Below are 57,671 nucleotides of genomic sequence, written 5' to 3' on the forward strand. Positions count from 1 at the left end.
CGCGGGCCCTTCGCGCCGAGGGCGTCGGGCAGCACGCCGAGCACCTCGCGCGCCGTCTTCATGGTGGGCTGCAGGGCGCTCAGCTCGGTGTCGAGCTTGCGCACGCCGTCGGCGACCGGGCCGACGAGGGCGGCTTTGTCGACCTTCCAGAGGTCGGTGGTGGCCTTCTGGATCCCCTTGTCGACGGAATCGAAGGTGGTCGCGAGCGTGATCAGGGCGGCCGGATCGATGCGCCCGTTCGAGATGTTGAGGTCGCTGAGCTTCACGCTCGCCGCCGGGGTGACGACATCGGTCGCGAGGCCGTCGGTCACCTCGGCGACGGTGCGCACCGCGGAGAGGTTGGAGCCGACGACCGGGAGCGACTCGGCGAAGCCCCACTGCCAGCCCTTGGTCGCGGCGACCGCGGCCGTGGTGTGCTCGGAGACCGTGCGGGCGCTCTTCGCCGCGGTGTCGAGGTCGCCGGCGAGCACCGCCTTCTGCACCTGCTGCACGCCGGTCATCGCGGCCTCGAGCTGCCCGCGCGCGGACAGGGCCTGGTCGTAGACGTGCTTGCCGATGATGCCGCCGCCGACGGCCAGCACGATGATGACCGCGAACACGCCTCCGACGATCCACGGCCAGATCCGGCGCTTGCGGCGGCCGGATCCGTCCTGCTCCGTCTTCCGTGACGCGTCGCGTCTGCGGTGTTCCCGGCGCGAGGAAGGCGTGCTCATCATGTGTCCATCCAATCAGGGGAAACGGAGAGTTCCACCCACGTCGGTGCCGATCAAGACGGCGCCGGTCGTTGACTGGCGCAGCGCCTCTCGTTGAGGCATCGCTCCGCGACTCGCTAGCCGATCTTGACGGTCTCCATGTCTCGGGCCGATTCCAGAGCTGCTTCGACGACTGCCAATGTGCGAAGCCCCTGTTCCATCGTCACGAGATCGGTCCGCTCTCCGAGCACGGCATCGCGGAAAGCCTCGTGCTCGACCCGCAGTGGCTCACGTTTCGGGAACGCGTAGCGGGTGACGTTGCCCTCGGATACGCCGCGGAAACTCGATACCGAGTCCCATTCGAGCGGGATGGTGCCGTTCGCGAAGAAGGTCAGGTCCCCGGTCGCCGTGTCCGCGACAAAGGCGCCCTTCTCGCCTGTGACGACGGTCACACGCTCCTTCATCGGGCTCAGCCAGTTCACGATGTTGTTCACGATCACGCCGCTCTTGCTGCGTCCTGTGATCGTGATCATGTCCTCGTGTTCGCGCCCGCTCTTGAATGCGGTCTGGGCGAAGACCCGCTCATAGTCAGACTGGAGGACCCAAGCGGTAAGGTCCACGTCGTGTGAGGCGAGGTCCTTCGCCACGCCGACGTCAGCGATGCGAGAAGGGAACGGACCCTGTCGGCGGGTCACGACCTGGTAGACGGCGCCAAGTTCGCCAGCTTCGAGTCGCCGGCGAAGCTCCTGCAGCGCCGGGTTGAAGCGCTCGATGTGTCCGACCGCTCCGACAAGCGCGGCTTGCGAGAATGCATCGACCATGCGCTGTCCTGCATCGAGGCTGTGTGCGATCGGCTTCTCCACGAGGGTGTGCACTCTCGCATCAGCGAGCTTCAGGGCAGCCTCTTCGTGGAAGCGGGTAGGTACTGCGACGACCGCGATATCGAGACCGGCAGCGATGAGCGCGTCGATATCGGGCAGGATCTTGAGATCGCCGGCGACCCCATGCGGATCTCCACCGGGGTCGGCGATCGCGACAAGGTCGACGCCTTCGACTTCGCGCAGCACACGTGCGTGGTGACGACCCATCATCCCGACGCCGAGCAGGCCGGCGCGCAGCGCCATCAGGCGCCCGCCTCAGCGACGGCGTTCACAGCTTCGACAATCCGCTCGAGATCACCTTGCGACAGCGACGGGTGCACCGGCAACGAAGCGACCTCACGTGCCGCGCGCTCTGTTTCGGGAAGATCCAGGCCTGGGGCGAAATGTGCGAGCGATGGCAGCCGGTGGTTCGGGATCGGGTAATAGATTCCCGCGCCCACGCTGTACTCCTCCTTGAGCGCCTTCACGAAGCCATCACGGTCCTCGGGGACGCGAATCGTGTACTGGTGGTAGACGTGCACCGCGTTGTCAGCGACCGGCGGCACGATCACACCCCGCAAGTTTGCGTCCAAGAACGCGGCATTGTCTTGTCGCTTCTTCGTCCAGGCATCGACCTTCGTGAGCTGCACGCGGCCGATCGCGGCGTGGATGTCGGTCATCCGCGCATTGAAGCCGACAATCTCATTCTCATACTGACGTTCCATGCCCTGATTGCGCAGCAGCTTTACCGTGCGCGCGATCTCGCTCGTGGCGGTCGAGACCATGCCGCCCTCGCCGCTGGTCATGTTCTTGGTGGGATAGAGGCTGAACATGGCGAACTCGCCGAAGGTGCCCACAGGGCGCGCATCGAGGGAGGCGCCGTGTGCCTGAGCGGCGTCTTCATACAGGGCGATGCCCTGCTTTGCTGCCAGGGCCTCCATCTCGCGCATCCGGGCGGGGTGCCCGTATAGGTGAACGGGCAGAACCCCCTTCGTCTTAGAAGTGACCGCCGCACTCACCGCAGCCGGGTCCAGAGTGAAGGTCTCCGGCTCGATGTCGACGAACACCGGAGTGGCGCCCGTGAGTGCAACGGAATTGCCCGTTGCTGCGAACGTGAATGACGGCACGATCACCTCGTCGCCGGGGCCGACGCCGGCGGCGAGCAGGCCCAGGTGAAGGCCGGCTGTTCCGGAGTTCACGGCGACGGTGGGGCGGCCCTGCACGAAATGCTTCGAGAACTCAGCTTCGAATGCGGCTACCTCGGGGCCTTGCGCGACCATGCCACTGCGCAGCACGCGGTCGACTGCTTCACGCTCCTCGTCACCGACGATCGGCTTGGCGGGGGGAATGAACTCGCTCACGCGTTCTCCTTTGTCAGAGTCTCGTTCTGCTCTCGGTAGGTGGCACCACTCTGCGGGCACGCCCACGTTCCCTTCTCATCGATGGCGACAAGGGGCACGCCCGCCTCGCCGACCCATCCGATGCGCTTTGCGGGAACGCCTGCGACAAGCGCATACGCCGGTACGTCTTTCACGACCACGGCGCCCGCCGCCACCGTCGCCCAAGCGCCGATCTTGACAGGCGCAACGCAAGTCGCGCGTGCGCCGATCGCGGCGCCTTTTTCGATTGCCACTCCTACCGGCTCCCAGTCATGTGCGCTCTTGAGTGACCCGTCCGAGTTGATCGCACGCGGGTAGGTATCGTTAGTCAGCACGACGGCGGGACCGATGAACACGCCATCGCTCAGACGTGCCGGCTCGTAGATGAGCGCGTAATTCTGGACTTTGCAGTTGTCGCCCATCACGACACCGGTGCCGACGTACGCACCTCGTCCGATGATGCAGTTCTCGCCGATGCGCGCCTGCTCACGCACCTGAGCAAGGTGCCAGATAGACGAACCCGCCCCGATCACCGCGTCCGTTGCAACGTCTGCGGAATCGACAATCCGCACCGTTGAGTCGTTCTCACTCATGTCTAAGGCCCCTTCAACGATGCGAACTCATGGGTCAGGCGGAACCGACGACAATCCGCGGCGTGCCGGCCCACAGTCCGGCGTCACTGGCCGCGCGGCCATCGACGAGCAGCTTCACGCCTGGAATATGAGCGGGCGCGAGCGTGCGGTAGTCGGCGTGATCCGTTTGCAGCACGGCGACATCGGCCGAGTCACCGATCGTGAACGGCTCGAATCCGAGTGCACGTAGCTCTTCGTCTGTGTATAGCGGATCGTGCACGCGAACGTCGACGCCGCGTTCACGCAGAGCCTGCACCGTCGGGAAGACCCCGGAGAACGCCGTCTCCTTCACGCCGCCGCGGTAGGCCGCGCCCAGCACGACCGCCGTCAGGCCAGAGAGTGAACCGAGTAGCGTTTCCGCCTGCGCGACAAGCCGTTCCGGCATCGAGGCATTGAGCTGTCGTGCCGTGCGGACGATGTCCGCATCAGGGTCAGTGGACAGATAGAGACGCGGATACACCGGGATGCAATGACCGCCGACGGCGATACCGGGACGGTGGATGTGACTGTACGGCTGCGAGTTGCACGCCTCGATGACTTTGTAGACGTCGATTCCATTTGCTGCCGCGAACAGTCCAAACTGGTTCGCCAATCCGATATTCACGTCACGATAGGTCGTTTCGGCCAACTTCGCCATCTCTGAGGCCTCGGTCGAGCCCAGATCCCATACGCCGTTGGGGTGTGGTAGGTCAGGACGCGCGTCGAACTGCAGCACCGCTTCATAGAACTCGCGGGCACGACGGGTGCCTTCGGGGGATAGCGCACCGATCAGCTTGGGGTACTTGCGCAGATCCTCAAACACACGGCCCGTGAGTACTCGCTCCGGAGAATATGCGAGATGAAAGTCCACGCCCTCTGACAGTCCCGAGATGGCCTCGAGCATCGGCTTCCACCGGTTGCGCGTCGTACCGACTGGCAACGTCGTCTCGTAGGAGACGAGGGTGCCTGGGGTGAGATGTTCCGCGAGGGACGTCGTCGCAGCGTCCATATACCTGAAGTCCGGTTCCCAGGTCTCGTCGTCTACGAAGACCGGAGCGACCAACACCACTACATCCGCGCCCGGGATGGCGTCGGCATACTCGGTGGTTGCCCGAAGACGACCGGACGCGACGAGCTCGGCCAGTCTTTCCTGCAGGTGCGCCTCCCCGGGGAATGGCTCCAGCCCCGCGTTGATCGTGTCGACTGCCATCTGATTGACGTCGACGCCGATCACCTCATGGCCAGACGCGGCGAACTGGACAGCAAGCGGGAGCCCGATCTTTCCCAGGGCCACGACGGCAATATGCATGATTCCAGCATATTGTTCCCTTGTGGAGCGCGCTGACTCGATGAACTGGGCTCAACGACCGGTCCCCTGATCTTCACGTGTTGGGGCCGTATGTGTGCCGAACAGGGGAGCGATCGGAAGGGCAGGCCGTTCTCGGGCGCTCGCGCGAAGCTGGAGATCCTCGCCTCCGGAACCAGTGCGAGACCGCCTCGCTGGACTGGTCGGAGACCTCGAACCAGGGCAGCCAATGAGAGCCTGGCATCACCAGGCGGTAAGAAGTCAGAGAGGGGGACGGGACGAGCTTGTCATCGCGGTGCGGCGGGACGTCATCAACTCAGGCGACCCAAAGTGAGGAGACCGCAGGGAAGCCGCCAATGCATCGCAACTCCCGCAACGTTGTTCCAGAATCGCGGCGGATTCTCCGGGGTGATCTACCTCGCGTCCTCACCTTCCCCTGAGCGAGGTCGTCCTTTTCCTCTCCCAAAACAGCGAGAAATCGTAGGCATCGCAGATGCGCGACAACCGCGGGGGCGCGCCGGCATCGTTGGCTGCCGATCCGGGCGCTTGGCCAGGCGGGATGGCGATACACGGGGCTCGCGCTCCGAGCTATGGGCGGGTCGCAAGACTCCGCATTACTTCAGCGACTTGATAGGACGGACCGGTGGCCGCCGCATCGTGGTCTTCTCCGCACTATCCCCTCGCCAAAGAGCATCTTTGTATCCGCTCTGGTCGCGCGGGTACAAAGCGAAGAGGAGAACCATCAAGCCGAAGCCGAAGCTGAGCACGGCGCTGAATGGGCTTGCGTTAGCGAGCGCGAACACCGGCAAAAGGCCGACAGAAACGACGAGCGCGGTCGGCACACGGCGTGCCGCGCTGTCCACCAGCAAGAAGAGGACAACAAGAAACACCGCTTCGATCCCGATTCCAACGAGGCCGAGATTAGCGTACCCGTCGGCGAACAGGCTGGCATTCAATTGCACATCGGGCCGCCCGAGCATAGTTTCTCCGACGTAGAAGCCTGGCGACGTTGTGTATTGAGTCTCGACGAACGGGCCGAGAAGCGAATAGTCCCAAAGTGCCCAGACTCCGTCGGCATAGGCATCTCTATACAAGGACATGAGGTAACCCGCCGTCAGGAACGTGCGAGTGACGAGTATGTCCACGAGCCCAAGACTCGCAATTCGATCGATAACGATTGAGATCCAGGAAAGGGCCGCAATACCGAAGACGATCATCGAGCCGATAATGGATGACCGATTCTTGAGCAAGAACACCAGAATCAGGCAGAGAGGAATCGAGATGAGTGCCGTCTTGTATCCCGTGGTGGAGTAGATCACCAGTTGGCCGACAACTCCAAGAGCGACGAGGAGCCATCGATGCTTCATTGCTCCGAACGACATGAGGAACGGATTGACCACATTCCCCTGATTCGTGATCAGATACCCCAGTAGCGGTGCTGTGGGTATGAGTTCGTCTCGGTACGCGAGGCGAGTGTCGTAGATCGCAAAGACCGACATAATATTGATGGAGATCCCGGATACTACGGCGAGGTAAACATAGGTCATCGCGGAGATGATGATAACGAGCGCCCACATCAGAGCGCTACCGTTAGTCCGGATGGGGACGATTAGAGATGCGCGCCGTCGCAGGATCAAGACAACGACGATCCAGACTACGGCGCAGAAGCCCGCGAATGCGAAGCTGTCTAGAGGAGCGCGAGTGCTGCCATATTGAGGCACGGTGGCGACGGGTACCAATAGGGTGGCGTAAAGAAACCACGCGGCATACCCCGAAAATTGCACAGGTCGTGGCGGCAGGAACGCTGCGATGGCCAGCAGCATTAGATATGAAGCAAGCATCCACATCGCGTCTGGGTCATGATAGACCCATCCCATATATCCGAACCGCGGCGCCATGAAATCGGAGAACGCGATCTGAAGTGCATAAATGTATGCAGCTAGCGATGCGGCGAAAATGAGGAACGTGAAAAGGACGCGCGCTGCAGATGGCCGGGATCCTCGAATGGGCGATGGCGCTCGTGTCGCGGAGTGAGCTAGTCGCGTCATGCTCACGAGTCTAAGCGGTTCGGCTACTCCGTACGGTCCTTGCGCCTGTGTGGAGCGGCGCGTCTGATCGGCGGAACCAGTTGTTGGAACAGGAGGCCGAGGTCTGCCGGGGCGCGGCGTAGGCGGATCTGATCTCAATCTGCGACCGCATCAATCGACTTCGCTGCAAGCAGCGCACAGATCCATGTCGCGACGTAGACGACTGCGAACGCGGCTGCTGTCCAGAACACCAGTTCGTTGAGTGATGCTCCCAGAACGCGGCAGGCGGCAAGGGTGAAACAAACGAGGATTGCGCGCCCTACATCGAGCCAAAGGTTCACGGCGGCCCACTGGGCGACTACGAGCGACTTGCTCATCGGGCTGGCGATAAGGCGTGTGATCAGCATCGGCAAGAGGAGCTGCATGATCGCGGCGACGTCGGTCCACTTGGATCCCAAGATGAACGGGACCACCAGCGGCGCGACCGCCAGGACAACGGCCGCCACTAGGAGGCTGAACAACGCCAGAAACATGGACACACGGGCGAAGAACTGGACGCAACCCGAGGCTCGGTCTCGCGCATGATTGGCTAGACGTGCCTCGACGACCTGGCCGAGCGCAGTCGCAACGATAACCAGCGGCAAAGCCAAGACTCGCTCAGCCATCCCCCATTGTCCGGCGTCAGATACATCAAACCAAAGCCCTGCACAGATGATTGGTAGTGCCAGCGCCCCAGCGTTAAGCAACGCTGCGGGAGCGAATAGCGCAGGAAACCTCCAGTATCGCCGTAGTACGGCTCGCACGTCTTGATACCTGAATCGACGAAGATCGGCGCGTGCCGAGAAGGCCAGGGGCATAAGCCCACCAGCTCGACCCAGCGCGTATCCCGCAACAAGGCCGAGGCCGGACAATGTTACAAGCGCCATACTCAGCTGAGAGGCCGCCGTAACAATTGCTTGGGTGATGTTCCTGATGCCAACCGTAGAATACTTGTGTGAACGAAGCGCATACTGCCCGAAGACCACAAAAGCTCCGGACAGGAGTGTTATGCCACCCACCCACCAGCTGAACCCAGGAAGGCTGGACATAGCCCCCAGCAGCCCAAGTCCGAAAAGGATCTCCAGTGTCACAACGCTCAAGACGCTGACCGTCGCTACACATAGCAATCCGAGAAACAGAAGCGCGCTGGCCTCATCCTGGCGGCGGGGTAGCATCAATGCTGACTCGAAGCGGAGAGCAACTGCCGGAGCCAACATCCCTGTTACCGAAACCACCATCGTGAGAAACCCAAAGGCTTCAGGAGGGTACACTCGGGACAGAATCGGTGTGGCGACAAGCGTCACCGCTTGTGCCAAGACCGCGCTCCCTGCCAGCGCCGATGCCCCTCGGAATGCGGAACTAGTCGCTATCGACCGAAAGCGCAATTTTACCGCGCCGCGTTTTGCATTCACGATACCGGGGGCCGAAGCTGTTTGAGGAGCGAACTCAATCCCGGCTCGACCGCTTGTTCCCACGTGAACAACCGTCGCGCGCTAGCCGCCTTGTCGGCCAGTGTGATATCGGTTTGATCAGCGTTCTCGGCGAGTTCAAGCATTTCATCGAGCATGGCGTCGGTCGATTCTTCGTCACCAATGACTGACACGGCGTGCTCTCTGACGAAATCGCTCTGGGCGCGGCGATCCGTTACCACGTTGACCAAGCCAGCAATAACGTACTCGAAGCTTTTGCTAGCAATCGCGGCCTCGTTCTGGCGGGTGGCGGTGATCAGGGACAATCCGAATCCAGCGTCGGAAAGAAGGCTTGGGATCTCGTGGGTTGGCCTGGGAGGGACGATGTGGAGGTTTGTCGGGGTGCCCGCGTCAGCGAGGATGCTATCGAAGGCCCGTTCATGATCGATGGACGGAAAGCGGCCGATCGCCGTGAATTCGAACGGCAGTCCGCGCTCAAGTGATCGTCTCGCGATCTGGACCAGAAACTCAGTCCCGTAGCTCGACGTCAGGGTGCCCGTATGAACTACATTCCACCGGCGCTCGGAGAACGGCCGTGAAGGTACAGCTCCAAAGTGAGCGAGGAGAGGGTAATTCGGTGAGACTGCAACGGGGACGCCGGCCCTACGGAACGACGGCGCCATTGCCTCAGCGACGACATTTGCAGCCCCCAGCCTTCTAGCAACTCGGACCTGATACCCCTCCAGGATCTTCGCTACCAGACGTTGCCCCCACGAAGGCAGGGGCAGTTTTTCTGAATAATAGTCCGCGTAGTACTCGTGAACGTCGTAGAGGACGGGGTGATGTGACCGTTTGCGCCAACGTAGCGCTTGACCGAGGAAGTAAAAGTCATGAATGTGCCACACTTCCCCGTTCAGCTCTTCCGCAAGGCGGCGGATCTTGACGAGTCGTCCGAGTCGTTCTCTGGCCGTTCGTGGTTGTCGGACGAGTGTCTCACCTACCGCAGAATCCTGGCTCTGATCGTATCCATCTCCCAGCCACACGAAATGTACTCGGAACCCCGCGTCGAGCGCGACCTGAGCGCATCGCACGATGCGACGATCACCCCTTGGGTGCACGGTCGGGATCACGAGGAGCGGGGATTCGGCATTGAGACTAAGCGGGACCACGAGGCGCCAGGAGGAAGTCTCGACAACCCGCGGTTCGCGTGTGGATCCAGAGTCTCGCTCGCTGCTCGCAGTCACGATGCGTGCAGTCCAAGGCGGCGGTGATGCGAGTGTGCGGTGGACAAGACAAATGCGGTCGCCCGCCACGCGCAGTTGTCGATCTCGTAGTCGACGGGAGTCATCCGTGCGGCGCTGCCCGCGGTCAAACGGGCCTGCACTGCCGCTTGCACCGATCCAGCATCGACTCCAGCGGTGATGATCGCACCGGTATCCATCGCCTCGGGTCGTTCGATGAAGTCCCGCAGTGTGACGGCCGGGAAACCGAGCAAGCTTGATTCTTCGCTGATGGTGCCGCTGTCGGACAGGACGAGCTTTGAGTCGATCTGCAACTTGCAATAGTCGTGGAACCCGAACGGCGGATGGAACCTAATGTTCTCACTGTCGGTGATTCCCAAGGATTCCAGACGCTTACGCGTGCGCGGATGCGTGGAAACCAATACGGGAACGCCATACTCGGCGCTCAGCGCATGGAGCGCCGCGACCGCTGCCTGCAAGCGACCGGGATGGTCGACATTCTCTTCGCGGTGGAGGCTCACCAAGAAGTATTCTCCGGGCTTGAGGCCCGATCGTTCGACGGCGTCGCTCGAGTCGATCTGTTGACGGTTCTGCTCGAGCACCTCACGCATGGGGGATCCCGTGAGCAGGATGCGTGAAGGATGCAGACCTTCTGACAGCAGGTTACGGCGCGCGTGCTCGGTGTATACCAGGTTGTAGTCGGCAACGTGGTCGACAAGTCGACGATTCGTCTCTTCGGGCACGTTCTCGTCGAAAGAGCGATTGCCTGCTTCCATATGGAACACTGGAATCTTCATTCGCTTTGCGATTACTGCAGAAATACAGCTGTTCGTGTCGCCGAGCACCAGAAACGCATCAGGCTTCTCTGCATGTAGCACCTCCTCGGTCTTTGCGAGGATCGAGCCGAGAGCGGCACCCAGCGACGACGTATCGGCGTTCAAGAAGTGATCCGGGCGTCGGAGCCCGAGGTCTTCGAAGAAGACTTCGTTGAGTTCGTAGTCGTAGTTCTGTCCGGTGTGGACCAGGACCTGATCGGTGTGCTCGTCAAGAAGCTTGATCGTCGCCGATAGGCGAATGATCTCTGGCCTCGTGCCGACAACTGTCATCACCTTGAGCTTGTCGGGCATTTCTTAGACCACCTCGGCGATCGTGTCGGGGTTCTGCGGATCGAACAGGTCGTTCGTCCAGAACGACGTGTAGAGCGTGTCGGTGCCGGTGTTCGTGATCTTGTGGGACCACCCCGTGGGCATATCGACGGCACCGGGGTGCGCGCCGTCGACGACGAAGTCGTACACCCGGTCGGTGAAGAGCCTACGCAAGGAGATTGTGGCGTCACCGGACAAGACGGTGAAGCGCTCGATCTTACGGCGATGGAAATGATCTCCTCGGCTGATCCCGGGAGCCGTGGTCGAGAACGAGGACTGTCCAGCACCCCCGTGCGACCGGAGGATCTCGAAGAAGGATCCTCGGGCATCCGCGTGGCGGGTGAGCCTGATGGGCATCAGCGAATCGACCGTGTACGACCGGTAGGTGTTGAACAGGTCGCGCTGGAACGGGTCGGCGATATCGGGGATCTCGCCTTCGGCATAGGTGTCTGAGATCGTCTTCAATCGCGAGAGAAGCCCGCTCACGCTCTCTCTCACCTCCGCCGACGCCGGTGTCTGCCCGGTGAGCAGATCCGCGGCATTCTGCGCGTGGAGCAGAGTGAGTTCTTTGTCGCTGTCCACGGCCGGCAGCTCGCCCTGCGCCAGGAGGTGGCAAAAAGTCGCGGTGACCGCGTTGTAGAACGGGCGTCCATGTTCGCCGAAGAGGTTGGGCAGGACGACATCGTGGAACTCCGCCCCGACGGCTGCGGCGGCTTCCGCGACGATCGCGCCGGCGCGCAACTTCGCTTCACCATAGACCGACCCGTTGGTCGACTGGGTCGAGTTCGCATAGGTCACGATGGGAGGCGGCTCGGCGGCGCGACGCAACGCCTCCGCGAACTGCCGGGCGAACTCGATGTTCGAGTCGCGGACCTCCGACTCGTCCCCGCGATTGACACCCGCGATGTGTATCGCCCTCGCTGTGCCGCTGATCGCCGCCGAGGCCGTCGCTGCATCGAAGTCCTTTCCGACGGCAAAGCTCTCGCTCCTCACCTCTTGTGCGCGCAGCGCGAGCTTCGTGTGCCAGCCGAGAAACCCGTTGGCGCCGGTCATTGCGACGCGTGTCATCGTGAGGTGGCCTCCGGATCGATGCCAGCGGAAGTCAACTCGGCGTTGACCTCCGGCAAAGTGAGCAGCAAGCGCTCGATCTCCTCGACGGTCATCCGGTCGACCGTGTGGGAGTCATAGTCGCTGTAGTGCGTCTGAGTCACGTCGCCCTTCTCCACGTAAACGCTGTAGTTCAGGTCACGCTTGTCGGCCACGATGCGGAAGTAGTCGCCCATGTCCTTCGCGCGGCTGAGTTCCTCGCGCGTGGCAAGCGCCTCCGAGACCTTCTCCGCGTGGCGGGTGCCGATGACGTCGATCTTCGCGTTCGAGCGGAACAGGTTGATCACGGCCTGGGCGAGATCGCGGATCGTGCACGCCTGAGCCTTGCGGACGAACAGATCCCCCTGCTCCGCATGCTGGAAGGCGAACTCCACGAGATCAACGGAGTTGGCCAGAGACATCATGAACCGAGTCATGTCCGGGTTCGTGACCGTGAGGTCCTGGCCGGACTTCAGTTGACGGATGAACAGCGGGATCACGGATCCGCGCGAGTACATCACGTTGCCGTAGCGCACGAGCGAGACCGTCGTCTGGGCGTTCGGGTTGTTCAACCCATGAGACTGCGCGACCTTCTCCATCATCGCCTTCGATATGCCCATCGCGTTCACCGGATAGACCGCCTTGTCGGTGCTGAGGCACACGACGGATCGGACTCCATTGCGATCGGCCGCGCGAACGACGTTCTCACTGCCGAGCACATTCGTTCGCACGGCTTCCATCGGGAAGAACTCGCAAGACGGGACCTGCTTCAGGGCAGCTGCGTGGAACACGTAGTCCACGTCTCGGGTCGCACGTTCGATGCTGTCGTAGTCCCGCACGTCGCCGACGTAGAACCGGAGGCGATTGTCATGCACATCGTGCCTCATCAGATCCTGCTTCGCCTCGTCGCGACTGAAGACACGGATCTCGGCAACGTCGCTCTTGAGCAGCTTCCGCGCCACCGTGTGACCGAACGATCCGGTTCCTCCGGTGACCAGGATCTTCGCTCCGTCATAGGAACCGTTCATCGGTGGTCGTCCTTTCCTCGCGCTGCATCAGCGAGCACTCGTTCGATTCGGTCAATCCCGGATTCCCGGGCGAAATGACGCTGATAGGCATCCGCGGCCCTCGTCGCCATCTCCTGGCGTTCTGTCGTGCTGCTGGCGGCGGCCAGACGGAGGGCGTCCTCCAAAGATCTGACGTCCTCTGCCTCGGCGGTGAAGCCCACGTCATGGGCGTTGACGAACTCACGAACGTCGCCCTGCACAGTCGTCAGCACAGGCAGCCCGGCCGCCAGCACACCCTGGAACTTCGAGGGGATGGTTCCGCGGAAGACGGGCAGATCCTTCAGCGTGACGAGCGCGAAGTCGGTGCGATCGTGGATCTCGTGCATGCGTTCACGCGGTACCGGGTCCTGGAACACCACGTTGGTGACAGCCAACTCCCGCACAAGTTCGCGCAGGCTCTCGCGGGCAACACCATCACCCACGATCTCGAGACGCACACCGGCGTCGTTGGCGGCGTGGACGGCTCGGATCGCGGTGGCCAGATCCTGCATCTCTCCAACGTTGCCCGCGTAGACCACGCGCAACGGTTCTTCCGCTGGGGCAGGGCGTGAGCCGGCGGAGAGTCCGTTGCCGGACCAGTTGTAGACGAGTGATGTCGAAGCCTCGGGAGACCCTCGCTCAACCAGGGTCGAGACCATGGTCGGCGCGATGCCGATGACCGCTGCCGCCTTCCTGTACAAGACCCGCAACCACCCCGAGAGCAGGCGATCGACGATCCGGGCTCCGAGCCTGTCGCTCATCATCGAAGACCCGAGCACGGAGTCCGGCCACAGATCCTGCACGTGCAAGACAAAGGGCGCACCGAAAGTGGCCTTCCAGAGCCACGCGGGGAAGGCCGCTGTCATAGGAGTCGCGTAGACGTACACGACATCGATGCCCTTTGCGAAGCGCCGGGCCGTGACCGCGGAGAGCGCGAATGACACGTAGTTGGCGACACGCTTGACCGGGTTCTGGGAATGGTCCGTGAACATCGGAATCCGTAGCACGCTCAAGGCGCCCATCTGCTCCTGTGCCCGCCATCGCTGGCGGTAACCAGGGATCACCCGCCCCGACGGATAGTTCGGGAATCCAGTGAGCACCCGGACCTCATGACCACGTTCAGCCAGAGACTCGGCGACTTCCGCCGGAATCGGGACGGGCTCGGGGGTGAAGTACTGCGAGAGGACGAGGATCTTCATGAAGTGATGCTGCTTCCCACCACGCGCGCGGGCACCCCGACCATCACGGATCCCGCTGCGACGTTCTTCGTCACGCAGGCGCTGGCGCCGACCGTGGCGCCCTCGCCGACGCTCAGGCCCTGGAGCACGGTGGCTCCGGCGCCGATGAGCGTGCGCGCGCCGACGGTCACCTCGCCCGAGACGATCGCACCCGGGTTCACCGAGACGAAGTCCTCGAGCACGGAGTCGTGGCCGATGATCGCGCCGGGATTGACATGTGCATGACGGCCCAGGCGCACGTTCGTCGAGATCTGGGCGCCGCCGCACACCACCGCACCCGGGGAGATCCGCACCCGGGTGCCGACGACCGCAGCAGGGTGCACGAGCACGGCCGGTCGCGCACCCCAGGCTTCGGCCTTTTCGGCGATGCGGGCGCGCACGGCGGGGGATCCGATCCCCCGCCGTGCGCGCCGTCCAGGAGCTTGCGATTGCCCTCCGCGTCGCCGAGCATGCGGATCCCGCGGTCGTGAAGGCGCTTGACCTGGATCTCGGCCGGGGCGTCGTCGATGACGCCGATGACATCCCAGAGCGGCTCCCCGTTCGCGGCGTTGATCGCCGCGATGACGTCGAGGGTCTCCCGCCCGAATCCGCCGGCGCCGATGACGATGATGCCGTCAGCCACTCGCTTCTCCGAACTTCGTCATGGTCGCCTGACCCTCTGCCGAGATGCCCTCGCGGACGATCACGGCCCGGAGGGTGGCGAGGATGATGCGGGCGTCGAGCCCCAGGCTCCGATTGTCCACGTACTCGACGTCGAGGGCGAACTTGTCCTCCCAGGAGAGGGCGTTGCGGCCGTTGGCCTGCGCGAGGCCGGTGATGCCGGGACGCACCTCATGACGTCGCGCCTGCTGCGGGGTGTACCGCGGCAGATACTCCACCAGCAGCGGCCGCGGGCCGACGATGCTCATGTCGCCGCGGAGCACGTTCCACAGCGAGGGCAGCTCGTCGAGACTCGTGGCGCGCAGCGCCCGGCCGAACGACGTCAGCCGGTCCGCGTCGCTGACGAGCCCGCGGGCCTCGTCGACGTCGCGCATCGACCGGAACTTGCGCAGCAGGAAGACCCGGCCGTCCCGACCGGGGCGGGGCTGCACGAACAGCACGGGCCGGCCGAGTCGCAGCGCGACCGTGATCGCCACGAGGGCGATCACGGGGGAGAGGAGCACGAGCGCCGCGGCGGACGCGACGATGTCGAGGAGCCGTTTGATCAGGTCGTACGGCTGTGCGGTTCCGGCCACGGCTCAGCGTCCGCCGAGGAAGGCGGTGATGCCGTCGACCACTCGCGCGCGCTGCGGCGCGGTCAACGCCGAGCCGCTGGGCAGAGTGAGTCCCTGCGCGAAGAGCCTCTCGGATGCGCCGTTGATCACGCCGCGGTGGTGTGCGAACACCGGCTGCTTGTGCATCGGCTTCCACAGCGGACGGCTCTCGATGTCATCGGCCGCGAGGGCGGCGGACAGCTCGGCGGGAGCCCAGCCGGTGCGCGATTCGTCGACCACGATCGACGTCAGCCAGACGTTGTCGCCCTCGTCCCCCTCGGCGCCGAAGACCTCGACGCCGTCGACGGCGCCGAACAGCTGCTTGTACAGCTCCCGCATCTCACGGCGGCGGGCAATCATGGTGTCCAGCCGGGACAGCTGCGCGCGGCCGAGCGCCGCGAGCAGGTTGCTCATGCGGTAGTTGTAGCCGACGTCGGTGTGCTCGTAGTGCACGACCGGCTGGCGCGCCTGGGTGGCCAGGTACCGCACGTGCTGCGCGATGCCGGCGTCGTCGGTGAGCAGCATGCCGCCACCCGACGTGGTCATGATCTTGTTCCCGTTGAACGAGACCGCCGACGCGCGGCCGAAACCGCCCGCCGCCCGCCCCGCGTGCGTCGCGCCCAGCGATTCCGCCGCGTCGGCGAGCACGGGCACGTCGAACTCGTCTGCGATCGCGAGGATCGCGGTGTAGTCCACGGCCTTGCCGAGCAGGTCCACCGGGACGATCGCGGCGACGTGCTCTCCGCCGTCGCGCAGCGCGGTGAGCGCCTCGCGCAGCAGTTCCGGATCCATGTTGCCGGTTGCGGGATCGGCGTCGACGAAGAAGGGCTCCGCGCCGGTGTACACGATCGCATTGGTGGTGGCGGCGAAGGTCATCGTCGAGGTCACCACGATGTCGCCGGGCTTCACGCCGAGCGCCAGCAGGCCGAGGTGAAGAGCCGCCGTCCCGGAGCTCAGCGCGACGCCGTGCGCCACGCCGACCCGGTCGGCGAGCTCGCGCTCGAACGCGTCGACGTCGGGGCCGAGCGGCGCGATCCATCCGGACCGGATGGCGGAGATGATCGACTGCTCCTCCAGCTCCGTGACATCGGGGGAGGACATGTAGATCCGCTCAGGCATTCGAGAACTCCTCCTGCACGCGGGCCATGACCGCGGTGTCGTTATCGCGCGGCACGGCGATCATGCGTGCTTCCCAGCCGGCCTTGTCGAGGCGCTCCGGGCTGATCGAGTCCGCATGCGCGTGGGAGATCTGCGGGTGGAACGGTCGCTCCAGGTGCTCCCGGTCGCCCACGAGCTCCTCGTGCAGCTTCTCCCCGGCGCGCAGGCCGGTGTAGACGATGTCGACGTCCTTGCCGCTCATCGCGATCATGCGCTTGGCCACCTCGAGGATCGAGACGGGCTCGCCCATGTCGAGGATCAGCACCTCTCCCGCGCGGCCGATGCCTCCGGCCTGGATCACCAGCTGGCAGGCCTCCGGGATCGTCATGAAGTAGCGGGTGGCCTCGGGATGCGTGACCGTGATCGGTCGGCCCTCGGCGATCAGCCGCTGGAACGTGGGGAGCATCGATCCGCGGCTGCCGATCACGTTCCCGAAACGCACCGAGAGGTACTGCATCCCGGTCTGCTCTCCGGCCCACGCCGTGAGCTTCTCCGCCACGCGCTTCGAGTGGCCCAGCACGCTGGTCGGGTTCGCGGCCTTGTCCGTCGAGACGTTGACGAAGTGGCTCACGCCGACCCTGCGGGCCGCCTGCAGCACGTTGAGCGAACCGAGCACGTTGGTCTTCCACGCCTCGTCGGGATACTGCTCCAGCATGGGCAGGTGCTTGAGGGCCGCCGCATGGAACACGACCTCGGGCCGGCGGTCGTCGAAGATCGCGTTCAGCACCGCGGCGTCGCGGATGTCGGCGAGCACGACCTCCTTGGTGTCGAGCAGGCCGTTGCCCGCGGTGCCGAGCTGCGCCGTCTGCAGGCCGGTCTCGTCGCGGTCCAGCATGATCAGCTCGCTGGGCCCGAAAGACGCCAGCTGCCGGCAGAGCTCGGATCCGATGGATCCGCCCGCACCCGTGACGAGCACCCGCTTCCCGGTGATGTATCCCGCGACGAGCTCCACGTTGGTGTCGACCGGGTGCCGGCCGATGAGGTCCTCGATCTCGATGTCGCGGACGTCCACGGTCGTGCGCGCGTCGAGCAGGAAGTCGGTGACCGTCGGCGTCACGGACACCCGCATGCCCTCCGCGTCGGCGGCGTCGCTGAGCTTGCGCAGCAGCACGCTGTCCGCGTTGCCGAGCGCGATCACCAGGCGCGTGGCGCACGTCTGCCGTGCGATCTCCGCCAGCTCGTCGGTCGAGCCCAGCACGGGCACGCCCCGCAGCGTCAGGTTCTTCTTCAGCGGGTCGTCGTCGATGAGGCCGACGGGACGGATCGGCGAAGCCGGATCGGTGGTGATCCCGTGCAGGAGCCGCTCGCCGAGGTAGCCGGCGCCGACGATGAGGGCGCGCTCGGCGGTGTGGCCCGGCTTGCGCGTGCGCTCGATCTTCAGGCGGACGAGGTACCGCGCCCCGAACATGAGCAGCAGGGCGAAGGGGCCCGCCAGAAGCATGGTTCCGCGTGGCACGCCGATCGCGTTCCCGAACGGCACGACCAGGAGCGAGAGGGCGCCGGCGATGCCGAGGACGATCGCCGCCAGGGCGCGCACGACCTCGAACGAGCCGAACGCGTAGCGTCCGCGGTAGAGCGCGATCGAGTACCCGATCATCAGCTGTATCGCGGCGGCCGCGGCGCCGAGCAGGAGCGTGGAGGCCCACACGCCGAACGACAGAGTGAAGTCCAGCCGAAGGGCGACGGCAAGGAACGCGCCGAAGATCCACGCGAAGGCATCGAAGGCCGCCATCGCGGCACGCCGTTGCCGCTTCGGCGCGGATGTGCGGTTCGTCCTGTTCCTGGCAGCATCAAGCGTGTCTGAAGTCACCATTTCACCTATCCCGCACGCCGCCGACCGCCCCGTGACCCGGTGCCCCCCGTCGCTCGCTGCGTGCAAGCAACATTCTGGCATACTGAGATCCCACTGGGACCGGTATATGAACGGGCTGGACGGATTGTTACGTCAGCGCGACAGAGACGGATCCGCCCGCGGCACTCAGGCCGTCGGCGAGCCGGCTCGGCGCGGCCCGGAAGCCGGCGTGAACGCCTGCGTCTGGCCGTCCTCCGCGGTGTAGTAGTCGCCGTGGTACTGGTAGCCGAAGTAGGCGGCGCCCTGGCCGCGCAGCGGCACCCGGTTCAGCACGATGCCGAGCGTGCGGGCGCCGACGCGCTCCAGGTTGCCGAGCGCCCTGCCGAGCACGTCGTACCTGGTGCGTCCGACCGTGCTGACCACGATGGCTCCGTCGGCGCTGTGCGCGAGCACGGCGGCGTCCGTGACCGGGATGAGGGGAGGGCTGTCGATCACGACGACGGCTTCGCGCGCGATCGTGTGCAGCAGGTCCCGCATGCGGGTCGATCCGAGCATCTCGCTGGGGTTCGGCGGAAGCTTGCCGGCGCACACGACGAGCAGCTTCCCGTCGCCGAAGCGATGGGCGACGTCGGCGATCGATGCCCGGCCGGCGAGGACGTCGGAGACCCCCGCCCCGGCGGGCACGCCGAACACCGTGTGCTGCACGGGCCGGCGCAGGTCGGCGTCGATCAGGACGACCGGCTGACCGCTGGCGGCGAGCGTGACGGCGAGGTTCGCGGCGACGAGCGACTTCCCGTCTCCGGGCAGCGGGCTCGTCACGACGACGATGCGGGGCGGGTCGTCGACATCCATGTACTGCAGGTTGGTGCGCAGCTCGCGGAACGCCTCCGACACCGTGAAGAGGTGGGCGTTGCTGCTCGCACTGCTCACGGCCCCGGACTCCGGCAGCAGCCGATCGCCTTCGGCGAAGGCCGGCTCCTCGGGGATCGTGCCCACCACGGAGATCCCGGTCTCGCGCTCGGTCTGCTCGACCGAGCGGATCCGCTGGTCGAGGGTGTGCCGCAGCAGTCCGTAGCTGATCGCGACCGCAAGGCCGAGGAGGCCTCCCAGCACCAGTGCGAGGGCGGTGTTCGGCGACGAGGGACGCTCGGGCAGCAGCGCCGAGTCGAGCCGGCTGAGGAAGACGGCTCCCTTCGTCTGCGGCGAGCCCGATTCGACGCGGTTGATCTCCGAGCCCATCGACGTCACCCATGCCTCGGCGATGTCGCGCGCCTTCTCCGGCGTGCTCGCGTTCGCCGTCACCGACAGAGTCTGCGTGTCGACGGCGCTGGTCACGCGCACCTGCTTCACGAGGTCGGCGGGGGAGACCTTGAGGTTGAGCGCCTCGATCACGCCTTCGGCCACGGAGCGGGACTCTCCCAGGGCGGCATAGGTCTTCACGCGTCCGGTGACCAGCGTGTTGACGGAAGCGGCCGTGCCCGCCTGATTCGCGAAGTAGTCGGCGTTCGCCTGCACGATGGCGGTGGAGTCGGCCGAGTAGACCTTGGGCTGGATCAGCGTCCAACCGAACGCGGCGACGACCCCGACGACGGTGATGAGGACGATCCCGAGCCAGTGGGCTCGAACGACACGCAGATACTCGCGCAGATCCATGCGGACGGCTTTCCCCCTACTTCGCCCTCGAGGGCGACTCTCACCGCGGGCCTATCGAGCCTACCTGAACTGGGATATTGGTGTTACTGGTTGTCCGTCGTGTGACGGCCCGTGCCCATCCGGCCATACCCGAGATCTTGCGGCGGCGGACGCGAAGCCGCCCCGCCGTCCGATGACGGCGGGGCGGCTTCCTCATTGCCGGGAGTCGTTCGCGCTCGCCAAGCTGAGTGAGGCGATGCGATCTGGGCCACGACTAGTTCTGAGCGATGAAGATTCCGGGACTCGTTTCCACGGCGGTGCTCGAAGGCGCCGACGGGGTGGTCTCCGGAGCGTCCGTGCTCGGGGTGGTGGGTTCGGGGGTGGTCATGAGGGGCTCCTGATCGGTGGTGAGGTGTCGAGACTAGGCCGTGACGGGACCGCGGACGAAGGAGTATGAGGTTCCGTCCACGATCACGCTGCGCCGGATATACGACGTGATCTGGCTGCACTGCCACCCGATGTCGGCCGTCCACTTCGGACGCCCGTTGGCGACCTGCACGTCCGACTGCGGGTTTCCGTTGTTGTCGACGTAGCCGTTGGTGCTGTGCTTGTAGGTCCACGTGCCGGAGTAGGTGGCTTTGTAGGCGTAGAAGCCGCTGGCCGGTGCCGATCCGTCATCCCCGGGACTGCGCACGAGGTTGCTCCAGCCGGCGCCGGAGCCGTTGATGAAGGTGAGATCGCTCCGGGACAGGTAGACGATCATCGTCGCGCCCGAGATCACGGCTGCCGACCCCGCGAAGATCCAGATACCCCGATCGGAGCTGGAGCCCGTGACGAAGCCGGAGCCCTGTGTGCCGTCGAGAGAGTAGGTGCTGCCGATGAAGCAGTTCCGTTCGACCGTCACCCAGCCGTTGAGGCCCTTCGCCGGCACGGTGTTGGACGCGGCGTACGCGGGCGCGGCGGCTGCGAGAGCGATCATGGGCGCGGCCCAAGCGGCGCCCTTCATCAGAGTGCGGCGCGAAACCCCGCGCGATTCGTAGGCACGTCGAACGTCGGTGTCATTTGTCATGTGTGAAGCTCCCCAGTAGCTTTTCTCGTCATGCCCGAGGGCGCGACGTATCACACGACGCCTCCCCAGGCGGCTGAAATCGTCCGTGCGATATCCCAGTCAGAACACGAACCCTCTGACTCTTCCACCGACGGCCCGGAGTGTCAAATGCCCGCCCTCTGGAGGGGTCGTCGGGGCGGTCGGCAGGAACGGCAGAGTCGCCCCCACCGTCGCAGGGCGGGGGCGACTCTGATGTCGGTCGCGGAATGCGTGGCTCTCGGCTCGCGTGACCAGGACTCCTGGGATGCTCTCCTGTCGAGCCGAGGGACTAGATCTGGGCGACGAAGATTCCGCTGTCGGCGCTCGTGTCGTCCGATTGCGTGCTCCGCTCAGCGGGTGCCTGCTCCGTCGACGCGGTCTCGGGTGAATCCGTGCTCTGATCGGGCGCGGCACTCGGATCGGGCGAGGTGGTGTTGTCAGTCATGTCTGGCTCCTGAATCGTTGCTGGATGAGAAGTGGTCGGCGACTAGGCGCCGACGGGGCCGCGGACGAAGCTGTAGGAAGATCCGTCCACGGTCACGGTGCGCCGCGCGTAGGCGCTGAGCGAGGGACAGCTTTGCCCCAAGCTGGCGGTCCACTTCGGCTGGGAGTCCGCCACCCACACTTGAGTCTGCGGGTCGCCGTTGTTGTCGACGAAGTTGCCCGTGTGATAGGTCCAGGTACCGGTATAGGTGGTCTTGTAGGCGTAGTAGCCACTGGCGGGAGACGATCCGTCATCCCCGCTGCTCCGCACCAGGTTCGACCAACCCGAACCCGAACTGTTCGTGAAGGTCAGGTTCGACTTGTTGATGTAGAAGATGATCGTCGCGCCCGAGATCACGGGGGCGGGTGTGTTCCCCGCGAACAGCCAGATGCCCCTGTCGTTGGTGCCGCCATTCGTGAAGGACCCGGTCCCGTCGATGACGAAGGTGTTGTTGTCGCAGTTGCGCCTGAGTTCCACCCAGCCGTTGAGGCCCTTTGGGGGCACCTTGCCCGAGGCGGCATAGGCCGGTGCGGCCACAGCGGCGATGAGCAGCGGAGCCGACCACGCGGCCCCCTTCATCACGGTGCGGCGTGAGATCCCGGCCTGATTCCGGGTACTCCGAACGTCGTTCATATCGGTCATAGCAGAGAACTCCCCAGTGCTCTATCGCTGTGCCCGCGACAATATTGCTCCCCACCACGCAACACCGCCCCAGACGGTTGATGTGTGCTCCGTGTCGAAGACCCCAGTCAAGACACGGTTTCACCCATTCTCATCTGGGTGTGTCGGTCGTGTCAATCGCCAGCCTGTCTCGGCCTGCCGTTCTCGTCGACCGGGGAGTGACCGCAGTCGTCGCGGATCAGGCCGGCAGCCACTCCCGCACGGCGCGATCGAACTCCGCCGTGTCGAAGCGGAGGGCGCTGGCGGCCACCGCCGAGCGGTCCAGGGCCGCGACGCGATCCAGCGCGGCCCGGAACTCCGCGCCTTCGAACGCGTCGAGATCCTCGATCAGCACGCCGCTGACGCCGTCCTGCACCGACTCGGAGACCCCGCCCGTCGTACGGCCGATCACGGGGGTCCCCGTCGCCATCGCCTCCACCGGCATGATCCCGAAGTCCTCGACCGCGGGGAAGACATAGGCGATGCTGCGGCGGTAGAGCTCGGCCAGCAGTGCGTGGCTCGGGCTGTCCACGAGGACGATGCGCACGCCGCGCTCGGCCGCGAGCGCGACCAGCGCGTCGCGCTCGGGACCGCCGCCGGCGAGGACCACGGGGAGTCCCGCGGCGGCGCCGGCGCGCACCACGGTGTCGAGGCGCTTGTACGGCACGAACCGGGATGCGCCCAGCAGGAACTCGGACGGCAGGCCGTCGAGCACCGCAGATTCCGCTGCGCTGAGCGGCGCGGGGCGGCGCAGTCCCACCACATCGACCGGCGGATGGATCACTCCGGCATCGACGCCCCAGTGCTCCCGGATCCGCTCGCGTACCGCCTCGCTGTTGGCCATCATCGACGCGGCCTCCTCCGCCCGGCTACGGTCGATCGCCCGCAATGCCGGGGCCGCCGCGCGCACGGCCGCGCTCCGGCCCCGGTCATCGAGCTCCGGGTTCCAGATGTAGCGCGCCGGGGTGTGCACGTAGACGTGCTTGGGTGCGTCCCGTGCGGTCCCCGCGAAGCGGGCGTGGTGCGCGAACAGGTGCGAGCTGCAGACGATCCAGTCGGCGTCCGCGCTGCCGAGATGGCGCCAGGTCGAGGGCTGGAACGGCAGCGCCAGGGCCTTGCGGCGCCGCAGCGGCGTGCGGGCGAGCCAGGTCTCGTGCACCCGTGCCGGGTCGAAGCGCCCCGGTGCGTCGTTCCACAGGGCCTGGATCGGCGCCTGCGGGTAGAGCGCGGCGAAGCGGTCGACGACGTTCTCGGCCCCGCCGAAGCGCTCGAGCCATTCGTGGACGATGATGCCCGTCATGCTGCCTTTCGCGGCACGACGGCCGTCAGTATGCCCCTTCCGGAGCGATGACGGCGCGGACGGTGCGCCAGAGGATCATCAGGTCTCCGGCCGGCGACCAGTTCTCCACGTAGTACAGGTCGAGGCGCACGCTGTCCTCCCAGGAGAGGTCGGAGCGCCCGCTCACCTGCCAGAGACCGGTGATGCCGGGCTTGACCAGGAAGCGACGCCGCACGTGGTTGTCGTAGCGCTGCACCTCGGAGGCGAGCGGCGGGCGCGGGCCGACCAGGGACATGTCGCCGCGCAGGACGTTGATCAGCTGCGGCAGCTCGTCGATGCTGTACCGGCGCAGCCAGCGGCCGAACGGAGTGACCCGCGGATCGGTCTTCATCTTGAACAGCATGCCGTTGCCGTCGGTGCGGTCGAGCAGGCCCTTCAGACGCTCTTCGGCGTCGACGACCATGGTGCGGAACTTCAGCATGGCGAAGGAGCGCCCGTCGAGGCCGACGCGTTCCTGGCGGAACAGGGCGGGGCCCCCGTCGCGGCGCACCATCACCGCGATGAACAGGAACAGCGGCGAGAGCAGGAGCAGGCCCAGTGCGGACACCACGATGTCCGCGGCCCGCTTCGTCAGATAGCGCCCGCCCTCGAACGTCGGGAAGTCGACGTAGATGAGCGGGAGTCCCGCGACGGGGCGCGCGTGGATCCGGGGTCCCGCGATGTCGGTGAGGGCGGGAGCGACGATGAGGTCGATCCCGCGGGATTCGAGGTTCCAGCCGATCTCGCGCATCTGCTGCGGCGAGATGGAGTCGGATCCGCTGAAGATCACGGTGTCGGCGCCGACGACGTCGAGCTGCGTCACCACGTCGCCGAATCCCGCGATCACGGGCACGCCGGGAACGAGGTCGTTGCGGGTGCCGCTCTCGGTGATCGCGCCGACGATCTGGAAGCCGACCGACGGGACGCCCTGGATCTGCTCCGCCACGTGGCGCAGCTGGGTGCGCTCGCCCATCAGCAGCGCGCGCTGCACGAACGCTCCCTGCAGGCGCTGGCGATGCAGCCAGGACCGCCAGGCCCATCGGCCCAGCAGCAACAGGCACAGCCCGAGGGGCAGTGCGACGAGCAGGTAGCCGCGGGCGATCGGGATCTTGAACGCGAACGCGATGATCGCGAACGCGCCGAAGGTGCGGAAGGTCGCCGAGCCGATCCGCTTGTACTCGGTGGACCCGTTGCCGATCACCTTGTGGTCTCGCGTGCCGGACAGGGCGAGCATCGCCATCCAGGCGACCGCGATCACGGCGGCGATGATCGGATAGCCGAGCTGGACGAACTCGCTGGGAAGCGCAGTGTCGGTGTCGCCGAAGCGTAGCAGCACGGCCGCGAAGACGGCGATGACGACCGCTAGCCCGTCGGTGATGCGCAGGCGCATCGCATAGGCCCTGCGCCAGTCGTGCGTGCGACGCGAGGGCAGGACGAGGTCGGTGAGTGCGTTGAACGTCGCATCCTCCTCCGCCGTCGTCCGCCTCGGCGCGATGTACGTCGCGACCCGCGTCCTTGTCCCAAGCTGCGGCTCTGCGCCGCTGCGAACCCCGAAATCCACCACGTCCGTTGGAAACCTTCCCCAAAGGTTCCGCCCTCCACAGGGCGAAGACACGCTTCCCGGATCGTCCCCACGACGCTCCGGCATCCCCGCCGCGGGAGGACGCCCGGGTGTGCGCCGTCTGCCGTGAGGATTGGCAGGAGTCTAACAGGAGGCGCGCGGGGCGCAGGGCCGGTTCCTCTGTTGTGGGTCAGCGACCCGCCGTGTGGTCAGAATCCCCGCCAGCGCGAGATCGGCCACAGCGTCGCGACGACGCGGCCCACGATCTGGTCGCGCCGCGCCCAGCGGAAGCACCCGGGTGCCTCCGCCCCCGGGGCCCGGCAGCGGACGGCGCCGTCCGCGGAATTGGAGCGGTGGTCGCCTAGTACGAGATAGGACTGCGCGGGCACCGTCACCGCGGGGAAGCAGCGCAGGGATCGCGGCGTGGTGGAGCAGTCCAGACTCCCCGCCTGGAAGGCGAGGTCCTGATAGATGTAGGGCTCGTCGACGGGCACGCCGTCGACGATCAGGCGTCCGTCCGCCGTGCAGCACTCGACCTTCTGCCCCGGCGTCGCCACGATGCGCTTCACCAGCGTGTGCGGGCCGGAGGGACCGAAGCCGGTGACCTCGCCCACCCAGCGCAGCGCCGCCTTCCACGGCGGATCCTGCACTGCGGGAACCCCCCAGGAATCGTCTGCGTCGAACACCACGACGTCCCCGCGTCCCGGATCCGCCCAGTGGTAGGCGAGCCGGTTCACGAGCACCCGATCGCCGATCTCGAGGGTCTGCTGCATGGACCCGGAGGGGACCACGTACGGCTTCGCGATGAACGAGAGCACGAGACCCGTCACCACGACGGCCAGCAGCAGCTGGAACCACGCGCTCGAGGTGAACCGGCGCAGGCGCCGGCGGGCCGGGGGACCCGGAGTCGGCGGACTCTCCGGGGTCTCGGCCGTGGCGTCGGTCATTCCGCGGTCCCGCCGAGCGCCGCCCGCACGACGCGCTCGACCTCCGCGAGAGCGGGATCCAGCTGAGCGGCGGAGGCTTCGTAGGCGGCGGCGCCCTGGCGGTACGGGTCGAGCACGTCGTCGTCGTCGCTGATCGAGCCGCGCCGGCCGGCGATCGCCATGATCACGGCGCCCAGTCGCGCCCGGGGGTCGCTGCCGCCCGTCGCCGCGAGCCGGCGGATCTCCTCCTCGGACAGCCCGCTCGCCGCCCGGGCGAACTCCCGCACCGGGAAGATGCGGTGCAGCCGGCTCGGCACGAGCTGGACGACGAACCCGCGCTGCTCCTGCGTCATGGTGAGCACGAGGTCGGATTCCAGCACCATCGGCTCGAGCAGGCGCCGGCCGCGGTGCGCGGCGATGTCGGCCGGGCGCGCCTGCCGGGCCAGGGCGACGGCCTGGGCCTCCTCGGGCATACCGGCCCCGATCAGGGCGTGCGTTCCCGCGCTGTGCAGGCGCACACCGAGCGCTTCGAGCCGGGCGCGCAGCAGCACCTCGGCGAGCGGTGAGCGGCAGATGTTGCCGGTGCACACGGTGAGGATCGTGGGCGCGCCCTGCGGCATCGGATCCGGGGCGATGACCGGGGTGCGATTGCGCAGGCGCTTCGCGGGCGGCGAAGGCGGTGCGGCCGGGCGGGCGGCGGCGGCGCGGGCGGCTTCCCGGGCCGCGCGCAGCTCGCGGCGTGTGCGCGGGCGCAACGGCCCCCCGGAGCCGCGCGTGCGGCCGTGCCCCTCTTCGCTCATCGCTCCAGCCTAAGGGCGCGGACTGCCGCGGGGGAGCAGCTCCTGCTACGCGTCGCGGTCGTGCGCGCGGTCCTCGATGTAGCGCAGCAGCACGCCCTCACGCAGCGCCCAGGGCGAGACCTCGAGCTCGTCGACGGCCATCGCCGTCATCGCGGTGTGGAGCACGACAGCGGCGGCCACGATCTGGAAGGTGCGGTCCGGGGTGATCCCCGGGAGCTCCTGCCGGGCCGAGGCGGGTAGGCGGGCGAGGCGCGGGATCCAGGATCCGAGGGACGCGCGCGGCAGCAGCATCGCGACGTCGGCCCCCGAGCCGTTCGGGGAGCCGGGCGCCGGATGGCCCACGAGCCGGGCGAGCGACCGGATCGCCTTCGACGAGCCGACCACGTGGTCGGGGCGGGGAAGCGCCGAGAACCGGGCGGCGACCGGCGCGAAGACGTCGGCGGCGTGCGCGCGCAGGCGCTCGACGGCCTCCTCGCCGGGCGGGTCGTCGGGGAGGAACATCAGCGTCGAGCGGCCCGCGCCGAGCGGGACGGAGGCGGCGATGTCGGGCAGCTCCTCGGATCCGGCGGCCATCTCGAACGAGCCGCCGCCGATGTCGAACAGCAGGATCTGCCCGGCCGACCAGCCGAACCAGCGCCGTGCGGCGAGGAACGTGAGGCGCGCCTCGGTCTCGCCGTCGAGCACCTGCAGCGGCTGTCCGAGCGCGGCCTCGACGCGGGCGATCACGTCGGCGCCGTTCGCGGCCTCGCGCACGGCGCTCGTGGCCGTGGCGAGCAGCGCGTCGACCTTCTCCTGCGCGGCGATCGCGCGCGCCCGCACGACGGCGGCCACCAGCGCCTGCACGCCCTCCTCGCTGATCGCCCCCGACGGGGTCAGGAAGCGCATCAGGCGCAGCACGGTGCGATCGCTCGTGGTGGCGAGCGGACGTCCGCCGGGATGGACGTCGGCGGCGAGCAGGTGGACGGTGTTGGATCCGATGTCGAGCACTCCGAGACGCACGGGGGAAGGATACCCGGCCCGGGTGACGCCGAGGTCGGCGGATGCGGGCCGCCGGCGCGGATGCGCGCGGATACGATGGAGCGCGTGAGCCCCGATCCCCTCGCGTCGCAGTCGCTGTCGCCGTACCGCCGCATCGATCGTGCCGACTGGGCGCGCCTCGCCCAGGGACTGGATCAGCCGCTCAGCGAGACCGAGGTCGTCGAGATCCGCGGTCTGGGCGATCGGCTCGACCTCACGGAGGTGCAGGAGGTCTACCTGCCGCTGAGCCGCCTCCTCAGCCTGTACGCCACGAGCACCAAGCGTCTCGGCGCGGCGACCAGCCAGTTCCTCGGCGAGGCCGACGACACCACGCCCTTCGTCGTCGGCGTGGCCGGCTCCGTCGCGGTCGGCAAGTCGACGATCGCGCGTCTGCTGCGCGAGCTGATGAGCCGCTGGCCGGGCACGCCCCGCGTCGAGCTCGTCACGACCGACGGGTTCCTGCATCCGAACGCCGAGCTCGAGCGCCGCGGCATCATGGACAGGAAGGGATTCCCGGAGTCCTACGACCGGCGCGCCCTGATCGAGTTCCTGACCAAGGTCAAGAGCGGGGCAGACGAGGTGCGCGCGCCGTTCTACTCGCACATCCGCTACGACATCGTGCCCGACGCGCATGTCGTGGTGCGCCGGCCCGACGTCGTGATCGTCGAGGGCCTGAACGTGCTGCAGCCGCCGCCGGCGCCGAACGACGTCGCCGTCAGCGACCTCTTCGACTTCTCGATCTACGTCGACGCCGAGCTCGACCACATCGCGCAGTGGTACGTCGACCGGTTCCTCGCGCTGCGGCAGGGCGCGTTCACGAACCCGTCGTCGTACTTCAACGTCTTCGCGCACCTCACGGACGACGAGGCCGTCACGACCGCGATGGGGTACTGGAACGAGATCAACCTGCCGAACCTCATCGAGAACGTGATGCCCACCAAGCACCGTGCGACGCTCGTGCTGAACAAGGGCGCCTCGCACGCCGTCGAGTCGGTGCTGCTGCGCAAGCTCTGACACGGGTGAGCCAGCCCGCCGGCGGCGAGTGAGCCGGGACCCGACGCGGATCCGGATCCGCGCCCGGTGCGCCGAGCGACTGGGATACTGACAGCATGGGGAGTGCTCTCTACGTTTTTCTGCTGCCGGCGCTGGCGCTGTCGTCGACGCTCATCCTGGTCGGGGTGCTCGCGGTCAGCGGGATCGCGAAGCTGCGCACCCCCGATGACGCCGCGGGCTGGGAGGCGCTGGGAATCCCGGCCGTCTTGCGCAGGACCTGGCTGATCCGACTGCATCCGATCGCCGAGCTGGTGCTCGCCGCGGCGCTGCTGCTGCTCGGCGGCGCCCTCGGGACGGCCGCCGCGGTGGTCGCGGTGCTCCTGTTCGCGGCCTACCTCGCGATGGTCTGGAGGGCTCGGCGGCAGACGCCCGATGCGTCCTGCGCATGTTTCGGCGAGCGTCGCCCGATCACCGGACGCACGCTGCTGCGCAACGGCTGGCTGACCCTGCTGGCCCTGGTCTCCGCGGCGACGATCGGGGCGCTCCCGCCGTTCGGCGGCGTCGCCGTGCTGGCGGTCGCCTTCTGGCCCTGGGCGATCGCGCTCGCGGCCGTCGCGGTGACCTTCGTCCTGATCCAGGAGCCCTCCTCCGCCGATGCCGGTCCGGCGCGCGCCGGCCAGCCGGGCGCGGCGGGATCCGCTCTCGGCGAGGAGGGGGAGTTCGAGGACTACCTGCGCACGCGCACCCCCTCGGTGCCCGTCCAGCTCGGCGACGGCGAGACGGTGAACCTGCGCGAACTCGCCGCGCAGAAGCCGCTCCTACTGCTGTTCGTCTCCGAGACCTGCGGATCCTGCACTCCCGTGATCGAGAGCGCCGGAGCGTATCGCGCGCTGCTGCCCGAGGTCTCGGTGCGCATGGTCCTGCAGATGCGACCGGAGGAGAGCGCCCTCGCGTCCGCCGAGGAACCGCAGACGCTGCACGACCCGCACCGCTACGCCAGCGGCTCGATCGGCGACTTCTCCACGCCGACCGCGGTGCTGCTCGGCATGGACGGGATGCTCGCGGGCGGCCCCGTGACCGGCGCCGGCGCGATCGCCGAGTTCGTCGACGACGTGTACGAGAGCCTGCACGGCGAGCGTCCGCCCGGTCGCTGAACCGTCGCGGCCCGCTCCCCTCCTCGTCCGAGCTGTTCCCCGGGCGGTCCGTGCCCCTCGCCGCCGTCGATGGGCGGCCGGCATCCTCGGCGAACCGTGACCGGGGAACACCTCCTTCGGGGGTCATCCGCGCACTTCTTCCGCAAGTCGCGTAATGGATCCGCCTCTCATGCATCTCATTGATCGGACGTCTGTCCTGACGTTCTGGGGACCTGGGGAGGTCGACGATGGGGATCGTCATGGATGCCGCAGAGGCGACGAGCCTGCTGCATGGCACGAAGCAGGGGCCGCTCACCGCGGTCGGCTTCCGTTCGGCGCTGCTGACGCGGCATGCGCTGGCTGCGGAGGAGGAGGTCCGCTGGTCTGCGCAGACCGCGGATGGCACGGCGATGGCGGCCATGGTGGTCGCGGTCGGAGGACTCCGGGTGCAGGACGACCGGGGCACCGTGCACGACGTGCCCGACAGCCGGCTCGTCTTCCTGCATCCGGAGCGGGCGGCCCGCATCGTGACGCCGCGGCCGTCGACCCTGATCTGCGCGTGGGTGCCGTGGAGCGTGCTCGAGGAGGTGGAGCGGTCGGGCGAGATCCCGCCGGGGGCGATCCCCGACACGGCCCTGACGCGCGGGCTCTCGTCGTTCCTGGAGTCCGCCACGCAGAACGCACCCGAGACGCGATCGCACACGGATGCGGTGATGGAGCGGCTGATCGGCGAGATGCTCTTCGGGATCCTGGCGGATGCCGTCGCGCACGGCCCGGTACGGCCTCGGGCGCCGCGGCCCATCGACCGGGCTCGCGCGCGCATCCTCGCCCGCCACATCGACCCCGACTTCGACGTCTCGACGCTCGCCCGGGAGATGCATCTGTCCCATCGGCAGGTGCAGCGCCTCTTCGCGGCGGAGGGCAGCACGGCCGCCGATGAGCTGCGCAGGCTGCGCATCGGCGTCGCGCGCGAGCTGCTCGACTCGGACGGCGGACGCTCGATGCGGATCAGCGAGATCGCGCGGCGCGCCGGCTTCCGGGATCGCCCCGCGCTGCGCAGGGCGCTCGCCGCGGTGGGCGCCGCGGCGCCCAGGGCCGCACGCACCGTGCGGCCCTGACCGCCTCCGGCGCACCGCAGGGCGTTTCGCGACGCGATGCGTGCAAATCGCGACATCCGGATCGCGGCCCCGCGGAGGCCGGCGGAGAGTGGCGATGTACCCGCCGCGCTTGGGAGCGCGACGCGCCCGGAAGCGCAGAGCGGAGTGCACCAATCCATCGATATCTGTCTGGGGAGACGCATGCCTGAATCGGCGACGTGGGTAAATGGATCGAACGAGAGCAGCACCGGCACGGCCGTGGCCGTCCGCCGGCGCACGCTGCTGAAGGGCGCCGCTTGGAGCCTGCCGGTGATCGCGGCCGCAGCAGCGGCTCCGCTCGCCGCAGCGAGCGGAGCGCCGAAGAACGCGCTGGCCGGGGTGTTCTACGTGACACGCAGCTTCGACCAGACGGTCACCTGGGACGGGCGGGCCAGCAGCGGCGGTCAGCTCTACGTCACCGACACGGTGACGGGGCAGAAGATCACGAGCATGAGCCTGCGGTTCGGATCGACCAAGCAGGTGTCGAACTGGACCAAGGTCGGCGGCGGGACCTGCTGGTCGCTGCCCGTCGCGGACGGCCAGCTCACCTACAACGGCCAGACGTTCTACATGTACAAGTCGGTCTACCAGTGCGCCCTGCCGCTCTCCGCGACGAACGGCAACACCACCGTGAACTCCGAGTTCTACTGGCAGGGCACGGTGAGCAACCCGACGAACCTCATCACGCAGCGCGTGACGCAGGTGACGCAGCCGCCGAGCAACACGGCGCCCGGAGCCACGATCACGTGGATCCGCAACGTGGCGACCATCTGAGCCGCCGCGCACGCACCCCTGTCACGAGAACCGAACGGAGCACATCATGACCGACAACGGCACCGCACCGCAGCCCGACCCGACCACTCCCGTCGCCGACGCGACGGCGGAGACCCCCGTGCCCGTGGGCACGGTCATGCCGAACTGAGCCCCGCCGGATCGGATTTCGTACGGAAGCCGCGCAAAATCGCGGCCGTACGCTGGAAACCATGTGTGGAATCGTCGGATACGTGGGGTCGCGCCCCAGCCAGGACATCCTGCTCGCGGGCCTCGCCCGTCTGGAGTACCGAGGGTACGATTCGGCCGGCATCGCCGTGATCGATGAGGCCGGATCTCTCGGCATGCGCAAGAAGGCGGGAAAGCTGCAGATGCTGCGCGACTCGCTCGCGGACGCCGCGCTGCCCGACGGCAGCACCGGCATCGGGCACACCCGCTGGGCCACCCACGGCGGCCCGACGGATGCGAACGCGCACCCGCACCTGGCCGACGACGACAAGCTCGCGCTCATCCACAACGGCATCATCGAGAACTTCGCCGCCCTGCGCGCCGAACTCGAGGCCGAGGGTGTGACGTTCCGCAGCGAGACGGACACCGAGGTGGCCGCCGCTCTGGTCGGTCGCGAGTACCGCCGCACCGGCGACCTGCGCGCGGCCTTCCGTGCGGTGGTCAACCGCCTCGAGGGCGCGTTCACCCTGCTCGCCGTGCACGAGGACGAGCCCGGTCTCGTCGTCGCCGCGCGCCGCAACTCGCCGCTGGTGGTCGGCCTCGGCGAGGGGGAGAACTTCCTCGGATCCGACGTGGCCGCGTTCGTGGAGCACACCCGCCGTGCGCTCGCGATCGGCCAGGACGAGATCGTCGCGATCACGCCGTCCGAGGTGACCGTCACCGACTTCGCGGGCACCGCGGTGACCCCCGAGCCGTTCGAGGTCTCGTGGGACGCGTCGTCCGCCGAGAAGGGCGGCTGGCCGAGCTTCATGGCCAAGGAGGTCGCCGAGGAGCCCGACGCCGTCGCGAACACGATCCGCGGCCGCGTGCGGGACGGGGCCGTCGTGATCCCCGAGCTGGACGGATCCGACGAGCTCTTCCGCGGGATCGACCGCATCATCATCACCGCCTGCGGCACCGCGTCGTACGCGGGCATGGTCGGCAAGTACGCGCTGGAGCAGTGGGCGCGCGTGCCGGTCGACGTCGAGCTCGCGCACGAGTTCCGCTACCGCGACCCGGTGATCGGCGAGACCACGCTGGTGGTGTCGATCAGCCAGTCGGGCGAGACCATGGACACCCTGATGGCGGTCAAGTACGCCCGTGAGCGCGGCGCGCGCACGCTGTCGATCTGCAACACGCAGGGCGCGACGATCCCGCGCGAGTCGGACGCGGTCGTCTACACGCACGCCGGTCCGGAGGTCGCGGTCGCGTCGACCAAGGCGTTCGTGGCGCAGATCACCGCGCTGCTGCTCCTCGGCCTGCACGCGGGGCGCGTGCGCGGCTCGCTCTCCGCCGCCGACGGCGCATCCGCCGTGGCGGAGCTGGAGAGCCTGCCCGGCAAGATCGCCGAGGTGCTCGCCGAGGAGCAGGCGCACGTCACCCAGCTCGCGGGCTGGATGGCGGACACCCGCTCGGTGCTGTTCCTCGGCCGCCACGTGGGCTATCCGATCGCGCTCGAGGGCGCGCTCAAGCTCAAGGAGATCTCGTACATCCACGCCGAGGGCTTCGCCGCCGGCGAGCTCAAGCACGGACCGATCGCCCTGATCGAGCCCGGCCAGCCAGTGTTCGTGCTCGTGCCGTCGCCGCGGCACTCCGCGCTGCTGCACGCGAAGGTCGTCTCCAACATCCAGGAGATCCGCGCCCGCGGCGCCCGCGTGATCGTGATCGCCGAGGAGGGCGACGCGGCCGTGCTGCCGTTCGCCGACGAGGTCATCCGGATCCCGCTCGCGGAGGCGCTCTTCGAGCCGATCCTCGCGGTCGTGCCGCTGCAGATCTTCGCCATGGCGCTCGCCACGGCGAAGGGCCTCGACGTCGACCAGCCGCGCAACCTGGCCAAGTCCGTCACCGTGGAGTGAGGTCCCGGCGCGACTCGACCCGGCGCGTGTCCGGCTCGGGCTCGCGCCGCCGGGACCGGGCGGTCTGCGCGCACGGGTTCTCGTCGAACGCACGGCTTCTCGTCGAACGCACGGGAACGACGCGTGAAGAAGCGGTGCGTTCGGCAAGATCCGGTGCACTCGCGGTGCGTGTCGTCGGCGGCACGGGTTCTCGACGCGCGGATCGGTCCACCGTCGCCGGGGTGGACCGCCGCACCATCCGGGCCGCGTGGATCCGGCCCGGTAGGCTGAATCGGTGATCATCGGCACCGGCATCGACCTCGTGGACATCCCGCGATTCGAGCGGACGGTCGCCCGCACGCCCCGGCTCATGCAGCGGCTGTTCGCGCCGTCGGAGCAGGGGCTGCGGCTGCCCTCGCTCGCCGCGCGGTACGCGGCCAAGGAGGCGCTGATCAAGGCGCTGGGCGGATCCGACGGCGTGCACTGGACCGAGATCGAGATCGCCTCGGAACCCTCCGGCAAGCCGTACTTCGTGCTGACCGGCACCACGGCCGCCGCGGTCGCCGAGCGCGGCATCACCACGCTGCATCTCTCGCTGACCCACGACGCGGGCCTCGCCGCGGCGCACGTCGTGGCCGAGTCCCGGGAGGCGGACGTTCGCGAGACGGACGCCGGGTTCGGAACGCGCGGATCCGCAGACGCCCCCTCTGAGCACCGAGACCCCCTCGCAGGTGCGAACCTCAGCGGGGGTGCGGACGCTGCCGGGGGGCCTCGACAGGATCCTTCGGGCGTTGACAGCGCCGCCCAGAGCCGCGGCCCCGGGGAGGGACGCCCATGACCGCTCCGTTCCGCGAGGCGACGATCGATCTCGACGCCATCAGCGACAACACCCGCCACCTGCGCCGCCTCACCGGCGTCGAGGTCATCGGCGTCGTCAAGGCGAACGCCTACGGCCACGGGGCGACGGCCGCCGCGGTCGCGGCACTCGCCGGGGGAGCGACCCGGTTCGGCGTCGCCACGGTCGACGAGGGGCTGCAGCTGCGCCGCGACGGCGTGAACGCGCCGATCCTCGCCTGGCTGCACGCGCCCGACCGCCGGTTCGACGACGCGGCCGAGGCCGGCATCGAGCTCGGCATCTCGAGCTTCGAGCAGCTGATCGCCGCCGCGGCGGCGTCACGCGGATCGGATCCCGTCCGCGTGCACCTCAAGTTCGAGACGGGCCTGAGCCGCAACGGCATCGCCCCCGCCGACCGCGCCCGGTTGCTCGCCGAGGCGGCGCGCCTGGAGCGCATCGGCCGGATCCGCGTCGTCGGCCTGTTCAGCCACGTCTCCAACACCTCGCCGGAGGACGACCGCGCCGCGCTCGCGGCGTTCGAGGCGGCGTGCGCCGAGGCCGAGGCGAACGGGATCCACCCGGAGCTGCGCCATCTCGCCGCGACCGCGGCGGCCATCGATCTGCCCGAGACCCGGCTCGACGCGGTGCGCATCGGGATCGGCCTCTACGGCGTGAGCCCCTTCGACGACCGGAGTCCCGGGGATCTCGGTCTGCGCCCGGCCATGACGCTGCGCGGCGCGGTCGCCGCCGTGCGCCGAGTGCCGGCGGGCACGGGCGTCTCCTACGGCTACACGCACCGCACCGAGTCCGAGACCACGCTCGCGCTGATCCCGCTGGGCTACGCCGACGGCGTGCCGCGGCAGGCATCGGGCCGCGGACCCGTGCAGATCGGCGGGCGCCGCTACACCGTCGCCGGACGGATCGCCATGGATCAGTTCCTCGTCGACGTGGGCGACGATCCGGTCGCGGTCGGCGACGAGGTCGTGCTCTTCGGCGACCCCACGCTGGGGGTGCCCTCGGCCAGGGACTGGGCGGATGCGGCGGACACCATCGACTACGAGATCGTGACGAGGATCGGGCCCCGCGTGCCGCGCCGGAGCGTGTCGTGACCGCGCTCGACGACCTCGCGGGGCGGCATGAGATCCGCACCGCCGAGGCCATGGAGGAGCTCGGCCGGCGGATCGGATCCGACCTCGTCGCCGGCGACGTGCTGATCCTCACGGGCGCCCTCGGCGCGGGCAAGACGACGTTCACGCGCGGACTGGCGGACGGCCTCGGGGTGCGCGGGCCGGTGCAGAGTCCCACCTTCGTGATCGCGCGGACCCACCCGTCGCTGGTCGGCGGGGCGCCCCTCGTGCACGTCGATGCGTATCGTCTCGGATCCGCGGCGGAGCTGGACGACCTCGACGTCGACGTGCCGGGATCCGTCGTCGTGGTGGAGTGGGGGCGGGGCATGGCGGAGGAGCTCGCCGACGCCTGGTGGGACATCGAGCTGGAGCGCCCGATCGGGGCGTCCGCCGACGATCTCGCGGCGGAGGATCTCGACGCCGATGCGCCCCGTCTCGTCACGATCGCCCGCGCGGGTCGTCGCTAGCGGAGTCCGGACCGGCTCTTCCGGCGGCCGTGCGGTGCAGGTCACACCCCCGGGAGGCGTACTCATATGCCGATATGATGCTCACGACCGGGAGCTGCAGGGAAGAACATGACCGAAGACGCCACGAAGACCGCCGTCATCATCGAGGACGATCCGGACGTCCGTTCGCTGCTGGACGAGGTCTTCCGGGCTGCGGGATTCCGCACCGTGCTGGCCGGCACGGGCCTCGAGGGGGTCGCGGCGGTCGCCGAGCACAGCCCCGTCATCACCACGCTCGACATCAACCTCCCCGGCATCGACGGCTTCGAGGCCGCCCGCCGGATCCGGCTGCTCAGCACGACGTTCATCATCATGCTGTCCGCGCTCGGGGAGGAGTCGGACGTCGTGCTCGGCCTCACCTCCGGCGCCGACGAGTACCTGGTCAAGCCGTTCCGGCCGCGTGAACTGCGGGCGCGCATCGAAGCGCTGCTGCGGCGTCCGCGCAGCCCGGAGTCCGTGCAGCCCGACGGCGAGGCGGCGCCCGTGCCCTCCGAGGCGGTGCGTGCTCCGCAGATCGCGGCCGCGGAGTCCGCGGCTCCCGCGCGCAACCCCTCCGTCACCGCGGCCGTCCCGCTCCCCGGCGCAGCGGGGCGGTGGCATGCGCACCGCGACATCCGCCTCGATCTCGACACCCACACCGTGCTCGTGGCGCAGCAGGAGGTCGAGCTGACGCCGACCGAGTTCGATCTGCTCGCCACGCTGCTCGAGTCCAAGCGGCGGGTGCGCAGCAAGTCCGATCTCGCACTCGTGCTGCGCGGCGAGGCGTTCGGATCCGCGTCCTATGTGGGCGAGCCCGACAAGCGGGCGATCGAGGCGCACATGGCGAACCTGCGGCGGAAGATCGGGGACAGCACCGCGGATCCCCGCTACATCGAGACGGTGCGCGGCGTCGGCTACCGCCTCACCGCGCACGCGGAGGCCTGAGTCCGCCGCAGCCGGCCGACCGTGCGGCGGACGGCTGAGACCTCGCGGCTATCGCCGTGCGCCGGAGCCCTCCGTGGTCCGCCGACGGCCACGGGCCTCAGGACCCGCGCTTCCCGTGCGGCAGAGGCCCCAAGCCCCTGCCGCCTGCGCGGGCCCCAAGACCCGAACCCTGTGCGGTCCCCGGGGGCCGGTCCCCTCGGCCCCCGGGTCCACAGGCCGGACATCGATCCCCATCGATCTCCGGTATCCGTTCCCGGGCAGGGCCCCGGGAACGGAGCGGCGCCTCCCGAAGGCGCCTTCCCCTCCGCGTCCGGTTACGGGTCCGGACTCGGAGCGGGCGTCGAAGCCGGCGGTGCCGGGGCAGTGGTGGCGGGCGGTGCCGAGGCGGGCGGGTCCGTCGTGGCGCCCAGTCCGCGTCTCAGCACGGCGGCGAAGGCGTCGTCCTGCGGAAGCGCCCCGGCGCATCCGCCGGCGCCGGGGTCCGTCGCCGGGGTGCACGAGAGGTCGCGGTTCGTCGACCACATCGACAGCCGGGCGAGGCGCTGCTTCTGCGCGAAGGTGCTGAGGGCCGCCGCGTCGTCGAGGGCGAACACGCCGTCCTCGCCCTCGACGCGCCCGATCGTCGGCGTGGCGCCCATGATCGCCCAGACGCCGCCCACCGGGAGATCCACGTTCAGCTCGTCGTACAGGCGCCCGAGCTGATCGTGCACCGCCGTGAGCGCCGCGATCGCTGCCGCGCCCCGGGACTGCCCGTCCTGCGGCGCCTCGTCGCGCCCGGTCATCGCGTTGATGCCGGAGAGGCGCACGCCCGCCTGCTGCAGCTGGCGGATCGACCGCAGTCCGCCCGTGCTGAGCCCGCTGCGCCCGGCGGGCAGGGTGAGCCAGACGGCGAGCTGAGCCCCCCGCGCGCGATGGTTCGCCTGCAGTTGCGCGACGGCCTGGGCGCGCCGGTCGCCGGCCGCCGGGTCGTCGAGGCTGCGGGCGCCCAGGTCGAGGTCCATCGTGGTCACCGCATAGCGGTCGAGCACCGACGCGTAGGCGCTCGCGAGGTCGCCGACCGATGCGCAGGCGCCCGCCAGCTCGATCCCGGTTCCGCCGAACGACACCGCGACCATCCGCCCGCTCTGCTGCACGCGCGCGATCCGGTGGTCCAGGTCGAGGGCCCGTGCGGCGTCGGCGAGGGAGTACGCGCCTCCCCAGCTCGCGCTGCAGGCGTTCGCCGAGGGGGCGCCGACGAACGCGAGCACGACGGCGTCCGAGGGGGATCCGCCCGCGAGGGCGGACGCTGCCTGCCCCTGGGTGACATCGACGTAGCTGCCGAACCAGCGCGCTCCGGCCGGGGCGAGGGGCACGGCCCGCTCCTGCATCAGGAACCAGGGCACGGCGACGACCCCGAGCGCGACGGTGAGGGCGACGAGTGCGCCGGTCAGCACCGTCCAGCCCCGGCGGGGCAGGGCGGGTGCCACAGAGGAGGGGGCGGTCATCGCGCATCCTCCTTCGGCGGGTGATCGTGGATCCGGGGGCGACGGGAGAGTGGTGCCGGATCCGCGTTCGGGCCGCGGATCCGGCGACGGAGGGGGGTCCGTCTTCCAGCGATGCTAGGCGGCGCGATATCCCGGTTGAACCGCCTTGGGCCGTTCTTTGGATAACCTTGCGGAAGCGTTGAGCGGGCGGGCTCCGGAACGGGTCCGTGCGGCGCATCCGGCGCCGGCGTCGGGCCGCGCGGGGAGAGGATCGGCATGTCGCGCAGGGCGTCGATCTGGCGCTGGCAGCTCATCTTCGTCAGCACCACCGTGGCGATCGCGGTGCTCGTCGCCGCGCTCAAGCCGACCGTCTTCGCCACCCCGCTCTTCACGGCAGGGCTCGTGCTGGCCCTGCTCACGACCGTCGTCGCACTCGTGCTGCCCTGGGACCGGATCCCGTCCGCGGCGATCCTCGCCGTTCCGATGGTCGACATCGCCGCGATCGGCCTCACCACCCAGGCCCCGGACATCCGACTCGGCTTCCTCTGGGTGATCCCGATCACGTGGATCGCCACCTACTACTCGATGATCGCCGTCCTCGGGGGCATCGCGCTGATCACGGCGTTCCTCTTCACGGTCGCCAACCAGAGCGGGCTCTTCTCGGACGTGGTCCTGCGCGTGCTGATCACCGCGTTCTCGCTCGGCTTCCTGGGGACGACGATCCGGATCGGGGTGCGCCGCTCGCGCGCCGCGAGCAGGCTGCTGCGGCGCGGATCCGAGCAGATCGACCGGGTCGCACGCCGCGCGGAGACGCATGAGCGGCGCATGGCGCAGATCATCGACGCCCTCGGCACCGCCCTCGTCACGGTCGGCGAGGACGGTGCGATCCTGCGGATGAACGACGCCTACCGGCGGCTGTACGGGATCGACGCCGACGGGTCCGCCCTGCCGGCGCCCGCCGTGGAGTACGACGACCGGGAGGGGGATCCGGTGCCGATGCACCGGACCCTGCTCGCCCGCGCCGTGCGCGGCGAACGCCTCGACGGGGAGCGGGTCTGGCTCTACGACGCCGCCGGCGTGTGGCGGGCGCTCGAGGTGGACACGCTGCCGATGGCGGGCGACGCCGACCAGGGGGCGGTGGTGCTGGTCACGATCGACGACGTGACCGCCCGGCTGGCGGCGGCCGAGGAGCGCCGGCTGATGTCCGCGATCCTGACCCATGAGCTGCGCAACCCGCTCACGGCGATCGTGGGGCACGTCGATCTGCTGCTGGAACGGGCGGATCTGCCCCCGCGGATGGCCGACCAGCTCTCCGTGGTTGCGGGCGCCGCCGAGCGCATGCAGGATCTCGTCACGACGGCGCTGGACGCCTCCCGTCCCGCCGCGCGCGTGCTCTCCGAACCGGTAGACCTGCACGCGCTCGTGCAGGCGTCGGTCTCGTCGTTCCTTCCGACGGCCGCCGCCGGCCGGCGGCAGGTCACGGTCACCGGAGCCGCCACGCTCCTCATCTACGGGGATGCGTTCCGGCTGCGTCAGGTGATCGACAACCTGCTGAGCAACGCGGTCAAGTACACCCCGGCGGGAGGATCCATCGTGGTCTCGCTGGACGTCGCCGAGGACGGCTGGGCCGAGCTCGTCGTCGCCGACACGGGGGTCGGCATGGCTCCCGCCGACGTCGATCGACTGTTCCAGCCGTATTTCCGCAGCGAGCAGGCCGAGCACAGCGGCGTCCCGGGCACGGGCCTGGGCCTCGTCGCCGTCCGGGACATCGTGACCGCGCACGGCGGCACCGTCGACGTGCACAGCCGCATCGGCGAGGGCACCCGCATGCGCGTGCGCCTGCCGCGCCGCCCCGAGAGGAACGACGCATGATCTCCGTCACCGCCCCCATCGGCATCACCGTCAACACCTCCGCGACCCTGGTCGCGCTGGTGACGCTGTCGGCCGCGCTGGTGTTCGGCCTGGCCCTGATGCCGCGCCCGAGCAGGGCCACGATCACCTGGTCCGTCGGCTTCGGCGTCGCCATGCTCGCGACCTACGTCTGGGTGGCGGCCAACCAGTTCGACAGCGCTCCGCTGCGGGCGCTGTCGTCGGGGCTCATCGTCTGCTTCGAACCGCTGCTGTGGCTCGGGATCCGCTTCTACGCCGGCCGGCGGGCGTTCTGGCCCGCGGCGGTCGTCTACATCGCGATCGGGCCCGCGGCGCTCGCGCTCACGTCGACCACGGACGCGTATCCGGTCGTGTTCCGCATCGTGTTCTCGGCGGGCGCGGTGTTCGCGGGGATGTCCGCCTGGGAGCTGTTCCGGCTGCGGATCAGCGCCCGGGACGTGGTGATCCCGCTCGCCCTCGTGTCCTCGGCGTTCGTCGTCGTCGCCGTTTTCGGCATCGCGGCAGGGATCACCGGCGTCGGTTCCGCCCCCGGAGACGAACTGCGGATGCTGCGCGACATCAACGGCGTCGGCATCCTGCTCACCAGTCAGTGCGCCGCGATCACGATCGTGCTGCTCACCCGGGGGGAGACGCTGCTGCGCGGCGGGGGCAAGGGCGAGCAGGACGACCACGCGATCCTGCGCGCCCGGATCGCCCGCGCGAGCCGCCGCCAGGATCCGGCGTGGTCGCTGCTCGACGTCCGTCTCGACGATCCGGTGGACGTGCAGGACGCCCTGGGGCCGGCCGCGTTCGCGAGCATCGTCGCGGCGTTCCACGCGCATGTGCTGGATGCGCTGCCGGCCGCCGCCGACGTGGCGAGGATCGCGGATGGGCGGGTGCTCGTACTGCTGCCCGGCAGCGACGACGAGGTGCGGCGCCTGCTCCGGGCCCTGCTGACGCGGGTCTCCACGATCGAGGATCCGGGCCCCCGCGCGCCCCTGCGGGTCTCGGCGAGCGTCGGCTGGGCGGGCGTGCTGGATGCGGACTACGACCTGGAGGCGCTCACGTCGGCCGCCGCCAAGGCGTCCGCCCTCGCCCAGGCGCGCGGCGGGGATCGCTGGGAGCGGGCGGTCGTCGCCGCCCGGTGATCCGGGGGTGCCGCGCCGGGCGCACCGACTACCCTGGAAGGGTGATTCTCGGCGTGGACACCTCACTCGGCTCGGCCGTCGGCCTGATCGGCCATGACGGCCGCACTCTGGCCGAGGTGTCCCAGGGCGGGCACCTCGGGCACGCCGAGGCGATCGGGACGCTGCTCGAGCAGGTCCTCGCCGCCGGATCCGAGGACGAGGATCCGCTCACGCACGTCGCGGCGGGCATGGGCCCCGGACCGTTCACGGGACTGCGGATCGGGATCGCCGCGGCACGCGCCTTCGCGCTCGGCCGGGACGTCCCCGTGATCGCCGTGCCCAGCCACCACGCCGCCGCGCTCGCCGTGATCGAGGGCGAGCACCCGCCGCAGCACCCGTTCGCGATCCTCACCGACGCGCGCCGGCGCGAGACCGCGGTGACCGTCTACGAGGGCATCGACGTCGACGGGATCCCGCACGCCGTGGTCGACACGGTGCTCGTCCCGCAGGCCGACGTCGACCGCAAGCTGGGGGCGCTGCGCCGCTTCGAGGTCACCGGGATATCGGGGGCCGCGGTCGCCCGCGTCGCCCGCCGCGCGGTCGCCGCCGGACGCACGCTGACCGGATCCGAGCCGCTGTACCTGCGTCCGCCGGACGCCCTGGTGCCGGCCGCGCCCAAGAAGGTGGGCTCGTGAGACCGCTTGCCTCGCACCGCAGCGCCGGGGCCGGGGGCGCCTCGTGATCCGCAGCGCGACGGCGGACGACCTCGACGCGATCATGCTCATCGAACGGCGCTCGTTCCCGACCGACGCCTGGAGCGCCGAGATGATGGCCGCCGAGCTCGCGAGCCCGCACGGCCGTTACCTCGTCGACGTCGAGCCGTCCGCCGTGCCGGCCGACCGCGGGACCGTCGTCGGCTACGGGGGAGTGCGCGCGCTGCGCGGATCCGCCGACAGCGACATCCAGACCATCGCCCTCGACGCGGCGCACCGCGGATCCGGACGGGGCAGAGCGCTGCTGCGCGCTCTGCTCGCGGAGGCCGCGGAACGCGGCGCCCGCGAGGTGTTCCTCGAGGTGCGCGCGGACAACCCGGTCGCCCAGCGGCTCTACGCCTCGGAGGGGTTCGCCGAGATCGGCCGGCGCGCCGGCTACTACCAGCCCGACGACGTCGACGCCGTGATCATGAGGCTCGACCTGTCCGATCGCGACACGACCGTACTCAGGCCGGATCCGGCGGATCCGCGAGAATCGAACGGAATCATGCCGGAGAAGCGCATCGAGCCTGAATACGGCAACGCGGAGGGATCCGATGACTGACCAGCCCCTCGTGCTCGGGATCGAGACGAGCTGCGACGAGACCGGGATCGGCATCGTCCGCGGGCGCACCCTGCTGTCCAACACGATCGCGTCGAGCATGGACGAGCACGCCCGCTACGGCGGCGTGGTCCCCGAGGTCGCCGCCCGCGCGCATCTCGAGGAGCTGCAGCCGGCGATCGAGCGCGCGCTCGCCGAGGCGCAGGTGCGGCTGCAGGATCTCGACGCGGTCGCCGTGACGAGCGGCCCGGGGCTCGCCGGAGCGCTGATGGTCGGCATCGGCGCGGCGAAGGGGCTGGCGGTGTCGCTCGGCAAGCCGCTCTACGCCGTGAACCACCTCGTGGGCCACATCGCGGCCGACATCCTGACGCCGGACTCGGTGCCCCTGGAGTATCCGACGATCGCGCTGCTCGTCTCGGGCGGGCACACGTCGCTGCTGCACGTGCGCGATCTCACGACGGACGTCGAGCTGCTCGGCGAGACCGTCGACGACGCGGCGGGCGAAGCCTTCGACAAGGTCGCCCGGATCCTCGGCCTGCCCTACCCGGGCGGTCCGGAGATCGACAGGGCCGCCGTCGGCGGGGACCCGGCCGCGATCCGGTTCCCGCGCGGGCTGTCCCGCGCCTCGGACCTGGAGAAGCATCGCTACGACTTCTCCTTCTCGGGCCTGAAGACCGCGGTCGCCCGGTGGATCGAGCGCGAGGAGGCGGCGGGGAACCCGATCCCGGTCGCCGACGTCGCGGCGAGCTTCCGCGAAGCCGTCGTCGACGTGCTGGTGACGAAGGCGCTCGCCGCCTGCGCCGACCGCGGCGTCCCGCGCCTGCTGCTCGGCGGCGGAGTGATCGCGAACCGCCGGCTGCGCGAGGTCGCCCTCGCCCGTGCCGCCGAGGCCGGGGTCACCGTGCGCATCCCGCCGCTCTCGCTGTGCACCGACAACGGCGCGATGATCGCCGGACTCGCGGCCGAGCTGATCTCGTCGAGCCGGCGTCCCTCGACGCTCGCGTTCGGGGCGGACTCGACGCTGCCCGTGACGGAGATCCAGGTCGCCGAGCGCGCCGGGGAGGCCGGGGCCTGATGGCGGAGACGGGCGGGAAGGATCCGGAGCGGTACACCCGGCTGCCGACGGCGCCCGTGCCGGTCGGCGTCGAGAGCGGACCGCAGCTGGACGGCGGGATCGCGCCCGAGGAGCTGGAGCTCGACCGCGACGGCACGACCGTCGCGCACGAGGAGTGGCACCCCACGGACAGCACCGACGTCCCGGTGCCGGTGGCCGCCGAGCCCCGGCTCGCGCCCTGGGCGCTGCTCTCCGCCATCGTCGCGCTCTTCGCCTCGATGTTCGTCGGCTGGGGGATCCCGGTCGCGATCGTGTCGGTGATCGCGGCGATCATGTCGCTGCGCCGGCCGGACGAAAGCCGTGCCCTCTCGGTGTGGGCACTCGTGCTCGGGCTCGTCGCCACGCTGTACAGCGCGGGCTGGCTGGTCTGGGCCGCCTACCGGTTCGGCTGGATCGGGTAGCCGCATGCCGGATCCGGGCCTCGACCGCGAGCGTCGCGAGCTGGAGCGCCGCGCCTTCGCGCGCGAGGGATCCGGTCTGAGCGAGGTCGAGGCAGCGCGGCTCTCCGAGCTGCGGCGGGCCGACGCGCCAGCCCTTCCGCCGACGCCCGCGTCGGGAGTGCCCGCTCCGGCGCCGTCCCCGTCGGCGCCGCCTCCGCCGGGGGAGGTGCCGTCTCCGCCGGGGGAGTCGAGGGCGCACGTCCCCGGGCCTGCGCCGGTCGCGGGTGAGCCGGCGATCACCGCGGAGCGCCCGGGACCGTCGCACCGGGACGCCGCGGATGCCGCCCCTCCGGGAGCGTTGAAGGAGGGAGCCGCGGGTGCGGCCGCTCCCGGCTCTCGCATCCTGTCGATCGGGCCGGGGAGGGCCGTCCGCGCCTGGCTCGCCACCGGCGCCTGGAAGCGCCCGCGCTTCGTCGTCGGTGGTCTCGCCGTGGTCCTGCTGGCGGGCCTGCTGGTGGGCTGGGCGATCCCGCGCCCGCCCGATGTCGGGCTCGCGCTGCGGGCCGGGGAGGGCGCGCGGGCGGCGGCGATCCTGAAGCTGCACGACGGCATCGATCCCGGAACCCTGCAGCTGCTCGCGCGCGATCACGACGGCCTGCTCTGGTACGCGACGCAGGCGAACGGCATGCTGCGCTGCGCGATCCTCGATGTGCGCGGTTCCGCTCCGCAGCGCGAGTGCCAGACGGCGGAGCAGCTGCGGGACCAGCCGCTGACGGTCTCGCCGCGGACGTTCACCGACCAGCGCGACGGGTACCAGGGGACCCTGGCGATCGCGGGCACGGGCGTTCCGCTGGGGACCCTGATGCGCTTCGAGGGGATGTTCTACGGTGCGGGTCTGCAGGATCCCGAGGAGCAGAGCGAGATGAACCGTCTCGTCGCCGAGAACGATTTCGCCTACGCCATGGTCGTCGGGCGCGTGGGGGAGACCCGGGTGTGGATCGGGGACGACGGCCGCGGGAACAGATGCATGATCGTGGAGGACCCGGATCCGCAGAAGGCCTGCAGCCGGAGCACGGTTGCGTTGGAGTTCGGCGCCGACGGCAACGCCGATCCGCCCCCCGAGAATCCGCCGCTCACCGTGCGGCTGCGCGAGACCGCAGCGCATCCGGCGCTCCGGCTCGAGTACTGGATGCCGTCGATGAGCGGCCAGTACCTCGTCATCACGCAGGACGACGCCCTCTTCTCCCGCAGCGACCGCAGCGCGGACTGATCAGACCCGGTCGGCGAGGAGCGCGTGCCGCTTGTCCCCGATCCGCACCAGGATGAGCGTCGCCTCGCCGGATCCGCGCAGGTTCAGCTTCTTGCGGAACGCGGCCGGATCCACGTCCACGCCGCGCTTCTTGATCTCGAGGCGCCCGATGCCCGCCTTCTTGAGGGCGGCGCCGATCGCCTTCGGGTTCATCGGCAGCACCTCGCGTACGCGGAACGACGCCGCGAACGGGCTGTCGGCCGGCGCATCGGACGTCAGATACGCGATGTGCGGATCCAGCATGCCGGCGTCGAGCCGGCGGGCGAGGTCGCCGATGAGGCGGGCGCGGATCACGGCGCCGTCCGGTTCGTGCACATAGGCGCAGAGCTCGCGCACCTCGGCGTCCTCGGTGTCGGCGGGGGCCGTGAGCTCGTGCGCGCGGTCGCCGCGGATCACGAGGGCCGCCCGGCGCACGCCCTCGCGAGCCAGGGAACCCGACCACAGCACGAGCTCGACGACGTCGCCGTCCGCGCTCACCCACTGGGCCTCGACGTCGGCGGGGATCGCGTCCCGGTCGTGGGCGGGTCCGAGCTTGATGCCGGTGGGCACGCGCTCGGCCAGCGCGAAGGCCCAGTCCAGCGAGGGGGAGTAGTCGTCCGCGGACACGCGACGGGTCTCGGAGTGCCCGGCCGTGCGACGGGCCGGATCCAGCCACACCGCGGCGGCGCCGTCTCCCGCGACGAGGGATGCGTGGTCCTCGGCGAACCCGTGGCGTACCTCGACGTCGGATCCGAACGGCGCGAGGTTGTACGCCGCCAGCGCGGCGGTGACCTCGTCGGCGTCCACGGCCGTGACGCGCAGGCCCGCGCCGGCGAACGCCAGTGCGTCCCCGCCGATCCCGCACCCGAGATCCGACACGTGCCCGATCCCGGCGGAGCGCATCCGGCCCGCGTGACGCGCGGCGACGCCGAGCCGGGTGGCCTGCTCGAGGCCGGCGCGGGTGAACAGCATCCGGTCCGCGAACTCGCCGAACTTCGCCCTGCCCTTCGTGCGCAGCCGTGCCTGGCCGACCACGGCCGAGACGAAGTCGGGGGAGCGGCCTTCGGCGCGCAGGCGCAGGACCGCCCGGGCGGCCGCATCCGTGGATCCGATCTCGCCGAGCTCGTCGATCGCCCGCAGCGCCTCGGGCGTCAGCACGGTTCGCAGTTCGCTCATGTCCACGCGGTCCAGGCTATCGACGTCGCGCGCCGGGCCGCCGCCGATGAGGCCGTGCCGTGCGGTCGGCACGCGCCCCACCGCACCGGATCCTGACGAGTGCACGGGGAGTTCGCGTCCACAGGTCGTGCACTCGGCAGCAGGCCGTGCACTCATGGCGGAGCCCGTCTCCGGCCGTGAGTCCGGCGACCGGCGGTGCGCTCCACTCGCCCCCGACTGGCACTCTGATTGCGGGAGTGCCAGCGATGCGCCTAGACTGGCGTTAGCACTCTCGGGTTGAGGGTGCTAACGAAGTCTTGAACCGTCAAGAAAGAGGTAGACCGTGTCGGTTTCCATCAAGCCGCTCGAGGACCGCATCGTCATCAAGCAGGTCGAGGCCGAGCAGACCACCGCGAGTGGCCTGGTCATCCCCGACACCGCCAAGGAGAAGCCCCAGGAGGGCGAGGTCGTGGCCGTGGGCCCCGGTCGCATCGATGACAACGGCAACCGCGTTCCGCTCGACGTCAACGTCGGCGACCGCGTGCTCTACAGCAAGTACGGCGGCACCGAGGTGAAGTTCGGCGTCGAGGAGTACCTCGTGCTCTCGGCGCGCGACGTGCTCGCCGTCGTGGTGCGCTGAGTCCGCACCGACGTACCGAAGGCCCGGATGCCCTGCGCATCCGGGCCTTCGTCGTGCCCGGAGCATCCCCTACCGGTCCGTCGGGAGTCCCCCTGCGCCGACGGGGGAGGATGCGGGATCATCCCCGATGCCGCGATCGGCGCCGCGTCCCACACTCGTAGGACACGCCGCTTGGCGCCCACACGAACAAGGGGATTCGATCATGGCTTTGGAAGACAACATCAACGTTCTCGGCCGGCAGTGGAACGTGGGAGTCGCTGACTCCGGCAACGACAACTCCGACAACTCGGACAACTCGGAGAACTGGTCCCACAACGACACCGAGGTCGAGGACTCCTTCAACGACAACTCCGACAACTCCGACAACTCGGACAACTGGTCCCACAACGACACCGAGGTCGAGGACTCGTTCAACGACGACCACTCGACCAACGACTCGTACAACACGGACCACTCGTACAACACGGACCAGTCCGACCGCTCGGTGCACGACTCCGGCAACGACAGCTCGATCAACGCCGGTGTTCGGCAGTACAACGCTGGCTTCGGCGACTTCAACCTCGGCCTCGGCGGGGCCGGAGGCATGGCGGCGGCCGCCAAGCACGGCGGCGGCGGGGACACGGACATCGACATCGAGATCGACGCGCGCTCCACGACCACCGACCAGTCGGTCAACCAGAACATCTCGACCTCGTCCGGCAGCGGCGGCGCCGCCATCGCGGTCGGCGGAAGCGCCGACGGCGGCTTCGGCGGGCCGGCGCTCGCGGGGGCCGCGGGGGGCGACACGGGCTCGGGCGGTGCCGGCGGCAACAGCGGCAGTGCGACCGCGGGTGCCGGTGGCGACGGCGGTGTCGGCGGCCTCGCCAGCGGTGGCGACGGCGGCGACGGCGGTCCGGCGACGAGCGGCGGCACCGGAGCCGGCGGTGCGACGGGCGACGCCGGCGGAGCCGGAGCCGGTGCCTTCGGCGGCGGCGCCGACGGCGGTACGGGCGGCGACTCCGGCGCGGTGGGCGGGGGAGCGTACGGCGGCAACGTCGTGCAGTCCTTCAACCAGAGCGCGGTCACCGGGTCCGGGGATCACTCGGTCGCCGGAGGCGGCGACGTGACGATCCACAACATCGACACGGACATCTCGGTCGGAGACGTGTCGATCGGCAACACCTGGAACACCGACTCGTACAACCAGGACTTCTCGGACAACTGGTCGATCGACGATTCGTTCCAGGACAACTCGATGGTCGACGACTCCTACACGGACCACTCGAGCACCGATGTCGACGTCGATGTCGACGTCGATCACTCCAACGTCGGAAGCCCGTTCGGCGACGCGAACGAGTTCGACTTCTGACAGGACCCGTGCGCTGCCCGATCCCCCTTCCGGGTGGTCGGGCAGCGCACTACACTCCAGAGCACAGAGAGGGTGAGAGATGTCTGCGGATCCGGATGAGCCTCTGGGCGCCTCGGGCGGGGGCGGCCCCGCCTGGATGGACGGCCAGGACGATCCCTTCGCGAGCAACACCTTCACCGACGAGCTGGCCGGAGCCGATCAATCGGTGTGGGACATCGACTCCGACTTCTTCTGGGGAGATCCTCCTGCGGACGGGGACGCGCCCGACGCGGGCCTTCTGATGTGACCCGGTCCGATCGGCCCGCTTCGATCGCAGGCGGACCGCACAACCGAAAAGCCCGTCCAACCGACCGCAGGGGGGTCGCATGCCGGATGCAGGGGACGACTCAGAGATCGAGATCGCCGATGTCCTTCGCGAGGTCGGCGATCTCGCCGCGACGTCGGGGCGCGGGGACCTGCGCGACCGCCTCCTGCAGACGCAGCGGCGACTCGAGGATCCGGCGATCCACGTCATCGTCGTCGGCGAGTTCAAGCAGGGCAAGAGCAAGCTGATCAACGCGCTCGTCAATGCCCCCGTGTGCCCGGTGGACGACGACATCGCCACGAGCGTCCCCACCACGGTCGGGTATGCGGAGACCGCTGCCGCATGGGTCGTCGAACGGACGGACCCGGGCGGCAGCCCGGGGTCCGCACCGCGCCGCCGTGAGATCCCCTTGGCGGAGTTGGCCGATTACGTCTCCGAACGCGGGAACCCCGGCAATCAGCGCGGCATCGTGGCCGCCGAGGTGCAGCTGCCGAGGGAACTGCTGCGCGGTGGCCTCAAGCTGGTCGACTCGCCCGGCGTGGGCGGGCTGGAATCGGCGAACTCCCTCGCCACCCTGGCCGCGTTGTCGTCGGCGCACGCGGTGCTCGTGGTGTCGGACGCCTCGCAGGAGTACACCGAACCCGAGGTGCAGTTCCTCCGGCACGCGATGCGCATCTCGCCGAACGTCGCCGCGGTCCTCGCCAAGACGGACCTGTACCCGGAGTGGCGCCGGATCGAGGACATCGACCGCGGTCACCTGCACGACGTCGGGGAGGTGCCGCTCTTCGCGGTGTCGAGCGATCTGCGCCTGCTGGCGGCCGAGACGCAGGATCACTCGCTCAACGACGAGTCCGGGTTCCCGGCGCTGGTCGGACATCTGCACCGTGACGTGCTCGGCCGCGCGGAGCTCGTGAGCCGTCGCGGCGCGGTGCACGACCTGCGGTCCGTGGTGGACCAGCTCGGCATGTCGCTGCACGCCGAGCTGAACGCGCTGCTGCATCCGCAGGACACGCCGCGGATGATCGCGGAGCTCGAGGTCGCCAAGGCGCGCGCGGACGAGTTCCGCGGACGCTCCGCGCGCTGGCAGGTGACCCTGACCGACGGCATCGCCGATCTGGTCGCCGACATGGAGCACGATGTGCGGGACCGTCTGCGCCGGGTGCAGCGCGAGGCGGAGCGCGCGATCGACGAGGGCGATCCCGGTCCCATCTGGGACCAGATCCGGGAGTGGATCGATCAGCGCGTCACCGCGGGGGTCGCCGAGACGTTCGTGTGGACCGATGAGCGCGCGCGCTGGCTCTCCGAGGAGGTCGCCGAGCTCTTCAGCGCCGAGGAGGCGGACGTCCCCACCATCGATGTGAGCGACACGCGGGGGATCCTCGACGTGGTCGACGACATCGCCGGCCTCGAGGTCGGGCACCTGAACGCCGCCGAGAAGATGTACATCGGGGTGCGGGGCTCGTACGGCGGCGTGCTCATGGTGGGTCTCGCCACCGGGCTGATCGGCATGTCCCTGATCAATCCGATATCGCTGCTCGCGGGGGTGCTCGTGGGGCGCCGGGCCTATCGCGAGGACATGAACGCGCGCCTGAACCGTCGCCAGCAGGAAGCGAAGATGATCGTCCGCCGGCACATCGACGAGGTCACGTTCCAGGTCAGCAAGCAGCTGAAGGACCGGCTGCGCCTCGTTCAGCGCATCTCGCGGGACCACTTCGGCTCGATGGCGGAGGAGCTGCACCGTTCGCTGTCCGAGGCTCTCGCCCGGGCCAAGCAGGCGGCCGCGGCCTATACGGCGGACAACGACGAGCAGGTCGCCGTCCTGCGGGTGCGACTGGGCGAGATGGAGCGGCTGCGCGCCCTCATCCCCGAGAACGAACCGCCGGAGGGCGGCGACGTGCCCGCCGTGCGGCAGCGCGCGCAGCGCAGCGTGGCATCATGACCGTGATCGACGGCGAGCGGACCCGGAGCGAACCGGACGTGATCGCGCAGACCCGCGATCTGCTGCGGATCGCGCGGACCCTCTACGCCTCCGACCGTGCGGCGCTGGCGGCGCTCGACGCCATGCAGACGCGGCTCGACGAGCCGTTGCGGGTGGCGGTGGCTGGCATGGTCAAAGCGGGGAAGTCGACCCTGCTGAACGCCCTGCTCGGCGAGCGCATCGCGGCGACGGACGCGGGCGAGTGCACGCGCGTGGTCACGTGGTACCGCTACGCGCAGACCCCGTCGATCTCGATGCATCTGCGCGACGGGCGCACCGAGCGCATGCAGATCCGGCGCGATCACGGGCGCCTCGTGCTGGACCTCGGCGGCAGGGTCGCCGAGGAGATCGACTGGATCGACGTCGGGTGGCCGCTCGGCGGCCTGGAATCGCAGATCCTGATCGACACGCCGGGCATCGCGTCGTTGTCGCACGGCGTCTCCGCCCGCACGGCGCAGTTCCTCGCGCCCGAGCAGTCGGCCTCGTCCGCCGATGCGGTGATCTACCTCATGCGCCACCTGCACGGATCCGACATCCACTTCCTCGAGGCGTTCCGCGACACGGCGGCCGGTGCGGCTCAGAGCGTCTGCGCGGTCGGCGTCCTCTCCCGTGCCGACGAGGTGGGGTCGGGGCGGATCGACTCGCTGATGTCGGCTCGGCGCGTGGCACGGCGCTACGAGCGAGACGGAGAGCTGGCCTCGCTCGCCCTGGGGGTCATTCCGATGGCGGGGCTGCTCGCCGAGGGGGCACGCACGCTGCGGGAGAGCGAGTTCATCGCCTTGCGCGACCTGGCGGGACGGGAGCGGACCGACCGCGAGCGCCTGCTGGTCTCGGCCGATCGCTTCGTGCGGCCCGATGCGGACACGGATCTCAGCGTCGGCGTGCGACAGGACCTGCTGGCTCGCTTCGGGCTGTTCGGCGTGCGCCTCGCGGCCGCGGTGATCCGCGGCGGTGTGGCCGACTCCTCCTCCCTCTCCGCCGCGCTGGCCGAGCAGAGCGGACTGCACCAGCTCGAGGAGTTCATCGCACGCCAGTTCATCCCGCGTGCGCCGGCCCTCAAGGTGCGCGGCGTCATGATGCAGCTCCAGGCACTCGTGTCCGAGCGCCCGTGTGACGGCGAGGAGCGGATCCGCGCCGGGATCGAGCGGTTCTTCGCCTCGGCGCACACGCTGCGCGAGCTCTCCCTGCTCGCCCTGGCCCGCACGGGCGCGCTGCCGTTGCCGGAGGCCGAGGCCGACGACGCCATCCGCATCATCGGCGGTGACGGCACCACGGCGGCGCTGCGACTCGGGATGGCGGAAGGGGCGTCGCAGGACGAGACCCGCATCCGGGTGCAGCAGGAGAGCATCCGCTGGCGCAGCCTCGCCGCGGATCCGACGGCGGCACCGGACACGGCGGAGATCCGCCGATGCGTGGTGCGCAGCCTCGCCGGGATCGCCTCAGAGATCGGGGGCGCCCGTGACCTCAGGCCCGCGCCTGATGTCGTGCCGTCGGGCGGACCAGGCCATGGCGCCGGGGAGGACGCTGAACAGGAGAGCCAGCAGCACCAGCGCGGCCTGCGCCGCAAGAATCGGCTGCATGATCTCTCCCTGCGTTCCCAGCGCGACCCATTTCGGTGACATCACGACCAGCGCCGCCTGAAAGAGAAGCGTCACGAGCTGCCACCAGCGCACCTGCGGCCGGCGGGCCATGAACGACACCAGCAGCATGATCTGCGCGAACAGCGCTGCGACGATGACGGCGAACACCACCCAGAAGACGATGTCGGCGGCCGCGGCGTACGTCGTCGCGTCCCGCCCCGTGGCGGCCTTCTTCGCAGCATCGGCGATCTCGGGCAGCAGCTTCTTGCGGATCACGAAGAAGTACACCGTGGCGAACCCGCCGACGGCGAAGCTCAGGATCCACAGCAGCTGGGCCGTCCGCACCGAGAACGGCGGAGTCGCCTTGATCAGGACAGGGGCGCCGTTCGGACTGCGCATGGACGGGCGCCGCGGTGCTTCTCTCGTCCCGTATCGCGGCGCGGGGGCCTCCGCGGCCGGTGCGGCCGGGACCGCGGCGGCGTCGATGCGCGCGACGTCCCGATCGTTCGAGGGAGCCTGCTCTCCCCTCGGACGATCGTCGCGCCGCGGCGCGGAGTCGATGTCAGTCATCCTCGAGCGGCGCATCGACCGCTCCGTCGTCGATCGCCGCCGCGCTGGCCGTGTCCGCCTCGTAGGTGTCGCTCGCCGTGGACGTCATGTCGCCCTCCAGCATGTCGGCGGGTTCCGGCACCGCGGCGTCGGCGGGAGCGTCGTGCGCGGCGTCGGCCGCGGTGCCCGCCGCGTCTCCGACCTGGGCCGGGAGGTCGTACACGGTCTCGTAGATGACCGTCGGCTCGGGGGCGTCCTCGGGTGCCGGCTCGGCGCCGGTCGTGTTGTAGCTGTCGGTGTTGGTCGTGTTGCCGGCGGTGATGTCGCCGGTGGTGATGTCGACCTGGGAATCGACGACCGTGGCGTCGTGGCCGGCCGCGACCGCGTCATCACCCGAGGCGACCACGGCCCCCTGGTCGAACGTCTGCGTCACGTCCCCGCCGTTGGTCCAGATGTTCTGGTTCACGGACTGGTCGACGATCGTCGAACGGGCGTCGACGGTGGTGAAGTGCTGCACCATCCTCACGATCTCCTGCACCGGATCGTGGTGCTCGGGAGCCGGCGGCCGATAGGAAGGCTGAGGGGCCGGTGCGGGGCTCGGCACGTAGACCACCGAAGGGTGATCCACGATGACGGGTTTCACCGCGGCGACATCGGCCTGGCACACGTTCCCCAGGCCGTGGTTCGCCAGCGTCGCCTGGGGCTCGGCGGTGAACTCCTTCGCCGCGACGGGATCCCTGAGCAGGCTCAGGATGAATGAGAACAGCGCGTCCGCAACAGTCTCGACCGGCGTAGCCATCAGCTTCCCCCTTCGTCGTCGACCGCGACGCCGGCATCCTGCCGGACCACGCTGTCGCCATCGACGTTTGCTTCTCGGAGCGTAAACCTCGTGCCGCAGCGCGGGCATCGGGGGATACCCCGATATCCCGGACGCGGCCTACGGGGGTCACTCATCGGAGCCCCTCGCAGCCAGAGCGCCGTCCTCGCTGAGCAGCTCCCGCAGCTTCGCCAGGACGTCCGCCCGGGAGGTCGCGCCGAGCCGGCGGCGGATGTGCGCGATGTGATGCTCGGCGGTGCGCGGAGAGATGAAGATCGCCTCGCCGATCTGCGCGTAGGTGCGTCCCTGCAGCACGAGGCGTGCGATCTCCAGCTCGCGCTCGCTGAGCAGCTCCGCGGCCTGTGGGCGCTCCGTGCCGGTCGCGCTGTCGTCGGCGGCGACGAGGCTGCGTGTTCCGTCGGCGGGATGGATCTCCCGCGCACAGGCCAGCAGCCGCGCGGCGACCTTGCGGTCGGTGGCGCGTCCCGCACCATGTCCCGCGAGCCGCGCGGCATCCCACATCATGCCGATCGAGGAGAGGCCGATCGCCGCCTCCTCGACAGCTTCCGGATCCACCGAACCGGCGAGGACCGACGTCCAGACGCGCCCGGCCTTGGCCATCGTCGCCGCGACCTCGCTGTGCGCGGACTGGACGACCAGCGCCTTCGCATGCGGTGCGACCAGGTCGGGACGCCCGAGCAGGATCCCCTGCTGGATCCCGGCCCAGTGCAGGTGCGCGGTCCACAGGGGTGGGCTTCCCCAGCGGGCGGTGAGGGCGAGGGCTGCGTCGAAGGCCGCGGCGGTGTGATCGGCATCGCCGAGGCGCGCCGCCGCGCCGATCAGCTCGGTCAGCGGATGAAGGAGGAACGCATCGACGTCGACGCGCAGCAGCGCGCCCCGAGCCTCGCGCCAGGCCGACTCGAGCGCGGCCGTGTCCTCGTACCGGCGCACCAGGGCGACCCGCACCGCGTGCGCCAGCAGTGCGCTCCGCGGGGTGAACGCAGGAGCAGCGGCCTCGGCGCGGCGCAGGGAATCGCGGGCCTCGCCCGGTCGGGCGCGCTGCACCTGCACCCAGGCGAGCCAGAGCAGCAGCCGGTGCCGCGCCCAGGGGCCGCTGTGACCGGTGGCGATCGCGTCGGTCAGCACCGCCTCGGCGGTGGCGAGCGCGCCCAGGCCGAGGGCGACGTTGGCCGCGACGACGGCGGGCGGCTCGCAGATCGCCCCGGCGTGCCCGGAGCGGGTGTAGAGCTCCGCGGATCGCACCAGGTCGGTGAGCGCTGCCTCCGAGGCGTCGGGGCTCACGGAGCTGATCAGTCCGCGTCGCAGGAGCTGCGTCGACACGCCCAGGGCGGTCGGCGGGCACGGGCGGTCGTCCGCCTGGATGAGGGACTCGGCGTCGCCGGTGCCGAATGCCGTGAGCAGGGCGGAGGGGGTGAGCGGGTCGCGATCCGGCATGAGCCGGTGCACCGCCTCGCCCTGGGCGAGCATGCCCCGTTCCGCCCATACTCCTGCGGACAGGTCGGCGAGCACGGGCGAGTCGGTCTCGGGCGCATGAGCGCCGTCGTGCTCGATGACGGCGGCCGCTCCTTCCACGTCGCCCTGCAGCCAGAGCACCTCCGCGCGGCGCGCCGCGAGGACCGCAGGATCGGCGCCGTACGCGACCGCGCCCTCGTAGAGGCGCGCGGCCTGCACCGGATCCGCCGTTCCCCAGCGATCCGCGTGCCGTACGAGAATCGCCGCGAGCCGCGCATCGTCGTGCTCGCAGAGGCCGCCGGCCCGCGCGACCGTCTGGGCGATGTCCGCCGAGCGGGCGCTCAGCGCGATCAGTCGCGGCATCGGAACGGCGGCGCGCACGGCACGGCGCACGATCGGTGCCGGCTGGCCGTTGCGCAGCAACAGGCCTTCGGCGTGACCGTGCAGCACCCAGTCCGTCGTCGGCGTCTCCGGCTCCGACAGATCCGAGGCGCCGAGGCACGCCTCCTCGATGCGCGCTCTGAGCGCCGGATCGAGGCGTTCCAGACGACGGACGATGCTCGCCTGGAGCGACCGCACGAGCTCGCCGTGGTCGTCGTCGCCGTCGCAGTCGCGCACGTCGTGCTGGGCGAGCGCGGCCCAGGTCAGCCAGGAGACCCCGGCGGTGAGATCGAGGATGCCGGTCACGCACCCGTCCGGCACGGTCATTCCGCGCGCGGCGATCGCATCGAGCATCTCCGCGCGCGACACGTGCCCGAGCACGATCGCGGGAAGATGCTGTTCGAGGGCGTCCGCCACGGCGCGCGCCCCCGACGACTCCGACAGCGGGCGGGTGGTCACGATGAGCGCGGCGGCGGGATCGCGGGTGCGTCGGTGCAGACCGGCGATGCGCTCGTCCGACAGCAGGTGCAGATCGTCGACCAGGAGCACCTCGGAGGCCGGGAAGTCACCCGGATCCGGTTCGCGTCCGTGGACGAGGCTCGCGCGCCGGCCATCGCTCTCGAGCGCATCCCGCAGGGTGCGCAGCGCGGTGGACTTGCCGGCGCCCGCCCCGCCGATCAGGAGGACGCGGGGCACCCCGGAACGGAGCGCGTCGAGGGCTCCGCTGAGCATCCGCGGAACGGGCGCGGTCGGCGAAGCATCGGCGCGGATCTCGATCGTCATCGTCGGAACGGTTCTGGCGGTTCAGGGGGCCGTGGCCGGCGGGTCGCTCGTCATGAGCGGCGCGGGGTCGGCGGTCGGCGATGGCGACGGTTCCGGGTCGGGAACGGGATCCGAGGTCGGCGCCGGGGGATCGGGGGGCGTCGGCTCGCCCGACGGCGCGGGATCCTCGGTGGGAGTCGGCGTGGGCGTCGGGGTCGGGGTCGGGGTGGGCGGGGGCGGCTGCTCCTCCGGCACGGAGGTCGTTCCCCCGGAGGGGGCGGGCGCCGTCCCTCCGGACGGCGGTGCGGAATCGGTTCCTGCCGGGGGAGCCGCGTTCGTCCCGGTCGGGGGAGGGCTGCTCCTGCCCGGGCTCGACGGAGGGTCCGACCGCGTCCGCGGCGCCCCGTCATCGACGGGGAGCACCGGCCCGAGTTGCGTGACGGGCTGCAGCGCCGGCCCTGCCGCGGGACCGTCGACGGCCGTGACTCCGGGTGTCCAGGCGAGCGGAAGGTCCAGTCCCTTCCCCGCAGCGGGCGCCTTGCCGGAGAGGGTCTCCCCGACGGCCTCGTCCTGCCGGCCGTCCGGAAGCATCGTGGCGAATGCGGCACCCGCGACCAGCAGGGTGCCCACGGAGAGCATGACCGCGCCGGAGATCACGGGCCGCAGCCGCACCGGTCGGGTCCGACGCGGGCGCGGCGCAGGAGCCGCGACGGCCTTCTCCTCCTCGACGTCCGGTTCCCGGATCGTCGAGGGGTGGGCCTCGTGGGCGGACCACGCGGCGCGGGCGGCCCCGAAGACCGCGGCGAAATGCGGGTCGGATCCGCACAGCGGGAGGTCGAACCGGGCCGACAGATGCTCGACGACCGCGGGGATCCGAGAGGATCCGCCGGCGAGC

The 57,671-nt window shown here is 69.5% G+C and carries 50 protein-coding genes and 2 pseudogenes (2 of these 52 cut by a window edge); 21 read left to right on the plus strand and 31 right to left on the minus strand.

What is annotated here, in order from left to right; all coding sequences use genetic code 11:
* The 26 genes and pseudogenes from J8G10_RS13390 to J8G10_RS13510 form a co-directional block, all read right to left on the minus strand.
* Nucleotides 1-716 carry the beginning of a DUF4012 domain-containing protein gene (locus J8G10_RS13390; protein WP_251445705.1) on the minus strand. It extends 1,105 nt beyond the left edge of the window, so the window shows 716 of its 1,821 coding nt (coding positions 1-716); it begins with the start codon at nucleotides 714-716; its stop codon lies beyond the left edge, outside the window.
* Between the two features lie 113 nt (nucleotides 717-829).
* Nucleotides 830-1,819 carry a Gfo/Idh/MocA family protein gene (locus J8G10_RS13395; protein WP_251446563.1) on the minus strand — a complete coding sequence of 330 codons (990 nt, stop codon included), beginning with the start codon at nucleotides 1,817-1,819 and terminating at the stop codon, nucleotides 830-832.
* Complete coding sequence (locus J8G10_RS13400; protein WP_251445708.1) at nucleotides 1,816-2,913, minus strand: DegT/DnrJ/EryC1/StrS family aminotransferase; 1,098 nt, start codon at nucleotides 2,911-2,913, stop codon at nucleotides 1,816-1,818. Before J8G10_RS13400 ends, J8G10_RS13395 begins: the two co-directional genes overlap by 4 nt.
* Nucleotides 2,910-3,524 carry an N-acetyltransferase gene (locus J8G10_RS13405; protein ID WP_251445712.1) on the minus strand — a complete coding sequence of 205 codons (615 nt, stop codon included), beginning with the start codon at nucleotides 3,522-3,524 and terminating at the stop codon, nucleotides 2,910-2,912. The genes J8G10_RS13400 and J8G10_RS13405 overlap by 4 nt, the downstream gene beginning before the upstream one ends.
* Nucleotides 3,525-3,558: 34 nt before the next feature.
* Nucleotides 3,559-4,851, minus strand: coding sequence for a nucleotide sugar dehydrogenase (locus J8G10_RS13410; RefSeq protein ID WP_251445715.1), 1,293 nt, complete (start codon nucleotides 4,849-4,851; stop codon nucleotides 3,559-3,561).
* 611 nt (nucleotides 4,852-5,462) lie between these two features.
* Nucleotides 5,463-6,896 (minus strand): hypothetical protein, encoded by a 1,434-nt coding sequence (locus J8G10_RS13415; RefSeq protein ID WP_251445718.1) that lies wholly within the window; start codon nucleotides 6,894-6,896, stop codon nucleotides 5,463-5,465.
* Nucleotides 6,897-7,030: 134 nt separating this feature from the next.
* Nucleotides 7,031-8,389, minus strand: a complete 1,359-nt coding sequence (locus J8G10_RS13420) for an oligosaccharide flippase family protein (protein WP_308220702.1) — start codon at nucleotides 8,387-8,389, stop codon at nucleotides 7,031-7,033.
* Nucleotides 8,323-9,453: a glycosyltransferase gene (locus J8G10_RS13425; protein WP_251445721.1), complete on the minus strand. Its 1,131-nt coding sequence runs from the start codon at nucleotides 9,451-9,453 to the stop codon at nucleotides 8,323-8,325. Before J8G10_RS13425 ends, J8G10_RS13420 begins: the two co-directional genes overlap by 67 nt.
* Nucleotides 9,454-9,563: 110 nt before the next feature.
* A complete protein-coding gene (gene wecB, locus J8G10_RS13430) occupies nucleotides 9,564-10,691 on the minus strand; it encodes a non-hydrolyzing UDP-N-acetylglucosamine 2-epimerase (RefSeq protein WP_251445724.1) in 1,128 nt (375 codons plus the stop codon).
* A gap of 3 nt (nucleotides 10,692-10,694) precedes the next feature.
* Complete coding sequence (locus J8G10_RS13435; protein WP_251445727.1) at nucleotides 10,695-11,777, minus strand: capsular biosynthesis protein; 1,083 nt, start codon at nucleotides 11,775-11,777, stop codon at nucleotides 10,695-10,697.
* Complete coding sequence (locus J8G10_RS13440; RefSeq protein ID WP_251445730.1) at nucleotides 11,774-12,823, minus strand: polysaccharide biosynthesis protein; 1,050 nt, start codon at nucleotides 12,821-12,823, stop codon at nucleotides 11,774-11,776. The genes J8G10_RS13435 and J8G10_RS13440 overlap by 4 nt, the downstream gene beginning before the upstream one ends.
* Nucleotides 12,820-14,040, minus strand: coding sequence for a glycosyltransferase family 4 protein (locus tag J8G10_RS13445; protein WP_251445733.1), 1,221 nt, complete (start codon nucleotides 14,038-14,040; stop codon nucleotides 12,820-12,822). The genes J8G10_RS13440 and J8G10_RS13445 overlap by 4 nt, the downstream gene beginning before the upstream one ends.
* On the minus strand, nucleotides 14,037-14,459 hold the full coding sequence (locus tag J8G10_RS13450) for an acetyltransferase (RefSeq protein ID WP_251445735.1): 423 nt from the start codon (nucleotides 14,457-14,459) through the stop codon (nucleotides 14,037-14,039). Before J8G10_RS13450 ends, J8G10_RS13445 begins: the two co-directional genes overlap by 4 nt.
* Before the next feature lie 152 nt (nucleotides 14,460-14,611).
* A pseudogene (locus J8G10_RS19635) lies at nucleotides 14,612-14,701 on the minus strand (hypothetical protein); the annotation flags it as partial.
* On the minus strand, nucleotides 14,694-15,314 hold the full coding sequence (locus tag J8G10_RS13455; protein WP_308220703.1) for a sugar transferase: 621 nt from the start codon (nucleotides 15,312-15,314) through the stop codon (nucleotides 14,694-14,696). The gene J8G10_RS13455 and the pseudogene J8G10_RS19635, both read right to left, overlap by 8 nt.
* Nucleotides 15,315-15,317: 3 nt before the next feature.
* A complete protein-coding gene (locus tag J8G10_RS13460) occupies nucleotides 15,318-16,451 on the minus strand; it encodes a DegT/DnrJ/EryC1/StrS aminotransferase family protein (RefSeq protein WP_251445738.1) in 1,134 nt (377 codons plus the stop codon).
* The gene (locus J8G10_RS13465; protein WP_251445741.1) at nucleotides 16,444-18,222 is read right to left on the minus strand and encodes a nucleoside-diphosphate sugar epimerase/dehydratase; all 1,779 of its coding nucleotides are present in this window, start codon (nucleotides 18,220-18,222) and stop codon (nucleotides 16,444-16,446) included. The genes J8G10_RS13460 and J8G10_RS13465 overlap by 8 nt, the downstream gene beginning before the upstream one ends.
* Before the next feature lie 246 nt (nucleotides 18,223-18,468).
* Complete coding sequence (locus tag J8G10_RS13470; protein ID WP_251445744.1) at nucleotides 18,469-19,935, minus strand: polysaccharide biosynthesis tyrosine autokinase; 1,467 nt, start codon at nucleotides 19,933-19,935, stop codon at nucleotides 18,469-18,471.
* 400 nt (nucleotides 19,936-20,335) lie between these two features.
* The gene (locus J8G10_RS13475; protein ID WP_251445747.1) at nucleotides 20,336-20,893 is read right to left on the minus strand and encodes a hypothetical protein; all 558 of its coding nucleotides are present in this window, start codon (nucleotides 20,891-20,893) and stop codon (nucleotides 20,336-20,338) included.
* Between the two features lie 397 nt (nucleotides 20,894-21,290).
* Complete coding sequence (locus tag J8G10_RS13480) at nucleotides 21,291-21,446, minus strand: hypothetical protein (RefSeq protein WP_251445750.1); 156 nt, start codon at nucleotides 21,444-21,446, stop codon at nucleotides 21,291-21,293.
* Between the two features lie 42 nt (nucleotides 21,447-21,488).
* On the minus strand, nucleotides 21,489-22,127 hold the full coding sequence (locus tag J8G10_RS13485; protein ID WP_251445753.1) for a hypothetical protein: 639 nt from the start codon (nucleotides 22,125-22,127) through the stop codon (nucleotides 21,489-21,491).
* 217 nt (nucleotides 22,128-22,344) lie between these two features.
* Nucleotides 22,345-23,445, minus strand: a complete 1,101-nt coding sequence (locus tag J8G10_RS13490; protein ID WP_251445756.1) for a glycosyltransferase — start codon at nucleotides 23,443-23,445, stop codon at nucleotides 22,345-22,347.
* A 25-nt stretch (nucleotides 23,446-23,470) separates the two neighbouring features.
* The gene (locus tag J8G10_RS13495) at nucleotides 23,471-25,027 is read right to left on the minus strand and encodes a sugar transferase (RefSeq protein ID WP_251445760.1); all 1,557 of its coding nucleotides are present in this window, start codon (nucleotides 25,025-25,027) and stop codon (nucleotides 23,471-23,473) included.
* A gap of 206 nt (nucleotides 25,028-25,233) precedes the next feature.
* Nucleotides 25,234-25,971, minus strand: coding sequence for a signal peptidase I (lepB, locus tag J8G10_RS13500; RefSeq protein ID WP_251445763.1), 738 nt, complete (start codon nucleotides 25,969-25,971; stop codon nucleotides 25,234-25,236).
* Complete coding sequence (locus J8G10_RS13505) at nucleotides 25,968-26,750, minus strand: low molecular weight phosphatase family protein (protein ID WP_285814330.1); 783 nt, start codon at nucleotides 26,748-26,750, stop codon at nucleotides 25,968-25,970. Before J8G10_RS13505 ends, lepB begins: the two co-directional genes overlap by 4 nt.
* A gap of 45 nt (nucleotides 26,751-26,795) precedes the next feature.
* Nucleotides 26,796-27,749, minus strand: a complete 954-nt coding sequence (locus tag J8G10_RS13510) for a Ppx/GppA family phosphatase (RefSeq protein ID WP_251445766.1) — start codon at nucleotides 27,747-27,749, stop codon at nucleotides 26,796-26,798.
* A 75-nt stretch (nucleotides 27,750-27,824) separates the two neighbouring features.
* On the opposite strand from J8G10_RS13510, the gene coaA reads away from it, so the two are divergent.
* From coaA to J8G10_RS13555, 9 genes and pseudogenes are all read left to right on the plus strand, one after another.
* Nucleotides 27,825-28,781, plus strand: coding sequence for a type I pantothenate kinase (coaA, locus tag J8G10_RS13515; protein WP_251445769.1), 957 nt, complete (start codon nucleotides 27,825-27,827; stop codon nucleotides 28,779-28,781).
* A 95-nt stretch (nucleotides 28,782-28,876) separates the two neighbouring features.
* Nucleotides 28,877-29,914, plus strand: coding sequence for a MauE/DoxX family redox-associated membrane protein (locus J8G10_RS13520; RefSeq protein WP_251445772.1), 1,038 nt, complete (start codon nucleotides 28,877-28,879; stop codon nucleotides 29,912-29,914).
* Nucleotides 29,915-30,141: 227 nt separating this feature from the next.
* Nucleotides 30,142-31,011: a helix-turn-helix domain-containing protein gene (locus J8G10_RS13525; protein WP_251445775.1), complete on the plus strand. Its 870-nt coding sequence runs from the start codon at nucleotides 30,142-30,144 to the stop codon at nucleotides 31,009-31,011.
* 180 nt (nucleotides 31,012-31,191) lie between these two features.
* Entirely contained in the window at nucleotides 31,192-31,803 is a 612-nt protein-coding gene (locus J8G10_RS13530) for a hypothetical protein (RefSeq protein WP_251445778.1), read from the plus strand.
* A gap of 209 nt (nucleotides 31,804-32,012) precedes the next feature.
* A complete protein-coding gene (gene glmS / locus J8G10_RS13535) occupies nucleotides 32,013-33,863 on the plus strand; it encodes a glutamine--fructose-6-phosphate transaminase (isomerizing) (RefSeq protein ID WP_251445781.1) in 1,851 nt (616 codons plus the stop codon).
* Nucleotides 33,864-34,137: 274 nt separating this feature from the next.
* Nucleotides 34,138-34,485, plus strand: a pseudogene (locus J8G10_RS13540) (holo-ACP synthase); the annotation flags it as partial.
* A gap of 191 nt (nucleotides 34,486-34,676) precedes the next feature.
* Entirely contained in the window at nucleotides 34,677-35,786 is a 1,110-nt protein-coding gene (gene alr, locus J8G10_RS13545) for an alanine racemase (RefSeq protein ID WP_251445784.1), read from the plus strand.
* The gene (gene tsaE / locus J8G10_RS13550; RefSeq protein WP_308220704.1) at nucleotides 35,783-36,271 is read left to right on the plus strand and encodes a tRNA (adenosine(37)-N6)-threonylcarbamoyltransferase complex ATPase subunit type 1 TsaE; all 489 of its coding nucleotides are present in this window, start codon (nucleotides 35,783-35,785) and stop codon (nucleotides 36,269-36,271) included. Before alr ends, tsaE begins: the two co-directional genes overlap by 4 nt.
* A gap of 108 nt (nucleotides 36,272-36,379) precedes the next feature.
* Nucleotides 36,380-37,234: a response regulator transcription factor gene (locus J8G10_RS13555; protein ID WP_251445787.1), complete on the plus strand. Its 855-nt coding sequence runs from the start codon at nucleotides 36,380-36,382 to the stop codon at nucleotides 37,232-37,234.
* A 314-nt stretch (nucleotides 37,235-37,548) separates the two neighbouring features.
* Here the strand turns inward: J8G10_RS13555 and J8G10_RS13560 are convergent, their stop codons facing one another.
* Complete coding sequence (locus J8G10_RS13560) at nucleotides 37,549-38,718, minus strand: glycosyl hydrolase (RefSeq protein WP_251445791.1); 1,170 nt, start codon at nucleotides 38,716-38,718, stop codon at nucleotides 37,549-37,551.
* Nucleotides 38,719-38,973: 255 nt separating this feature from the next.
* Here J8G10_RS13560 and J8G10_RS13565 point away from each other — a divergent pair, with 255 nt between their 5' ends.
* Genes J8G10_RS13565 through J8G10_RS13595 form a run of 7 tightly spaced genes read left to right on the plus strand, consistent with a single transcriptional unit; the run spans nucleotide 38,974 to nucleotide 45,771 of the window.
* Nucleotides 38,974-40,569, plus strand: coding sequence for an ATP-binding protein (locus tag J8G10_RS13565; protein ID WP_251445794.1), 1,596 nt, complete (start codon nucleotides 38,974-38,976; stop codon nucleotides 40,567-40,569).
* On the plus strand, nucleotides 40,566-41,714 hold the full coding sequence (locus J8G10_RS13570; RefSeq protein WP_251445797.1) for a hypothetical protein: 1,149 nt from the start codon (nucleotides 40,566-40,568) through the stop codon (nucleotides 41,712-41,714). The genes J8G10_RS13565 and J8G10_RS13570 overlap by 4 nt, the downstream gene beginning before the upstream one ends.
* Nucleotides 41,715-41,767: 53 nt before the next feature.
* Nucleotides 41,768-42,388, plus strand: coding sequence for a tRNA (adenosine(37)-N6)-threonylcarbamoyltransferase complex dimerization subunit type 1 TsaB (tsaB, locus tag J8G10_RS13575; protein ID WP_308220705.1), 621 nt, complete (start codon nucleotides 41,768-41,770; stop codon nucleotides 42,386-42,388).
* Nucleotides 42,389-42,431: 43 nt separating this feature from the next.
* Nucleotides 42,432-43,010, plus strand: a complete 579-nt coding sequence (rimI, locus tag J8G10_RS13580; RefSeq protein ID WP_251445803.1) for a ribosomal protein S18-alanine N-acetyltransferase — start codon at nucleotides 42,432-42,434, stop codon at nucleotides 43,008-43,010.
* Nucleotides 43,003-44,082 carry a tRNA (adenosine(37)-N6)-threonylcarbamoyltransferase complex transferase subunit TsaD gene (gene tsaD, locus J8G10_RS13585; RefSeq protein ID WP_251445806.1) on the plus strand — a complete coding sequence of 360 codons (1,080 nt, stop codon included), beginning with the start codon at nucleotides 43,003-43,005 and terminating at the stop codon, nucleotides 44,080-44,082. The genes rimI and tsaD overlap by 8 nt, the downstream gene beginning before the upstream one ends.
* Complete coding sequence (locus J8G10_RS13590; protein ID WP_251445809.1) at nucleotides 44,082-44,522, plus strand: hypothetical protein; 441 nt, start codon at nucleotides 44,082-44,084, stop codon at nucleotides 44,520-44,522. The genes tsaD and J8G10_RS13590 overlap by 1 nt, the downstream gene beginning before the upstream one ends.
* A gap of 4 nt (nucleotides 44,523-44,526) precedes the next feature.
* Nucleotides 44,527-45,771 carry a hypothetical protein gene (locus J8G10_RS13595; protein WP_251445812.1) on the plus strand — a complete coding sequence of 415 codons (1,245 nt, stop codon included), beginning with the start codon at nucleotides 44,527-44,529 and terminating at the stop codon, nucleotides 45,769-45,771.
* Here the strand turns inward: J8G10_RS13595 and J8G10_RS13600 are convergent, their stop codons facing one another.
* On the minus strand, nucleotides 45,772-46,971 hold the full coding sequence (locus J8G10_RS13600; protein ID WP_251445815.1) for an SAM-dependent methyltransferase: 1,200 nt from the start codon (nucleotides 46,969-46,971) through the stop codon (nucleotides 45,772-45,774).
* Nucleotides 46,972-47,287: 316 nt separating this feature from the next.
* Between J8G10_RS13600 and groES the strand changes: the two genes are divergently transcribed.
* The 5 genes from groES (at nucleotide 47,288) to J8G10_RS13625 (ending at nucleotide 52,833) form a co-directional block, all read left to right on the plus strand.
* A complete protein-coding gene (gene groES, locus J8G10_RS13605; protein WP_045250571.1) occupies nucleotides 47,288-47,584 on the plus strand; it encodes a co-chaperone GroES in 297 nt (98 codons plus the stop codon).
* A 202-nt stretch (nucleotides 47,585-47,786) separates the two neighbouring features.
* The gene (locus J8G10_RS13610) at nucleotides 47,787-48,932 is read left to right on the plus strand and encodes a hypothetical protein (protein ID WP_251445818.1); all 1,146 of its coding nucleotides are present in this window, start codon (nucleotides 47,787-47,789) and stop codon (nucleotides 48,930-48,932) included.
* A gap of 79 nt (nucleotides 48,933-49,011) precedes the next feature.
* Nucleotides 49,012-49,218 carry a hypothetical protein gene (locus tag J8G10_RS13615; protein ID WP_251445821.1) on the plus strand — a complete coding sequence of 69 codons (207 nt, stop codon included), beginning with the start codon at nucleotides 49,012-49,014 and terminating at the stop codon, nucleotides 49,216-49,218.
* Between the two features lie 79 nt (nucleotides 49,219-49,297).
* Nucleotides 49,298-51,175, plus strand: coding sequence for a dynamin family protein (locus J8G10_RS13620; RefSeq protein WP_251445824.1), 1,878 nt, complete (start codon nucleotides 49,298-49,300; stop codon nucleotides 51,173-51,175).
* Nucleotides 51,172-52,833, plus strand: a complete 1,662-nt coding sequence (locus tag J8G10_RS13625) for a dynamin family protein (protein WP_251445829.1) — start codon at nucleotides 51,172-51,174, stop codon at nucleotides 52,831-52,833. Before J8G10_RS13620 ends, J8G10_RS13625 begins: the two co-directional genes overlap by 4 nt.
* Before the next feature lie 523 nt (nucleotides 52,834-53,356).
* On the opposite strand, the gene J8G10_RS13630 is transcribed toward J8G10_RS13625, so the two are convergent.
* The 3 genes from J8G10_RS13630 to J8G10_RS13640 form a co-directional block, all read right to left on the minus strand.
* Nucleotides 53,357-54,142: an IniB N-terminal domain-containing protein gene (locus tag J8G10_RS13630; RefSeq protein WP_251445832.1), complete on the minus strand. Its 786-nt coding sequence runs from the start codon at nucleotides 54,140-54,142 to the stop codon at nucleotides 53,357-53,359.
* A gap of 147 nt (nucleotides 54,143-54,289) precedes the next feature.
* Entirely contained in the window at nucleotides 54,290-56,797 is a 2,508-nt protein-coding gene (locus J8G10_RS13635) for a LuxR C-terminal-related transcriptional regulator (protein ID WP_251445835.1), read from the minus strand.
* A 21-nt stretch (nucleotides 56,798-56,818) separates the two neighbouring features.
* Nucleotides 56,819-57,671, minus strand: the 3' portion of a protein-coding gene (locus tag J8G10_RS13640; protein WP_251445838.1) for an Hsp70 family protein. The gene runs 962 nt beyond the window's last position; the window shows 853 of its 1,815 coding nt (coding positions 963-1,815); the start codon falls outside the window, past its right edge — the gene reads right to left on this strand; it ends in the stop codon at nucleotides 56,819-56,821.

It is taken from the genome of Microbacterium sp. USTB-Y, assembly GCF_023703415.1.
Lineage (GTDB): Bacteria > Actinomycetota > Actinomycetes > Actinomycetales > Microbacteriaceae > Microbacterium.

Coding starts and splice junctions, on each gene's coding strand:
- J8G10_RS13590 (WP_251445809.1), top strand. CDS start 44,082: ATGGCGGAGACGGGCGGGAAGGATCCGGAGCGGTACACCCGGCTGCCG.
- J8G10_RS13445 (WP_251445733.1), bottom strand. CDS start 14,040: ATGAAGATCCTCGTCCTCTCGCAGTACTTCACCCCCGAGCCCGTCCCG.
- tsaD (WP_251445806.1), top strand. CDS start 43,003: ATGACTGACCAGCCCCTCGTGCTCGGGATCGAGACGAGCTGCGACGAG.
- J8G10_RS13565 (WP_251445794.1), top strand. CDS start 38,974: ATGTCGCGCAGGGCGTCGATCTGGCGCTGGCAGCTCATCTTCGTCAGC.
- J8G10_RS13470 (WP_251445744.1), bottom strand. CDS start 19,935: ATGGATCTGCGCGAGTATCTGCGTGTCGTTCGAGCCCACTGGCTCGGG.
- J8G10_RS13505 (WP_285814330.1), bottom strand. CDS start 26,750: ATGAGCGAAGAGGGGCACGGCCGCACGCGCGGCTCCGGGGGGCCGTTG.
- J8G10_RS13520 (WP_251445772.1), top strand. CDS start 28,877: ATGGGGAGTGCTCTCTACGTTTTTCTGCTGCCGGCGCTGGCGCTGTCG.
- J8G10_RS13595 (WP_251445812.1), top strand. CDS start 44,527: ATGCCGGATCCGGGCCTCGACCGCGAGCGTCGCGAGCTGGAGCGCCGC.
- J8G10_RS13610 (WP_251445818.1), top strand. CDS start 47,787: ATGGCTTTGGAAGACAACATCAACGTTCTCGGCCGGCAGTGGAACGTG.
- J8G10_RS13620 (WP_251445824.1), top strand. CDS start 49,298: ATGCCGGATGCAGGGGACGACTCAGAGATCGAGATCGCCGATGTCCTT.
- J8G10_RS13415 (WP_251445718.1), bottom strand. CDS start 6,896: ATGACGCGACTAGCTCACTCCGCGACACGAGCGCCATCGCCCATTCGA.
- J8G10_RS13570 (WP_251445797.1), top strand. CDS start 40,566: ATGATCTCCGTCACCGCCCCCATCGGCATCACCGTCAACACCTCCGCG.
- alr (WP_251445784.1), top strand. CDS start 34,677: ATGACCGCTCCGTTCCGCGAGGCGACGATCGATCTCGACGCCATCAGC.
- J8G10_RS13475 (WP_251445747.1), bottom strand. CDS start 20,893: ATGATCGCTCTCGCAGCCGCCGCGCCCGCGTACGCCGCGTCCAACACC.
- J8G10_RS13465 (WP_251445741.1), bottom strand. CDS start 18,222: ATGGCGGCCTTCGATGCCTTCGCGTGGATCTTCGGCGCGTTCCTTGCC.
- J8G10_RS13460 (WP_251445738.1), bottom strand. CDS start 16,451: ATGCCTGAGCGGATCTACATGTCCTCCCCCGATGTCACGGAGCTGGAG.
- J8G10_RS13405 (WP_251445712.1), bottom strand. CDS start 3,524: ATGAGTGAGAACGACTCAACGGTGCGGATTGTCGATTCCGCAGACGTT.
- J8G10_RS13555 (WP_251445787.1), top strand. CDS start 36,380: ATGACCGAAGACGCCACGAAGACCGCCGTCATCATCGAGGACGATCCG.
- J8G10_RS13440 (WP_251445730.1), bottom strand. CDS start 12,823: ATGAACGGTTCCTATGACGGAGCGAAGATCCTGGTCACCGGAGGAACC.
- J8G10_RS13490 (WP_251445756.1), bottom strand. CDS start 23,445: ATGACGGGCATCATCGTCCACGAATGGCTCGAGCGCTTCGGCGGGGCC.
- J8G10_RS13485 (WP_251445753.1), bottom strand. CDS start 22,127: ATGACCGATATGAACGACGTTCGGAGTACCCGGAATCAGGCCGGGATC.
- J8G10_RS13525 (WP_251445775.1), top strand. CDS start 30,142: ATGGGGATCGTCATGGATGCCGCAGAGGCGACGAGCCTGCTGCATGGC.
- glmS (WP_251445781.1), top strand. CDS start 32,013: ATGTGTGGAATCGTCGGATACGTGGGGTCGCGCCCCAGCCAGGACATC.
- J8G10_RS13625 (WP_251445829.1), top strand. CDS start 51,172: ATGACCGTGATCGACGGCGAGCGGACCCGGAGCGAACCGGACGTGATC.
- J8G10_RS13530 (WP_251445778.1), top strand. CDS start 31,192: ATGCCTGAATCGGCGACGTGGGTAAATGGATCGAACGAGAGCAGCACC.
- J8G10_RS13630 (WP_251445832.1), bottom strand. CDS start 54,142: ATGGCTACGCCGGTCGAGACTGTTGCGGACGCGCTGTTCTCATTCATC.
- J8G10_RS13615 (WP_251445821.1), top strand. CDS start 49,012: ATGTCTGCGGATCCGGATGAGCCTCTGGGCGCCTCGGGCGGGGGCGGC.
- wecB (WP_251445724.1), bottom strand. CDS start 10,691: ATGCCCGACAAGCTCAAGGTGATGACAGTTGTCGGCACGAGGCCAGAG.
- coaA (WP_251445769.1), top strand. CDS start 27,825: ATGGAGCGCGTGAGCCCCGATCCCCTCGCGTCGCAGTCGCTGTCGCCG.
- J8G10_RS13635 (WP_251445835.1), bottom strand. CDS start 56,797: ATGACGATCGAGATCCGCGCCGATGCTTCGCCGACCGCGCCCGTTCCG.
- lepB (WP_251445763.1), bottom strand. CDS start 25,971: ATGACCGACGCCACGGCCGAGACCCCGGAGAGTCCGCCGACTCCGGGT.
- J8G10_RS13410 (WP_251445715.1), bottom strand. CDS start 4,851: ATGCATATTGCCGTCGTGGCCCTGGGAAAGATCGGGCTCCCGCTTGCT.
- J8G10_RS13435 (WP_251445727.1), bottom strand. CDS start 11,777: ATGACACGCGTCGCAATGACCGGCGCCAACGGGTTTCTCGGCTGGCAC.
- J8G10_RS13480 (WP_251445750.1), bottom strand. CDS start 21,446: ATGACTGACAACACCACCTCGCCCGATCCGAGTGCCGCGCCCGATCAG.
- J8G10_RS13560 (WP_251445791.1), bottom strand. CDS start 38,718: ATGACCGCCCCCTCCTCTGTGGCACCCGCCCTGCCCCGCCGGGGCTGG.